Annotated in this window: 48 protein-coding genes; 29 read left to right on the forward strand and 19 right to left on the reverse strand. The window is 58.4% G+C overall.

What is annotated here, in order from left to right:
- The 3 genes from EKK30_RS09355 to hisG form a co-directional block, all read left to right on the forward strand.
- On the forward strand, positions 1–390 hold a 390-nt coding region (locus tag EKK30_RS09355), incomplete at its 5' end, for a His/Gly/Thr/Pro-type tRNA ligase C-terminal domain-containing protein (RefSeq protein ID WP_290983717.1).
- Positions 387–1,565, forward strand: coding sequence for an ATP phosphoribosyltransferase regulatory subunit (locus EKK30_RS09360; protein WP_290983720.1), 1,179 nt, complete (start codon positions 387–389; stop codon positions 1,563–1,565). The genes EKK30_RS09355 and EKK30_RS09360, both read left to right, overlap by 4 nt.
- Positions 1,562–2,287 (forward strand): ATP phosphoribosyltransferase, encoded by a 726-nt coding sequence (gene hisG / locus EKK30_RS09365; protein WP_290983723.1) that lies wholly within the window; start codon positions 1,562–1,564, stop codon positions 2,285–2,287. The genes EKK30_RS09360 and hisG overlap by 4 nt, the downstream gene beginning before the upstream one ends.
- A gap of 18 nt (positions 2,288–2,305) precedes the next feature.
- Here hisG and recQ read toward each other — a convergent pair whose 3' ends face one another.
- The 3 genes from recQ to EKK30_RS09380 form a co-directional block, all read right to left on the reverse strand.
- Positions 2,306–4,489, reverse strand: a complete 2,184-nt coding sequence (recQ, locus tag EKK30_RS09370; RefSeq protein ID WP_290983726.1) for a DNA helicase RecQ — start codon at positions 4,487–4,489, stop codon at positions 2,306–2,308.
- 336 nt (positions 4,490–4,825) lie between these two features.
- Positions 4,826–5,437: a pyroglutamyl-peptidase I gene (locus EKK30_RS09375; protein WP_290983728.1), complete on the reverse strand. Its 612-nt coding sequence runs from the start codon at positions 5,435–5,437 to the stop codon at positions 4,826–4,828.
- 43 nt (positions 5,438–5,480) lie between these two features.
- Positions 5,481–5,882, reverse strand: coding sequence for a DUF983 domain-containing protein (locus tag EKK30_RS09380; RefSeq protein WP_290983731.1), 402 nt, complete (start codon positions 5,880–5,882; stop codon positions 5,481–5,483).
- Between the two features lie 246 nt (positions 5,883–6,128).
- Here EKK30_RS09380 and EKK30_RS09385 point away from each other — a divergent pair, with 246 nt between their 5' ends.
- From EKK30_RS09385 to modC, 5 genes are all read left to right on the forward strand, one after another.
- On the forward strand, positions 6,129–7,517 hold the full coding sequence (locus EKK30_RS09385) for a PLP-dependent aminotransferase family protein (RefSeq protein WP_290983735.1): 1,389 nt from the start codon (positions 6,129–6,131) through the stop codon (positions 7,515–7,517).
- Between the two features lie 80 nt (positions 7,518–7,597).
- Positions 7,598–8,716 carry a bifunctional DNA-binding transcriptional regulator/O6-methylguanine-DNA methyltransferase Ada gene (gene ada / locus EKK30_RS09390; protein WP_290983738.1) on the forward strand — a complete coding sequence of 373 codons (1,119 nt, stop codon included), beginning with the start codon at positions 7,598–7,600 and terminating at the stop codon, positions 8,714–8,716.
- Positions 8,717–8,846: 130 nt separating this feature from the next.
- A complete protein-coding gene (gene modA, locus EKK30_RS09395) occupies positions 8,847–9,653 on the forward strand; it encodes a molybdate ABC transporter substrate-binding protein (RefSeq protein WP_290983741.1) in 807 nt (268 codons plus the stop codon).
- Positions 9,654–9,686: 33 nt separating this feature from the next.
- Positions 9,687–10,385 carry a molybdate ABC transporter permease subunit gene (gene modB / locus EKK30_RS09400; RefSeq protein WP_290983745.1) on the forward strand — a complete coding sequence of 233 codons (699 nt, stop codon included), beginning with the start codon at positions 9,687–9,689 and terminating at the stop codon, positions 10,383–10,385.
- Positions 10,382–11,068, forward strand: coding sequence for a molybdenum ABC transporter ATP-binding protein (gene modC / locus EKK30_RS09405; RefSeq protein WP_290983748.1), 687 nt, complete (start codon positions 10,382–10,384; stop codon positions 11,066–11,068). Before modB ends, modC begins: the two co-directional genes overlap by 4 nt.
- A 2-nt stretch (positions 11,069–11,070) precedes the next feature.
- Here modC and EKK30_RS09410 read toward each other — a convergent pair whose 3' ends face one another.
- Positions 11,071–11,463, reverse strand: coding sequence for a winged helix-turn-helix domain-containing protein (locus EKK30_RS09410; RefSeq protein WP_290983752.1), 393 nt, complete (start codon positions 11,461–11,463; stop codon positions 11,071–11,073).
- Positions 11,464–11,862: 399 nt separating this feature from the next.
- Here EKK30_RS09410 and EKK30_RS09415 point away from each other — a divergent pair, with 399 nt between their 5' ends.
- The 7 genes from EKK30_RS09415 (at position 11,863) to EKK30_RS09445 (ending at position 19,658) form a co-directional block, all read left to right on the forward strand.
- Entirely contained in the window at positions 11,863–12,969 is a 1,107-nt protein-coding gene (locus EKK30_RS09415) for an ABC transporter substrate-binding protein (protein ID WP_290983848.1), read from the forward strand.
- Positions 12,970–13,027: 58 nt separating this feature from the next.
- Complete coding sequence (locus EKK30_RS09420; RefSeq protein ID WP_290983755.1) at positions 13,028–14,038, forward strand: ABC transporter ATP-binding protein; 1,011 nt, start codon at positions 13,028–13,030, stop codon at positions 14,036–14,038.
- A 2-nt stretch (positions 14,039–14,040) separates the two neighbouring features.
- Positions 14,041–14,973 carry an ABC transporter permease gene (locus EKK30_RS09425; protein WP_290983851.1) on the forward strand — a complete coding sequence of 311 codons (933 nt, stop codon included), beginning with the start codon at positions 14,041–14,043 and terminating at the stop codon, positions 14,971–14,973.
- The gene (locus EKK30_RS09430; RefSeq protein WP_290983758.1) at positions 14,963–15,781 is read left to right on the forward strand and encodes an ABC transporter permease; all 819 of its coding nucleotides are present in this window, start codon (positions 14,963–14,965) and stop codon (positions 15,779–15,781) included. The genes EKK30_RS09425 and EKK30_RS09430 overlap by 11 nt, the downstream gene beginning before the upstream one ends.
- Before the next feature lie 31 nt (positions 15,782–15,812).
- Positions 15,813–17,240: a gamma-aminobutyraldehyde dehydrogenase gene (locus EKK30_RS09435; RefSeq protein ID WP_290983761.1), complete on the forward strand. Its 1,428-nt coding sequence runs from the start codon at positions 15,813–15,815 to the stop codon at positions 17,238–17,240.
- A gap of 145 nt (positions 17,241–17,385) precedes the next feature.
- Positions 17,386–18,450: a phosphotransferase gene (locus EKK30_RS09440; protein WP_290983764.1), complete on the forward strand. Its 1,065-nt coding sequence runs from the start codon at positions 17,386–17,388 to the stop codon at positions 18,448–18,450.
- A 128-nt stretch (positions 18,451–18,578) separates the two neighbouring features.
- A complete protein-coding gene (locus EKK30_RS09445; RefSeq protein WP_290983767.1) occupies positions 18,579–19,658 on the forward strand; it encodes an AraC family transcriptional regulator in 1,080 nt (359 codons plus the stop codon).
- 23 nt (positions 19,659–19,681) lie between these two features.
- Here EKK30_RS09445 and fabG read toward each other — a convergent pair whose 3' ends face one another.
- The 5 genes from fabG to EKK30_RS09470 form a co-directional block, all read right to left on the reverse strand.
- A complete protein-coding gene (gene fabG, locus EKK30_RS09450; protein ID WP_290983770.1) occupies positions 19,682–20,461 on the reverse strand; it encodes a 3-oxoacyl-ACP reductase FabG in 780 nt (259 codons plus the stop codon).
- 96 nt (positions 20,462–20,557) lie between these two features.
- Positions 20,558–22,105, reverse strand: a complete 1,548-nt coding sequence (locus tag EKK30_RS09455; protein ID WP_290983773.1) for an APC family permease — start codon at positions 22,103–22,105, stop codon at positions 20,558–20,560.
- Positions 22,106–22,305: 200 nt separating this feature from the next.
- On the reverse strand, positions 22,306–23,001 hold the full coding sequence (locus EKK30_RS09460) for an isochorismatase family cysteine hydrolase (protein WP_290983776.1): 696 nt from the start codon (positions 22,999–23,001) through the stop codon (positions 22,306–22,308).
- A 10-nt stretch (positions 23,002–23,011) separates the two neighbouring features.
- The gene (locus EKK30_RS09465; RefSeq protein WP_290983779.1) at positions 23,012–23,440 is read right to left on the reverse strand and encodes a diol dehydratase small subunit; all 429 of its coding nucleotides are present in this window, start codon (positions 23,438–23,440) and stop codon (positions 23,012–23,014) included.
- Positions 23,437–25,719 carry a propanediol/glycerol family dehydratase large subunit gene (locus EKK30_RS09470; RefSeq protein ID WP_290983782.1) on the reverse strand — a complete coding sequence of 761 codons (2,283 nt, stop codon included), beginning with the start codon at positions 25,717–25,719 and terminating at the stop codon, positions 23,437–23,439. The genes EKK30_RS09465 and EKK30_RS09470 overlap by 4 nt, the downstream gene beginning before the upstream one ends.
- Positions 25,720–26,000: 281 nt before the next feature.
- Between EKK30_RS09470 and EKK30_RS09475 the strand changes: the two genes are divergently transcribed.
- Positions 26,001–27,296: an aminotransferase class III-fold pyridoxal phosphate-dependent enzyme gene (locus tag EKK30_RS09475; protein ID WP_290983854.1), complete on the forward strand. Its 1,296-nt coding sequence runs from the start codon at positions 26,001–26,003 to the stop codon at positions 27,294–27,296.
- A gap of 31 nt (positions 27,297–27,327) precedes the next feature.
- Positions 27,328–28,800 (forward strand): aldehyde dehydrogenase family protein, encoded by a 1,473-nt coding sequence (locus EKK30_RS09480; RefSeq protein ID WP_290983785.1) that lies wholly within the window; start codon positions 27,328–27,330, stop codon positions 28,798–28,800.
- A 3-nt stretch (positions 28,801–28,803) separates the two neighbouring features.
- On the opposite strand, the gene EKK30_RS09485 is transcribed toward EKK30_RS09480, so the two are convergent.
- The 5 genes from EKK30_RS09485 to EKK30_RS09505 all read right to left on the reverse strand — a co-directional run bounded on the left by EKK30_RS09485 (position 28,804) and on the right by EKK30_RS09505 (position 35,337).
- A complete protein-coding gene (locus tag EKK30_RS09485; protein WP_290983788.1) occupies positions 28,804–29,565 on the reverse strand; it encodes an ABC transporter permease in 762 nt (253 codons plus the stop codon).
- A complete protein-coding gene (locus tag EKK30_RS09490; RefSeq protein WP_290983791.1) occupies positions 29,562–30,488 on the reverse strand; it encodes an ABC transporter ATP-binding protein in 927 nt (308 codons plus the stop codon). Before EKK30_RS09490 ends, EKK30_RS09485 begins: the two co-directional genes overlap by 4 nt.
- 93 nt (positions 30,489–30,581) lie before the next feature.
- Entirely contained in the window at positions 30,582–33,794 is a 3,213-nt protein-coding gene (locus tag EKK30_RS09495; protein WP_290983794.1) for an efflux RND transporter permease subunit, read from the reverse strand.
- 31 nt (positions 33,795–33,825) lie between these two features.
- Positions 33,826–35,025: an efflux RND transporter periplasmic adaptor subunit gene (locus EKK30_RS09500; protein ID WP_290983797.1), complete on the reverse strand. Its 1,200-nt coding sequence runs from the start codon at positions 35,023–35,025 to the stop codon at positions 33,826–33,828.
- Positions 35,026–35,127: 102 nt separating this feature from the next.
- Positions 35,128–35,337, reverse strand: a complete 210-nt coding sequence (locus tag EKK30_RS09505) for a hypothetical protein (protein WP_290983800.1) — start codon at positions 35,335–35,337, stop codon at positions 35,128–35,130.
- Between the two features lie 137 nt (positions 35,338–35,474).
- Between EKK30_RS09505 and EKK30_RS09510 the strand changes: the two genes are divergently transcribed.
- The 9 genes from EKK30_RS09510 to EKK30_RS09550 all read left to right on the forward strand — a co-directional run bounded on the left by EKK30_RS09510 (position 35,475) and on the right by EKK30_RS09550 (position 45,353).
- Complete coding sequence (locus tag EKK30_RS09510) at positions 35,475–36,065, forward strand: TetR/AcrR family transcriptional regulator (protein ID WP_290983803.1); 591 nt, start codon at positions 35,475–35,477, stop codon at positions 36,063–36,065.
- A gap of 88 nt (positions 36,066–36,153) precedes the next feature.
- A complete protein-coding gene (locus EKK30_RS09515) occupies positions 36,154–37,473 on the forward strand; it encodes a PQQ-dependent sugar dehydrogenase (RefSeq protein ID WP_366927327.1) in 1,320 nt (439 codons plus the stop codon).
- Positions 37,474–37,506: 33 nt separating this feature from the next.
- On the forward strand, positions 37,507–38,508 hold the full coding sequence (hpnA, locus tag EKK30_RS09520) for a hopanoid-associated sugar epimerase (protein WP_290983806.1): 1,002 nt from the start codon (positions 37,507–37,509) through the stop codon (positions 38,506–38,508).
- Positions 38,505–39,665 (forward strand): glycosyltransferase, encoded by a 1,161-nt coding sequence (locus tag EKK30_RS09525; RefSeq protein WP_290983809.1) that lies wholly within the window; start codon positions 38,505–38,507, stop codon positions 39,663–39,665. The genes hpnA and EKK30_RS09525 overlap by 4 nt, the downstream gene beginning before the upstream one ends.
- The gene (gene hpnC, locus EKK30_RS09530; RefSeq protein ID WP_290983812.1) at positions 39,662–40,552 is read left to right on the forward strand and encodes a squalene synthase HpnC; all 891 of its coding nucleotides are present in this window, start codon (positions 39,662–39,664) and stop codon (positions 40,550–40,552) included. Before EKK30_RS09525 ends, hpnC begins: the two co-directional genes overlap by 4 nt.
- A complete protein-coding gene (gene hpnD, locus EKK30_RS09535; protein ID WP_290983814.1) occupies positions 40,542–41,384 on the forward strand; it encodes a presqualene diphosphate synthase HpnD in 843 nt (280 codons plus the stop codon). Before hpnC ends, hpnD begins: the two co-directional genes overlap by 11 nt.
- The gene (gene hpnE / locus EKK30_RS09540; RefSeq protein ID WP_290983817.1) at positions 41,385–42,632 is read left to right on the forward strand and encodes a hydroxysqualene dehydroxylase HpnE; all 1,248 of its coding nucleotides are present in this window, start codon (positions 41,385–41,387) and stop codon (positions 42,630–42,632) included.
- 35 nt (positions 42,633–42,667) lie between these two features.
- Positions 42,668–44,668, forward strand: a complete 2,001-nt coding sequence (gene shc, locus EKK30_RS09545; RefSeq protein ID WP_290983820.1) for a squalene--hopene cyclase — start codon at positions 42,668–42,670, stop codon at positions 44,666–44,668.
- A gap of 1 nt (position 44,669) precedes the next feature.
- A complete protein-coding gene (locus tag EKK30_RS09550) occupies positions 44,670–45,353 on the forward strand; it encodes a phosphorylase (RefSeq protein ID WP_290983823.1) in 684 nt (227 codons plus the stop codon).
- On the opposite strand, the gene hpnH is transcribed toward EKK30_RS09550, so the two are convergent.
- Positions 45,297–46,445, reverse strand: coding sequence for an adenosyl-hopene transferase HpnH (gene hpnH / locus EKK30_RS09555; RefSeq protein ID WP_290983826.1), 1,149 nt, complete (start codon positions 46,443–46,445; stop codon positions 45,297–45,299). The genes EKK30_RS09550 and hpnH overlap by 57 nt on opposite strands.
- Positions 46,446–46,491: 46 nt before the next feature.
- Positions 46,492–47,421, reverse strand: a complete 930-nt coding sequence (gene ispH / locus EKK30_RS09560; protein ID WP_290983829.1) for a 4-hydroxy-3-methylbut-2-enyl diphosphate reductase — start codon at positions 47,419–47,421, stop codon at positions 46,492–46,494.
- Positions 47,422–47,771: 350 nt separating this feature from the next.
- Here ispH and EKK30_RS09565 point away from each other — a divergent pair, with 350 nt between their 5' ends.
- Positions 47,772–50,396 (forward strand): MMPL family transporter, encoded by a 2,625-nt coding sequence (locus EKK30_RS09565; RefSeq protein WP_290983832.1) that lies wholly within the window; start codon positions 47,772–47,774, stop codon positions 50,394–50,396.
- On the opposite strand, the gene hpnJ is transcribed toward EKK30_RS09565, so the two are convergent.
- Complete coding sequence (gene hpnJ, locus EKK30_RS09570) at positions 50,393–51,820, reverse strand: hopanoid biosynthesis associated radical SAM protein HpnJ (RefSeq protein ID WP_290983834.1); 1,428 nt, start codon at positions 51,818–51,820, stop codon at positions 50,393–50,395. The two genes, EKK30_RS09565 and hpnJ, sit on opposite strands and share 4 nt — an antisense overlap.
- A gap of 11 nt (positions 51,821–51,831) precedes the next feature.
- A complete protein-coding gene (hpnI, locus tag EKK30_RS09575; protein WP_290983837.1) occupies positions 51,832–52,965 on the reverse strand; it encodes a bacteriohopanetetrol glucosamine biosynthesis glycosyltransferase HpnI in 1,134 nt (377 codons plus the stop codon).
- A gap of 132 nt (positions 52,966–53,097) precedes the next feature.
- Between hpnI and EKK30_RS09580 the strand changes: the two genes are divergently transcribed.
- A complete protein-coding gene (locus tag EKK30_RS09580) occupies positions 53,098–54,126 on the forward strand; it encodes a VacJ family lipoprotein (RefSeq protein ID WP_290983839.1) in 1,029 nt (342 codons plus the stop codon).
- A 150-nt stretch (positions 54,127–54,276) separates the two neighbouring features.
- On the opposite strand, the gene EKK30_RS09585 is transcribed toward EKK30_RS09580, so the two are convergent.
- Positions 54,277–54,915: an ABC transporter substrate-binding protein gene (locus tag EKK30_RS09585; RefSeq protein WP_290983842.1), complete on the reverse strand. Its 639-nt coding sequence runs from the start codon at positions 54,913–54,915 to the stop codon at positions 54,277–54,279.
- A gap of 239 nt (positions 54,916–55,154) precedes the next feature.
- On the opposite strand from EKK30_RS09585, the gene EKK30_RS09590 reads away from it, so the two are divergent.
- Positions 55,155–55,405 (forward strand): 1-deoxy-D-xylulose-5-phosphate synthase N-terminal domain-containing protein (locus EKK30_RS09590; protein WP_290983845.1); only part of this gene is annotated, 251 nt, incomplete at its 3' end.

The raw sequence follows: 55,405 nt of genomic DNA on the forward strand, positions 1-55,405 counted from the left end.
TCTCACATTCAAAACCAGAAATCGCAACCGCTCGGCCCGGTCGTCGTCCTGGTGATGGATAAGGGTGAGGTCGCAACCTATCAGAAGATGACGCAATCGCTGCGCAATGCCGGCATTCGCGCCGAGATGTATCTTGGTTCGTCGGGTATGAAGGCGCAAATGAAGTACGCCGACAAGCGCAACAGTCCGTGCGTGATCATTCAGGGTTCGGATGAGCGTGCGAAAGGCGAAGTGACGCTCAAGGATCTGATCGAGGGCGCGAAAGCCGCTGCCGCGATCAAGGACAACAAGGAATGGAAAGAAGCGCGACCCGCGCAGTTCGCCGTTCCGGAAGCGCATCTCATCCAAGAAGTTCACAATCTCATCAAGCGGCATCAGGACGTGAAATGACCGCTGAGACGGTCCAAAATCTTGAGGCGCTGGCGGCTCAATCGCAGACAGTGATGTCGGTTTTCATCAAGGCCGGCTATGACGCTGTCGCGCCTGCGATCATTCAGCCGGCCGATGTGTTCCTTGACGTGATCGGGGAGAGTTTGCGTGCCCGCACGTATGTTTTCACCGATCAGGATGGCGCGGAGCTGTGCCTGAGGCCCGATATCACGGTTCCGACCTGTCGGCTCCACCTTGAGCGTCACGCTGACCCGACCACAATCGCGCGCTATTGCTACAACGGCCCGGCTTTCCGCTTTCAGCCGCAAGGCGCAACGGCCGCTCACCCGCGAGAGTTTCGCCAAGCGGGAATCGAGCGGTTCGGAGATGAGGCGCGAGAAGCCGCGGAAGCCGAAACCGTCGCCATCATCATCAAGGCGATCGAAAAGATCGGATTCAGGGACTGGACGCTTAAGCTCGGCGATATCGGATTGTTCTCAAGCGTGCTCGACGCCACCGGGATTTCGCCGAATTGGAAGACGCGGCTCGACGACGCTTTCCTGAGGCCTCTTTCCTTCCGAGAGGCGTTGAAGGGATTTGCCGTCGGCGTTCGACCACCATCGGCAAACTTTCCCGAGGAATTGCTGTCTTCCCTTCGGCGCGACGATATGGATGCCAGCGAGGCTGCGGTTGCTGTCTACCTCGAAGAGGAAGCAATCGAACTTATCGGAACGCGTTCGCTAACCGACATCACCGAACACCTGATCGTTATCGCCGAGGAGCGAAACGAACCGCCTCTCGATGCGCGAGCAGCTGAGCTGATCGAGCGCTATGTCGGGGTCTCGGGTCCGGCTCTCACCGCAGGTGAAAAGATTTCTACCCTGATCAAGGAGGCACCGAGCGGATCGGGTTACGCGCTCGAAACCTACGACCGTCGGCTTGCCCTCCTGGCAAATGCCGGCATTGATCTCGGTCGCGTGAGTTTCTCGGCGGAATTCGGTCGCACGCTCGCTTACTACAGCGGGCTTGTGTTCGAGGTGAATGCCGCGTCGCTAGGGCCAAAAAGCCCGATCGCCGGTGGTGGCCGATATGACGGGCTTATGCGGGCCGCGGGATCTGGGGCTGATATCCCGGCCGTGGGGGCTGCGATCCACTCCGAGCGCCTGCTCGCGGCAATGGGAGGCAAGGCGCCATGAGCAAATTGACCCTCGCCATCCCCTCCAAGGGCCGCCTGATGGAGCAGACGACCGACATGTTTGCACGCGCCGGTCTCGTGGTGCGTAAGGTCGGACACGTGCGCGGCTATCGTGGCGAGATCGAAGGCTTGCCGGGCGTAGATGTGGCCTATGTGTCGTCGAGTGAGATCGCGGCGGCGCTGAAATCGGGAAGCGTCCACCTCGGCATTACCGGCGAAGACTTGATCTGCGAGAATATCTCGGATGCGGGAACGCGGATAAGATTTCTGCAGAAGCTAGGTTTCGGTTTCGCCGATGTCGTGGTCGCAGTTCCGACCTGCTGGATCGATGTCTCGACGGTGGCGGAGCTCGAAGAAATCGCCATTCCCTTCAGGCGCAAGCATGGCCGTTGGCCGAGGGTCGCAACGAAGTACATCAATATTACCCGGCGCTTCTTCGGCGCGAAAGGGTTCGGCGATTACCGTATCATCGAGAGCGCGGGCGCGACTGAGGGCGCGCCGTCGTCTGGCATGGCCGAATTGATCGTCGACATCACGACGACCGGCGAAACGCTGCGCGCCAATGGGCTGAAAATTCTGGATGACGGCGTGATCCTCAAATCGCAGGCAAACTTGTTCGCGACGAACGCGGCAGCCTGGACGCCGGAGCTTGAGGCGCTGTGCAGCGAATTAACGGGCAAACTCGCGAGTTCTGTCCGTCAAACGGTGATATCCCGTATCTGATCAGAGATTAGAACAGCCTCACGCGCTGTCGGCGAGCTGACACTTCAGGATGCCGTAATCGTAACGGCCGTCCAACGCAGCGAATGCAGGGCCAAGCTTGCCCGTGTCGCGGGTTTCGCACCGCTCGAAGGCCGCTTCGATCTCGTCACGCTCGGCCGGGTCGAGCTTCAGAGCATCTTCCGCCGTAATCAATCCGGCTTCGATCGCTTCGGCCAAATGCCCATACACTGTTGACGTCTCGATCCCGCGCTCGGCGGCGATGGCTTCGGCGTCGAGGCCGCGCAGGTGAGCCGCAAGCGTCACGTTGACGGTAGCCGATAATCGGTTGCTGAGCGCCGGGTGCTTTTTGAATTGCGATATGACTTCAATGAAGGCCGCGCCATAACGCGCGATTTTGCTGGCTCCGAGCCCCATGATGTCGTGAAGCGCGCTTTCCGATGTCGGCCGCTTCTCGGAGAGCTCGATGAGTGTCTTGTCTTGCGCGACGACGTAGGGCGGTAGCTTCGCAGCGGCAGCGAGCTTCTGGCGCAAGGCGCGCAAAGCATCAAACAGAGGCTGATTTTCGCGTGCGACTTTCTGCGCGCTCGAACTTGAACGCTTAGCGACTTTGGCGGTGTGGCGAGCGACGCGCAGAAGAAAGCGTTCCTCGCCGCGGAGCAGAGGCCGCGCACGCTCGGTCAGAGCGAGAGAGCCCAGGCCTTCCTCATCTATCGTGAGATACCCGAGTGCGGTGAGCTGCCGGAAGAGGCTTTTCCACGTCGCTTGCGGCAGCTCCTTGCCGATGCCGTAGACGGATAATCGATCATGGCCGTTGCGGATGATGCGCTCGTCGACAGCGCCTGTGAGGATGTCGACGAGATAGGTAACGCCGAAGCGTTGCTCGGTGCGGTAGACGGCTGAGAGGGCTTTCTGCGCGAGGACCGTTCCGTCTTCGGTGTGCGGCGGGTTCAGGCAATTATCGCAGTTGCCGCAAGGCTCGGGTCGCATTTCGCCGAAATAGGCGAGCAATGCTCGGCGACGGCAGCCGGGCATCTCCGCGAGCCCGATGAGTGCATCCAGCTTCTGCCGTTGCACTTTCTTGAATGCTTCCGAGCCGTCGGATTGGTTGATCCATTGGCGAAGCTGCACGATGTCTTGAAAGCCGTAAGCCATCCAAGCATTGGCAGGTTCGCCGTCGCGGCCGGCCCGACCGGTTTCCTGGTAATAGGACTCGATCGATTTCGGCAGATTGAGATGGGCTACAAAGCGCACGTCTGGTTTGTCGATGCCCATACCGAAGGCGATTGTCGCGACGATGATGAGCCCGTCTTCGGTCAGGAACTTCGACTGCGCGGCGGAGCGCAAATTTGCTTCGAGGCCCGCATGGTAAGCCAGCGCTTTCCGGCCTTTGGAAGACAGCCAAGCTGCCGTCTCTTCCACCGATTTGCGGGAGAGGCAGTAGACGATCCCGGCATCGGTCGGGTGCTCGGTCTCGATGAACTGCCACAGCCGCTCGCGGGCGCTCACGCTGCCGAGTTCAGCAATCGTGTAACGAATGTTCGGCCGGTCGAAGCTCGCGACGAAGGCAGCGGCATTTTCAAGGGACAGCTCGGTGATGATATCCTGACGCGTGCGTTCGTCGGCCGTCGCGGTCAATGCAACGCGCGGCACGCGCGGAAATCGCTGCGCGAGGATCTTTAGCTGACGATACTCCGGACGGAAGTCATGGCCCCATTGAGAGACGCAATGTGCTTCGTCGATAGCGAAGATTGCGATCTCGCTGCGTTCGAGCAGATTAAGCGTGCGCTCCTGCACCAGGCGCTCCGGCGCCACGTAGAGGAGATCGAGAGCTCCAGCTGCGAATTGCCTCTCGATCTGGTCCTGCGTCGCGCGGTCTTGCGTGGAATTGAGGAACTCCGCCTTGACGCCCAAGTCGCGCAGCGCGTCGACCTGATCTTGCATCAGAGCGATGAGAGGAGAGACGACGACGCCTGTGCCGGCGCGGACAAGAGCAGGAATTTGATAGCAGAGAGATTTGCCACCGCCCGTGGGCATCAGTGCGAGGCAGTCGCCGCCGCCGAGAAGTGTTCGGATGATGTCGCTCTGGTGCGAGCGGAAGCCCTTGTAGCCGAATACGTTTTCCAGCGTATCCAGCGCAGCCTGCATCAAGTCGCGGGAACCGGGTGCAGCGGACGGAAACAACGGCGCGGCGCGGGCCGGCATCTGGAATAACCTATGCGCAGGGTATCGAAGCCGGGACGCTAATCTGATTCGACTTCATCGGTCGCGCCGGAACCTGCACAACTCGAAAAAGCCGTTGAAATTACAAAGGCGTCGGGAACCGGCGAACGTTGCGACTATTTAACCCTGCGTTCAGAATGAGTTCATCTTCTCCCCCTTAGAGTGGTCCTCAAGCTGGTGACGACACCTCCCCCCGTGCGCACCAGATGCTGCTGAGCCCGACCAAGCCCCAAGACAACCCCCCGTCTTCCCCGCTTGGTCGGGCCGCGGCTTTCCCCAAGAAACACTGTTCCCTAAGTCGGCACGCTCTGCCTGAGCCTATGGGGCTAGGCAAATGCCGATGATGCCCATCATCGCGGTGATGATTTCGTTCATCCGGTGGATGTCGAGGGGATCGCGGGGAACGTGAACAAAACCTGCGGTGCCGCTTCCCCGAGCTTCGCAACTTGCGAGGGATTGATAGAGCACCGCATTGCAGAGGTAGCTTCCGGCATCGTCGGATATCTCGTGGCCGATGGCGAGATCATCGAGTTTATGCGCGATAAGCGGGATGTCGATTGAGACGGTGCGTTCCGGGGGACCATCTGGACAAAGCGTGGCAGACAGCGGCGGCAAGCCCGCGGCATCTACCGATTCACGGCAGACGTTCTCGGCGCGGGTCTCAAGACGAATCGTTGGTCGTTGCGAAGCGACGCCGATATGCAGAGCCAAGACAGGCTGGAGGCGGGCGTGAAACACCGCTACGCGGCGGGGCGCGCGCCGCCATTCCGTCGGCAGCACTGTTGAGACGAAGCGCCGATTGGGAAATTCGGACCTAGCTTTCGCGGCGACCCGTTCGGCGATTGCCGCGGATGCGTTGTCAGGCACGCCGGGAAATGGCCCAAATCCCGTCAGCAGGACAGTAGGGCGCGGATCAGCCTTGCTCTGCATCGCTCCAATATAGGCGATCGCGGCGACGATGAAATGCGTTTGCTCAGCGCGCCGGGGGTGACTTATCCTCGACCACGAGCCTGCCCTCTTCAGCTTTGTTGAAATACTGACTTGCGATCAACCAACCCTTCAACGGGCGCAACGGCGGGATGCAGGTCAAGAGAATGATCGGCAGGCTCGTCACGAGATGAACCCAGAAATCGGGCGAGTACTTCACCTCCAGCCACACCGCGAAAGCTGCGCTCGGAATACAGGCGAAGCACATCACGAAGAATGCGGGGCCGTCGGCGGGGTCGGCGAAAGACAGGTCGAGGCCACACACCGGGCAGGATTTCTTCACCGTCAGAAACCCATCGAAGATTTTGCCATCGCCGCAGCGCGGGCATAGACCCCAAAGGCCGGTTTTATAGGGGGGTAGCTCCGGCCATTGATGTTTCGCGCACATCGCTCGTTTCCTTCTAAATCCCAATGCGAGGATCTTATGTATGGCTTTGTATGCATATCACTGTTGTTGTGTATGGGCTATGCGTCATTCCGACGGTTACACGACAAATAATTGAAAATAATACAATATAATTGCTTTTTTGCTATGATTGTAGTGCGTTTTTGGGAACTGGTTGCCTATCCCCCTTCCGTAACTTATCCATACATGTTATCGATGCGTATGGCTCTAGTGGCTGAGGATCAATCAATGTCTTCTTGGAAGCCTTGGCTGGTTGAGGGAAGTCAGCTCAAGTATCGCGGCATCGTTGAAGCGATCGAATCCGATCTGAAAGCCGGCCTCATTCAACCCGGTGACAGGCTGCCGCCTCAGCGCTTGATTGCGGAAGTGTTGAGCGTCGATCTCACGACCGTGACGAGAGCTTTCAACGAAGCGCGGCGGCGAGGGCTCGTCGAGGCCAACGCCGGACGGGGAACATTCATCCGCCGCAGGATCGAGGATGCGCGTGCAATCGGGGTGCGCGGCGCGCCGGCCGTCGACCTCAGCATGAACATCCCGCCGCAACCGGCGAGCGCCAACCTTAAACGGCTCATCCCGGAAACGATCAGCACGCTGCTTTCCGAGCCGCATGGATTGCTGCATCTGCATTACCAGGAGAGTACCGGCAGCGATGCGGATCGAGCAGCAGCGGCCGCTTGGCTCTCGCGGCGTATCGAGCAAGTTCGCCCGGCATCGATCGTGCTGGCGAGCGGAGCGCAAAGCGCGCTGTTCGCGATTTGCGAATGTCTTCTTTCTCCTGGCGACGCGATCGCGGCAGGTGCTGTCACTTACCCCGGGCTTAAGGCTGTCGCGCGGCAGCGAGGATTTACAATCCGACCGTTGGCTATGGACGAGAACGGGATTCTTCCGCAAGCCTTTGAAGCCTGTTGTGATGAAAGTCCGCCGAAGTCGATTTATATCGTGCCGGCAATCGACAATCCGACAACGGCAACTTTGCCGGAGGACCGCCGTCAAGAAATTGCTGCGATAGCCCGCCGTTTTGGCGTTTCGATCATCGAGGATGATCCATATTCCGTGCTCCAGTTCAATCCGCTGGCGCCTCTGGCGGCATTGGCTCCCGAACTGACATGGCACATCGCGACGCTTTCGAAATGCGCCACGCCTGCTCTTCGGATTGCGTATGTCGTGGCTCCTGGGGCAGCGCAGGCGATGCGTCTTGCGGGCGTCATTCGCGCGGTGAACCTGATGGTGCCTCCGATCAATGCGGCGGTCGCCTCGCGCTGGATTTCCACGGGCGTCGTTGATGATCTGACGGTCGCCATCCGTGAGGAGAATATTGCGCGTCAGAAAATCGCGAAGACGATCCTGGGTAGCGCCAAAATGGCCGCCGATCGTTGCGGGCATCATATCTGGCTCAAGATGCCTCCGCAGTGGGGAGCGGCGGATTTCGTCGATCATGCCAAGCGTTCGGGTATGTCAGTGGTGCCGGGCGCCGCATTTGCGACGGGACCAGGTGAACCTGAAGCCATCCGGATATCGTTGGGCGTTGCGCCAGACCGTGACACTCTCTCTGATGCGCTGAAACAGTTCGCCCAGTTGCTCGCGGAGCCTTCGGTGATGGTCAAGGCGATTGTGTAGTGCCGAAGCGCGACCGCTCGTGATTTGAGAGCAAGGTTCGGAGTGTGCGGCGGTAGGATGCGCGCTAGGGTGCCGCCATAATGGCACGCGGAATCGATATGGCGCCGAGACAGCGAACAAACCGGTCAACACCGATCCCAAACGAGGGCCAGCGCTGGGCCGCAATCCTGGCACGAGATAAATCGTTCGATGGCACGTTCGTGTTCTCGGTGGCCACTACGGGTGTTTATTGCCGGCCATCCTGTCCCTCACGCCGCGCCAAGCGCGAAAACGTTGCTTTTTATGCCGACCCGGCGGCTGCCGAAGCGGCGGGCTTTCGTGCGTGCAAGCGTTGTCGGCCGGACGGAGCATCGCTGGATTCTGAACGCGCGCGCCTGGTAGCGGAAGCTTGCCGAGAAATCGAAAACAATGGTTTGCAGCGCCTGGATGATCTGTCGGCCAAAAGTGGCCTCAGCCGTTTTCACTTCCATCGGATTTTCAAGGCGATCACCGGTGTCACCCCTAAAGAGTATTCGCTGGCGCATCGACGAAAAGCTGTTCGAACGGCTCTGAAAAGCGGAACAGCCGTGACGGATGCCATCTATGACGCGGGGTTCCAGTCGAGTTCGCGCTTCTACGAGAAGGTTACGGATACGCTTGGAATGACGCCGAAAGCATTTCGCGCGGGTGGCGCAAACGAAGTGCTGAACTTTGCCGTGAGCGCGTGTTCGCTCGGCCGGCTTCTCGTGGCGGCGAGCGATAAGGGGATCGCGGCTATTCTGATCGGCGATGAAGACGATTTGCTCATCGCCGACCTGAGGAAGATCTTTCCGAAGGCTGAATGCGTTCCCGGCGAAGGGGCTTTTGCCAGTACGATCGGCCACGTCGTCGAAATCGTAGAGCGGCCGGGGATCGCTTCCGACCTTCCACTCGACATCCGTGGAACGGCATTTCAGCAGCGCGTGTGGAAAGCCCTGAAGGCTATTCCGCCCGGTTCGACTGCGACCTACTCCGAAATAGCAACGTGGATCGGTCATCCAAAGGCCGTCAGGGCGGTGGCCCGGGCGTGCGCCACCAATCCGTTGGCCGTGGTGGTTCCATGCCATCGGGTGGTTCGCGGCGACGGACACATGGCAGGGTATCGTTGGGGAATCGAGCGTAAGCGGGCGCTGATCGCGCGCGAGGCGGGGATCGTAAAAAGGCCTAACCGCCAAAAGTAGAGTGCTTCCACCACAGCGTGTGGCCTTGCCTGCAGCAGACGGTCTGGAATTCTCGCGCGCAAACAATCGGTTGCAAAAGTTTTCCAGCTAGATATCCTCTCGGCTATATCGAAGTCATGCTGGGTGGATCATGCTCGCCGCATCGTATCTTTCACGTCTCTACCTTCGGATTGGCCTTGCCGGTCTACTTCTGATTTCGCCGTTCGTCACAGGAGCTCAGGCACAAAAGACGGACGCCTCGAGCATCACGATCTTTGCGGCAGCCAGCCTGAAGAATGCGCTCGATAACGCAGCCAAGGCTTTTGAGAAGAGCGCGAGCACGAAGAGTGTGATCTCTTATGCGGGCTCATCGGCGCTGGCGAAGCAAATCGAGCAAGGCGCGCCAGCGGATATCTTTATTTCCGCAGACCTCGACTGGATGGATTACGTCCAGAAAAAGAAGCTGATCAAAGACGATACGCGCTTCAATCTTCTGGGGAACAGGCTCGTGCTGATCGCGCCGAAGTCTAGTCCGGTCGAACTCAAGATCACCAAGGATTTCCCTTTGAGCGCGGCTCTCGGCGATGGCCGACTTGCAATGGCGAACGTGAAGTCGGTGCCCGCCGGCAAGTATGGCTCGGCTGCGCTCGAGAAGCTTGGGGTTTGGGGCGAAGTACAATCCAAAGTCGCGCAGGCGGACAACGTGCGTGCGGCTCTCGCGCTGGTCGCGCAAGGTGAGGCGCCGCTCGGCATCGTTTATGAATCGGATGCCGCCGCTGAACCGAAAGTTAAAGTTGTCGACGTTTTTTCGGAGGACAGTCATCCGCCGATCATCTATCCGATCGCGGTTCTGGCGGATGCAAAGAGTGCCGCTGCGGCGTCGGCCTTCATTCAGTACCTGAAGACGCCTGAGGGGCAGGCCTTCTTCACGAAGGAAGGCTTCACGGTGCTTAAATGATGGGGCACCTTGTATCCTGGAAAGGGTGAAATCGTGTTCGGATTTTCTCCCGACGAGTGGACCGCCATTCTACTCAGTTTACGAGTGGCTACAGTCGGTACCCTCGTCGGATTGCCGATCGCGCTCGTCGCAGCTTATGCGCTGGCGCGGTGGCGGTTTCCGGGGAAAGTCCTTCTCGATGGCATTCTCCACCTTCCACTAGTTTTGCCGCCTGTTGTGACGGGATATTTTCTGCTGCTGACTTTCGGACGGCAGGGTTTCATCGGCAAACAGCTCTACGAGACGCTTGGATTTACGTTCTCCTTTCGGTGGACGGGGGCAGCGCTCGCCTGTGGCGTTATGGGGTTTCCTTTGATGCTGCGCGCCATACGCCTTTCTTTTGAGGCGATCGATCGGCGTCTTGAAACTGCTGCCTCTACCCTTGGCGCGAATTCGTGGTGGACTTTTGCGCTCGTGACGATGCCGCTGGCGCTTCCAGGCGTGCTCGTCGGCGTGATCTTGTGCTTTGCAAAGGCACTTGGCGAATTCGGCGCTACAATTACGTTCGTCTCGAATATTCCCGGCGAAACAGAGACAATTCCGTCCGCCATCTATACGTACACGCAAGTTCCTGGGGGCGAATTCCAGGCGTTCCGGCTGGCTTGTGTTTCGATCGTCATTGCCATGGTTGCGCTTATCCTGTCCGAAGTCTTGAACCGACGCATTCAGAAGCGGATCGCCGTGTTCGAATGACGAGCGAACGCACGGCGCTGAGCGTCTCCGTCTTCCAGAAGCGAAACGGATTTACACTCGATGTGGCCTTCGAAAGCGAAAGTCCTCTGACCGCGCTGTTTGGTCCGTCGGGTTCGGGCAAAACATCGGTCTTGAACATGATCGCCGGCGTGCTGCGCCCCGATCGCGGGCTCATCGCCCTATCCGGCCAAGTTCTTACCGATACGAGCAAGCGGATCTTCGTGCCCCCCCACCGCCGCCGGGTGGGCTACGTATTCCAGGATGCGCAGCTTTTTCCGCATCTCACGGTCGCGCAGAACATCAAGTTCGGTCAATGGTTCAGGCGGCACGAACAAAGCGCTCTCCCCGTGGATACAGTTATCGATGTCCTCGGCATCGAAAACATCTTGAAGCGTCGACCGGCGACGCTGTCGGGCGGGGAAAGGCACCGTGTGGCGCTCGCTCGGGCGTTGCTTTCCTCGCCGCAGATCCTGCTGATGGATGAACCGCTTGCGGGGCTGGACGACGCTCGGCGGCAAGAAACGATGGGATTGATCGAGCGTGTGCGTGACGAATTTGCCGTGCCGATCGTGTTCGTGACGCACAATGTCGATGAGGTACGCAGGCTCGCCTCGCGGGTAGCGAGGATCGTGGATGGTCGGGTAACTGCAATCGGCACACCCACCGAGGTCTTGGGGCGTTGACTCTAGCTCCGCGCACTCTGGCCGGATTTCTTCGTTGGTTTGGGAGCTGGCTTCTCGGCCGGCATTAAATGCTTTTCGATTGACGCAAGCGGCTTTGAGAAGACCGTCAGGGCCTTGGCCTCCATATCGCGATATTGGCGGACGAGGTCGGCTCCGAAGGGGGTCAATTTTGCTGCGCCGCCCCCGCGCCCCCCATGCTGGCGCTCGATCAACGGGTCGGCGAACATCGAATTAAACTCGTCCATCAAGTACCAAGCGCGCTTGTAGGACATGCCCATGGCCTTCGCCGCCTGTGCGATCGATCCGTGCTGGCCGATGAGTTCGAGGAGCTGGACGCGGCCGTGGCCGATGTAGCGATCGTCGTCGAAATCGATACGGATCTTTATGACAGTCATTTCCAGCCGCTTTTCATTTCAAGAGCGATCCGTCGCCGGCGCGGACATCCGTGTTTTAACTCGCGAGATGGACGATGGTAAACCGACCGAGTAACCAATTGCGACCACGAAATCACCGGCGTCCGTGCGCAATACGATGGCGACTTGCGAGTCCCGCAGGCCAGTGCTGCCGAAACTCTGGGCACTCCGAGAATCCGTTCGTCGCGTATGCGAAGAAGTCTGTCGCGGCCTCTCTGGCGTGCCTCCCGTTCATGAACTAACATTACCCTCAGTAAACTCCGTGGTTGAGGTCTGGGGACGCGATCGACCCACCAGCCTGTCCACGGCGTGCAATCGGAGGAGTAAGCACACATGACGGCCACCCGGAAGATACTAGCAGCTTCGACGGCGATTCTCTTGATGGGCACATTCGCTGCTCTGGCCGAGCCTCCGACGGCCGTCGGGCAAGGCGAAGGCGAGGTCGATATCGTCGCTTGGCCGGGCTACATCGAGCGTGGCGAGTCCGATAAGAATTACGATTGGGTGACGGGTTTCGAGAAGGAAACGGGTTGCAAAGTCACCGTGAAGACGGCGGCGACGTCCGACGAGATGGTGACCCTGATGAATCAGGGCGGCTTCGATCTCGTGACTGCGTCCGGCGATGCTTCTCTCCGTCTCGTGGCCGGCAAGAAAGTTCAGCCGATCAATGTCGATCTCATTCCGAGCTGGAAGACAATTGATCCGCGCCTGCAGAATGCGCCATGGCATACCGTCGACGGCGTTCACTATGGCGTGCCGTACCAGTGGGGGCCAAACGTTCTCGCATACAACACGACAGTCTTCAAAGAAACGCCGAAGAGCTGGGCGGTTGTATTCGAAGAGCAGACACTGCCTGACGGTAAGACCAATAAAGGCCGCGTCCAGGCGTATGATGGGCCGATCTATATCGCCGATGCTGCGCTCTACCTCAGCAAGAAGAAGCCGGAACTCGGGATCAAGAACCCCTACGAACTCAACAAAGAGCAGTATGATGCCGTGATTGCGTTGCTTCAGTCGCAGCGCGCTCTGATTGGACGCTACTGGCACGATGCAACCGTGCAGGTCGACGACTTCAAGAACGAAGGGGTCGTTGCGTCTTCGTCTTGGCCCTATCAGGTGAACCTGTTGCAGGCTGACAAGAAGCCCATCGCATCAACCATTCCGGAAGAGGGCGCCACAGGCTGGGCCGATACGACGATGATGCATGTGAACGCCAAGCATCCCAACTGCGCCTATAAGTGGATGGAGCATTCGCTCAATCCGAAGCTGCAGGGTGATCTCGCATCTTGGTTCGGTTCGGTGCCGACTGTTCCGGCGGCTTGCAAGGGCAATGCTCTTCTGACCGATGCGGGCTGCGCGACGAACGGTTCGGAAAACTTCGAAAAGATCTGGTTCTGGCGGACGCCGACCGCGAAGTGCGAAAAGGAAAGTTCTTGCGTTCCCTATTCTCAGTGGGCGAAAGACTACATCGCAATTCTCGGCAAATAGTTGCCACTTCTCCTGCGGCCGGCTGCGATCGGCCGGCCGCGACCCTTCAAAGAGTTTCATGTCTCCCGCAGTTCGCTTCCAAAACGTATCTCGACGGTTCGGTGCCATCCGCGCTGTCGATGGCGTGTCTCTCGATATTCAACCGGGAGAATTCTTCGCGCTTCTTGGTCCATCCGGCTCCGGCAAAACAACGTGCCTTCGCCTCATCGCCGGCTTCGAACAGCCGGACGAGGGTCATATCGAAATCTTCGGCGAAACCGTCGAGGGCGTGCCGCCCTATCGGCGTAACGTCAATACCGTCTTTCAGGACTACGCGCTCTTTCCTCATATGACAGTGGGCGAGAATGTTGCGTACGGTCTTATGATAAAGGGTGTCGGCAAGGCCGAGCGAGAGACAAAGGCGCGCGACGCCCTCGCCATGGTCAAGCTCGCTGGCTACGAGGGCCGGCGAACGGCGCAGCTTTCCGGCGGACAGCGTCAGCGCGTGGCGCTTGCGCGCGCTCTCGTCAATGGTCCGAAGGTTCTGCTTCTCGACGAACCGCTAGGAGCGCTCGATCTCAAGCTGCGCGAGCAGATGCAAGAAGAATTGAAGTCGCTGCAAACGAGTCTGGGGATCACGTTCGTCTTCGTCACGCACGATCAAGGCGAGGCGTTATCAATGGCGAACCGCGTTGCGATTTTCAGCGAAGGTAAAATCGTTCAGGTTGGAACGCCGGCGGATGTCTATGAGCGGCCGACGTCGCGGTTCGTGGCCGACTTCGTGGGATCCTCGAATGTCCTCTCGCCGGAAGTTGCCGCCTCCCACGGCGGTTCCGCTACATGGACCAGCCTTCGTCCGGAGCGGATCGAGGTCGTGGCAACTGGGGCGGGCGTGCCAACCGGCTACGCTTCGGCGCGCGGTAAGGTTTCTGTCGTGAGCTACCAAGGCGCGGTAACGCGAATAACGGTCGTGACGGATAAGTTGCCACTCGTGGCATCCGTGCCGGCAACAACACCCTTCAACAAGGGCGATGAAGTTACCATCGCCTGGCCGATGGCAGCCATGGTCTCGATGGGAGATGCCGCGTGACGATGGCGGCGGCAGAAAGACCGCGCGGAATTGGCGGCGCGATTTCGGACATCTTTTTCGCGCGTCCGCAACTCTTGACGCTATTGCTGTTGATGCCGCCGCTTCTGTGGATCGGTGTTGTTTACGTCGGCTCGCTGTTCGCGCTGCTGCTCCAAAGCTTCTATTCGCTCGACGACTTCTCGGGGCTTGTGGTCCACCAATTCACGCTCGCAACCTATCAGCAGCTGTTCGAAGGCTCGAATGTTCAGATCATCCTTCGCACGGTCGTGATGGCGGCGCTGGTAACGGTCGTCAGTGCTTTCATCGCATTTCCAATCGCGTATTACGCGGCGCGCTATGCACGCGGCTGGATGAAAGCTCTCTTCTATCTCGCAGTGATGATGCCGCTTTGGTCCAGCTATCTCGTCAAAGTCTACGCCTGGAAGCTCATTCTCGCCAAAGAAGGCGTGATCACGTGGTTCGCCAACGCGCTGCACATGGGATGGCTTCTCGATGGTGTTCTGGGCTTGCCCATCGTAGGTGGGCCCTCGCTGTCGTTCAGTTACGTCGGGACGTTTCTGGTCTTCGTATACATCTGGCTGCCCTACATGATCCTGCCGACGCAGGCGGCGCTAGAGCGTGTGCCGGCGAATTTCATCGAAGCTTCCGCTGATCTCGGCGCCGATCCTGGCCAGACGTTTCGGACCGTGATTTTCCCGCTCGCGTTGCCGGGAATTGTGGCGGGATCGATCTTCACGTTCTCGCTGACGCTCGGCGACTACATCATTCCGCAGATCGTCGGAAATTCGCGGCTGATGATCGGTCAGGCGGTTTACACTTTGCAGGGTACAGCAGGCAACATTCCTTTGGCTGCGGCTTTCACAGTCGTGCCAATGGTCATCATGGCTTTCTATCTTTGGATGGCGAAACGCATGGGGGCATTCGATGTCCTCTAACGGAAAGAATACCTCGCCACTCGGGCTGCGCGTTGCAGCCATCGGAGGGTTGCTGTTCCTGCATCTGCCGCTCGCGTTCATCTTTCTTTACGCGTTCACGACGGAAGAGAAGAGCTTTGCGTTTCCGCCGCCGGGCCTGACGACGAAGTGGTTCGGCGTGGCGTGGAGTTCGCGGCCCGATATCTGGCCGCCGCTCTATCTGTCGCTGCAAGTGGCGGCGATCGCAACGATCCTCGCGCTGATATTCGGCACGCTTGCAGCAGCGGCTTTGTCGCGAACCAAATTCTTCGGGCGGGAGTCGATTTCGCTGTTGTTCGTGCTTCCGATTGCGCTGCCTGGCATCATCACCGGTATCGCGCTCCGGTCGGCCTTCGACATCATGAGCATTCCGTTCTCCGTGTGGACGATTATTCTGGGCCACGCAACGTTCTGCATCGTAGTCGTCTATAACAATGCCGTTGCGCGTTTCCGCCGATTGTCAGGCAACTTGGTGGAAGCCTCCATGGATCTTGGCGCCGACGGATTTCAGACGTTTCGTCATATCATTCTACCGCAGATTGGCACCGCACTTCTCGCTGGCGGCATGCTCGCATTCGCGCTGTCGTTTGATGAAGTCATCGTCACGACCTTCACCGCCGGCCAGCAGACGACGCTGCCGATTTGGATGCTCTCCGAGTTGATCCGGCCGCGGCAGCGCCCCGTGACCAACGTCGTCGCTGTCTTCGTTTTTCTCGTCACCCTACTGCCCATTCTCGCGGCCTACTATCTGACGCGCGAGGGCGAACACACCGGCGGCTCCTCGAAGTAGCGGGGAGCTCCAAAGACAATCGGAGGAAACCATGCTCGACACAAACATGCTTATCGGATCCGACTTTGTTGCCGGAACGGATGCGCCCGAACCGATCGTGAATCCCAAAACTGAAGAGGTGATCACGAACCTTCCCGACGCCTCGGTGGCTCAGGTCGACGCTGCCGTCAACGCTGCCCAGAATGCTTTCAAGACGTGGTCGCAGACGACACCTGGCGAGCGTTCGGCTCTCCTTCTCAAGCTTGCGGACGCGATTGAGAAAGATGCCGAAGCTTTTGCCGCGCTCGAAGCGCTCAATACTGGCAAGCCTCGCATCCGCGTGCTGCAGGATGAGATGCCTGCGATCGTCGACTGCTTCCGCTACTTCGCGGCCGCTGTTCGCAACATGCACGGTCCAGTCGCCGGCGAGTATCTGGCCGGTCATACGTCGATGATCCGCCGCGATCCCGTGGGAGTCGTCGGCTCCATCGCTCCTTGGAACTATCCTCTGATGATGGCCGCGTGGAAGCTGGGTCCCGCTCTCGCGGGCGGCAACACTATCGTGTTGAAGCCTTCCGAGCAGACACCGCTTACCCTTTTGAAGCTCGGCAAGGCCATCGCCGACATCTTTCCGGAAGGCGTCGTCAATATCGTCGTCGGCAAAGGCGCGACGACGGGGTCTGCCCTGATCAACCATCCGAAGGTTTCGATGGTCTCGCTCACGGGCAGCATCGGAACGGGGCAAAAAGTGCTTCAGGCCGCTGTTTCGAACATTAAGCGCACGCATCTCGAATTGGGCGGCAAAGCGCCGGTCATCGTGTTCGACGATGCCGATATCGCTTCGGTCGTCGAAGGCGTGAAGATCTTTGGCTATTACAACGCGGGCCAGGATTGCACCGCGGCCTGCCGCATCTATGCCGGCAAGAAAGTCTACGACAATCTCGTTGCCGATTTGGCCAGCGCGGTCAGCAGCCTTAAGTACAATCAAGCCAACGATGACGACAACGACCTTGGTCCGCTGATCTCATCGGCTCAGAAGGGCCGCGTGCAAGGGTTCGTCGAGAGGGCATCTCAGCTCAATCACGTTAGCGTAGCGGCGGGCGGCAAGGCTCCAGCGGGCAAAGGCTTCTTCTTCGAGCCGACGCTCATCGCCGGTGCGCAGCAGGAAGACGAGATCGTCCGCAGGGAAGTTTTCGGTCCGGTCGTTTCGGTCACGCCGTTCGATGATGCCGATGAAGCCATTGCTTGGGCCAACGACAGCGACTATGGCCTCGCGTCCTCGGTTTGGACGTCGGACATTGCCAAAGGCATGAAGGTTGCGTCGCGCCTGCAGTACGGCTGCACTTGGGTCAATACGCACTTCATGCTCGTCAGCGAAATGCCCCACGGCGGCTTGAAGATGTCGGGGTATGGCAAGGATCTGTCGATGTATGCGTTGGAAGATTACACCGTTCCCCGCCATGTGATGGTGAAGCTCTAGGCGTTGGCCCGTCTGCGCCGCATGTCCTGTCAATAGCTACGGCGGCGAGGTCAAGTTCACCTCGCCGCCGCTTCGTACTGTCGGTTATGACAAGAAGGCGGCTTGCAAGCCGACCGACCAGAAAAAACATGCGGGATCTACGCTGATGACGGCGACGGGCGAACTCAGCCACCAAGAACTGTTGGAATCTCTGCAACGTGTCGCTGAGCGCGCAATTAGGAGGTTCGGCCTTCCCGAGGGTTCTTCCGTCAAGCTGATCAATGTGTCCGAGAACGCGACCTATAAGGTCGATGATGGCACAGGACGGAAGTGGGCGCTGCGCGTCCATCGCGAAGGCTATCATTCCCGCACGGCCATCGCCTCCGAACTTGCGTGGCTCCACGCGCTGCGAAATGACGGCATCATCTCGACTCCCGCGGCCGTGCGGGGCCTTGACGGCGAATATATCCAGACGGTCGCCGGGGAAGGGCTTCGCAATCCACGTAACGTCGTTTTGTTTGATTGGGAAAATGGTGCAGAGCCTGAACGCACCGACGTGGCAGGATTTGAGCTGCTAGGCGAGACGGCGGCGCGAATGCACGCCCATGTGCGCAAATGGCGACGTCCCGTCTGGTTCGAACGTCATTCCTGGGATTTCGAGACGAGCCTCGGCGGCCGACCACATTGGGGCTATTGGAAAAACGGCATGGGCATGACGCCAGAGGCGTTGGAGGCCTTTACGGAAACCGTCGCCCTCATCGAGCAGCGGTTAATCGATTTCGGGAAGTCACCCGATCGGTTCAACCTCGTGCACGGCGACATGCGACTGGCCAATCTCCTCATGGACGGGAGCACCGTAAAGGTTATCGACTTCGACGACTGCGGCTTCTCCTGGCTTCTCTATGACTGCGCCACCACTGTCTCATTCTTCGAGCACGCCCCGGAGGTTCCTGAGCTTCTCAAGGCTTGGGTTCGCGGATACCGACGCATCGGTACCTTGAGCCCGGAGGAAGAGAAGGAAATCGGCACATTCGTAATGTTGCGCCGCCTGCTTCTTGTTGCGTGGATTGGGTCGCATTCGGAGACGGACCTCGCAAAATCGATGGGCGTTTCCTACACGCAGGGCTCGATACCACTGTGCGAAAAATATCTCTCTGATTATGGGTCGGGAAAAGGCCTCTCCATTCAAGCGGAGCCAAAAAAGGGGCTGTTTGGACGGCTCTTCGGCTGAATGCTGCAACGCAATTGTGCAATTGCGTTATAAAATGCTGAATATTTTCGCGTGCTCAACCATTGACCCGTTGGGCGCTTCTGCTAGCCTTTTTCTCAGCAATATTGGCACCTGCTCACCAGGAAACGATGGGAGTCGGCGTTATCGAGTCATTGGCGACGAGCGCCGGCAGCGCGGGCGGCAGAATTGCCGATCCCTCAGTACTTGCGTCTGCGGCTACCGGGATAGTGAAGTTCATCGAGCGCCAAAAAGGCGACGTCGATCAGATTTTCGGAAACGCGGGAATGTCGCCGGAGATGGTGGGATCGCCCACGCTTCAGCTTAGCCTAAGTTCTTATTGCCGGCTGTTCGAGGAAAGCGCTCGTCTGACGCGCAACGATAATTTTGGGCTTTGGTTCGGAAATTCCTTCGATACGCGCGACCTTGGCCTTGTCGGGTATGCCGCATTATCGTCTCCGACCCTTGGCGATGCGCTGAATACCTTGGTCGAGCTCTTTCCCCTCCACCAACAATCATCTTCGATTTCTGTTGTCAGGTCGGAAGACGGGCTCGCTCGTTTAGAGTATCGGGTCGTCGCACCACAGATCATCGAGAGGCGACAGGACGCTGAGCTCTCGCTTGGGATGCGTCTCAATCTCATTCGCGAAGCAATGGGTTCGAGTTGGGCGCCCGAAGAGGTCCATTTCGAGCATCCGAAACCTGAAGGCTGGCGGGAGCATGAACGCGCGTTTGGCGCGCCGGTGTTCTTTTCTCAGCCTACAAACGCCATTGTTTTTCGCCCGCAAATTTTGAAACACGTCATGCCTGCGGCCGATCCGCGGCTGATGTCGGCGATGAAGCTTTGTCTTGAAAGGCTTTCAGAACGACGGGATGTGCGCTTCAGCATTACGGATCGTGTCCGCAGTGCCGTTCGCGCACGGTTGCCGGAGGGCTTCCCGCCGATAGAGGTTATCGCGTCGGAGCTACGCCTTCCGCTCAGCACCATTCAGCGCGAACTGCATTACGATGGTTTGAGCTACAGCACGCTCGTTGAGAATACCCGGCGGGACCTGGCGCTTTCATATGTCCGGCAGCGTCAGCTGTCGTTTTCTGAAATCGCCTTCTTGGTCGGATATTCCGAGCTTTCCGCCTTCAGCCGTGCGGTCCGCCGATGGACCGGGTTGTCGCCGCGAGCGCTCCGTGCCGAGGTTCTTCGCAACCACGGCTGACGAAGCGCTCGCCGCTCCGTGCTTCAAGCTTGCGCGAGTGCGTCCATGCTTTCGGGCAGGATCTGACCGCCATCGACGATAATCGTCTGACCGGTGATGTATGCGGCCTCCTTGGACGCCAGGAACAGCGCTGCGTAACCGATGTCTTCCACTGTTCCGAGCTTGTTCAGCGGGATCGATGCCGCCATCGATTTCGCATATTCGGGTCCGAGCGATGCAAGGCCCTCGGTCGCGATGTTTCCGGGAAGCACGGCATTGACCGTGATGCCGTACTTTGCAAACTCAATGCATGCGGTCCGCATGAAGCCGAGTTGACCCGCCTTCGTGGCCCCATAGTGGGCCCAGCCTGGAAATCCGGTTACTGGACCCGTGATCGACGACGTGATGACGATGCGGCCCTGGTCCGATTTTTTCAGGTACGGCAGGCAAGCCTTGATCGGCAGGAAAGTGCCCTTGAGGTTCGTCGTCGATACGAAATCCCAATCTTCCGGAGACAGGTCCTCTATCTTCGTTTGCGGGAAGATCCCGGCATTCGTGCATAGAATATCGATGCCGCCGTAGGCGCTGGCCGCAGCGTCGGCGAGAACCTGCATGTCCCCCATGTTGGTGATGTCGGCCGCGAAGCCTTTCGCCGTGCCGCCCGCCTTACGGAATTCTTCCGCCGTTGCCTCGGCTTCCTCGAGATGGCGCGATACCACGAAAACCTTGCCGCCATTCTTCGCAAAGACGCGGGCAATGCCCTTGCCGATACCTTTGCTGGCGCCCGTGACGATGACGGACCGTCCTGCGATGGACGTAAGCATAGCGCGTACTCCCTTGTTCGTGCGTTTGTTCTGATGAAAAGGCGGACGCCGCTGAGCGTCCGCCTCCTTGAACTCTTCTGTCTATCGGTCCGCAGACTACTCGTTCATCACCATGCGGCCGATACGGGCGTGAGCCTCAGGCGCGATCACCCGCAGTGCCAATCCCCAAACCAAGCCGATGCCCAGGATGATGAAGGCGATCAGCGGGATGCGGCTACCGAAGCTGCCCGTGCCGCCGAACGTCTCGAGGTTCACCACGAGGAGATAGACGAGCCAAACCTGTGAAACGAACGAGATGACCGGCGCGATGAAGCCGGCGAACACGTTGACTTCGCCCGGGTGATTGGCGCGGAAGTAGACAATGATCGCGATCGAAACGACGGCCTGCAAGATCAGCAGGAGCATCGTTCCAAGGACGGCTAGCATCGTGTAGACGCCGAGGTAGGCTTGAGCGTTCGGATCATTCGTTCCGGCGAAATAGGCGAATAAAACGATCCACAGAGCGGCAAACAGCGTCTGAACAACAGAGGCCACATGCGGGCTCTTATGGGTCGGGTGCGTCTTGCCGAGAACGCCAGGCAATACGCCTTCACGACCGAGCGAGTACATGTAGCGGGCCGCCGTATTGTGGAAGGCCATGCTGCAGGCAAAAGAGCTTGTCAGGATGAGTACGGCCATCGCTTCGTTAGCCCACTGACCGACGAATTGGGTCAAAGGAGCCAGGAAGAAGTTGCCGGAATCACCGACCGCTTTCGCAAGCATCTCGCCTTCCGATGGGTAGGCGGCGATCGCGCACCAGCTCGTGATGATGTAGAAAATGCCGAGACCGATGACCGAATAGTAGAGTGAGCGCGGGATGATGTGCTTGGGATCGACCGACTCTTCCGCGTAGTTGGGAGCCATTTCGAACCCGACCCAGGACCAGAATGCCATGAACACGCCGACCGCTGCGGCACCTGCCGCAATGTCGACGGTACCAACTTTCTGGGCCGCAACCGGCGTCATCACATGGAGGACGTTAAGAGATTCGGCATTAAACCCGCCGGGGCCCTTGGCCATGAACACGCCGACATCGAAGATCGTCAACATGATGACTTCGAATACCAGCGCTGCGCCGAGGACTTTCACCGAGAGCTGCACGTCTTGATACGAGAGGATCGAGCTCAAAGCGACGACGAACAGAGCCAGATAGAGCCAGGGCACGTTGATGCCAAAGTGTGTCTGGAGCCACGAGTTGCCAAAGAAAGCGAAGAGACCGGTCAGGGACGCTTCGAAAACGCTGTAGGACGCCAGCGATGCAATGCCGGCCGCCATCCCTACGTCGCGCCCGAGACCCAAGCTGATGAATGAGTAGAAGCCGCCAACGGAGGAGACCTTGCTCGCCATCGCGGCGTAGCCCACCGAGAAGATCGTGAGAACGATTGTCGCGAGCAGGAACGCTGCGGGCACATACATGCCGTTACCGAAGCCGGCTGCGAACGGCACGTTGCCGAGCATCGCGGATTCGGGCGCTGCGCCGGTCACCGTCAAGAACAGCACGCCAATCAAGCCGATGGCTTTGGCGTGAAGCTTGTCGACGGAAGCATCCTTATTTACGTCGAAGCTTTCTTGGGCTTCGAGAGCACTTGCGTTGGGTGATGTCACGTTGGCTACTCCCCCTGGGTTGCAGTCATCCGAACATCCAGGATCTGTTCGGCGCGATTGGCGGTCGTACACGTACTATCCAGCGGTGAACTTCGGCTCAGCGTCGAATTCAGCTCTCCCGACAGCTCACACAAGCCGATGAGCGTATATGTGCGGTGCAGAGCGGGGTTTGACATTGCGCTGTCAAAACTTGACCTATCTTAGCTCAATCCCATGATCTTCTTAAGCTCTGTGCTCGACATGACGTGGCAGTAGATCATGTTCATGATCTCAAGCTCCTTATGGTGAAGCTCATCCGAGCCCGCCGCGCAGCAATCCTCGACGACCACGACCGCGAAACTTTCGTCCGCCAGACTCCTGACGGTCGACGAGACGCATTGGTCGGTGAAGATACCGCAGCAGACAACAGTCTTGATGCCGAGGTTATTAAGGATCAAGCGCAGGTTTGATCCCGTCAGTGCACTGTCAGTAGTCTTGGTGACGACAATTTCGTCACCAACTGGCGCAAGTTCAGGCACGATCTGGGAAGGCAGGTCGTCCTTGGGCAGCAACAGGTTGTTCCAGCCCGGCATTTTCTGAGACAGCGACCGTTCCCGCCCGTCTCTGGTCTGGCAGGCAATACGGGCAAAGAGACACTCTATTCCGTTTTGGCGGAAGGCTCGGAGCAGGTCTTTCGATCGAGGAAGCACCGTTTGGTGCATGCGATCGTGGAAAGGGGTCCAGGCGTCGTAGCGACGTTGGTCCTCGGGGGAGAGTTTGTTTCGATCGGGACGTTCCAGGTAGGTGTTCTGGACGTCGATGACGAGGAGGGCGGTATGAGCTTTGGATAGATCGGGATCGGCCGGTTCCGGGGCGCCGTCGTAATAAATGGATCGATAGGCTGTCTTCCAGCTCATGCGTAACCTTTCAATATCGCTTCTTGTAGAGTGAGCGGCGCTCATAGACGTCGGCGGCTTCCTCAATGAAAGCGGCCACGCTGCTAGCGCCATAAACGTCCCGGAGCTCTCGCGCGGCCGCGAGAAGCTCATCTTTTGAGCCCGCCCGGCCGGGACGCAAGAGCTCGTAGGTCCGCATGATCACGTCTTGCGGAACATCGACAAGCTCGGCCCCGCGCTCAAAATTGGCGGCGAGTGTAGGCCGGCCGGCAGCGCGCGCAACCTCAGCTTGTTGGCGGAGCGCTCGGCCGGTGATCCGCAAGTCTTCCAACCCGATCCGGTCGGCCAGGACGGCCTCAAGGCTGATGTCGTCCAGCGTCTTTCCGGCTTTGGTCTGGACGACTTCGGGCCGTTTCTCGGCAAGGGGATAATCGGCGACGGAGAGGGGTTTATCGCTCATGCCGCTGCTCCAAGAAACTTGATGTCGATCTCTTCGGGCTCCGCGCCCTCGGACGTCATTTCGGTTTCGATCGCGTAGATCATGGAAACACGGGCATGGTAGCGGGAGCCCATGGCTTCGCCGCGTGTAGGTACGATGACGGGTTCCGGCATCTCACCACGGGCGTACGCAGCTGCATTGAGACCCATCCGTTTGTAGTGTTCGAGCTTAGTGATGGGAGAATTTGAGAACAGTTCGAGATTGTTGTGCGGGAGACGATCCCGCTGATGAATTACGGCCGTACCTTTGGCTTGGATGCCGATGCCAATTCCCGAACCTGCCAAGCGCGCGGCGCTGAGGCCAAGGAATGAAGTATCCGCCGTATGAAGCATGCGCACGACGCGGGCCGTGCAGCCGCCTTCGGCAATTCCGGAAATCAGCACGCGCAAGATAGCCGAGAGCGGATGGCCAGCGACCGTCTGGAACAGCTTCACCCCGAATGCAGGGCTGATGCCGATTACCACCTCGCGGGGATTTCCGGTTGCCGCGGCCGGTCCGACTGGACGGTAGGCAATGCGCGTGACTTCGGCTGGGCGAAATTGCGCTTCGCCTCGCAGAACTTCCTGGCGGGTGAGGACATCGCGGATTGCAACGATTTCTTCGCGGCGGGCTTCGCTGAGGCGGTACCCGGTACCTGGGCCATGATACTCGTTGGGGTCATTGACGGCGCTAACAATTTTGCCGTTGCGGACGACGGCCGAGGTCTGCAAGTAGTCACCGGATACCCGCAGACGAACCAACTTCAGAAGGTTTTCGGCCTCCTCATGGAAGCCGCGCGCGGCCAACGCCTTGATGACGTCGATGACGGTAATTGAGCGGGCGAAGATGGCTTCGCTAATCATCGCCACGTCGCGACCGGAGAACGTTCGTGTTTCGTCAGAGCCCGACGCAGCGATGACGCTTTGCTTCATGTCGGCTGTCGGCTTTGCCAAGCCGAGTTCTTCGAGGACGGCGCTGATGGCGTCAACGGCACGGGCGCGAAGATCCATGATGCGGGCTTCTCCGACGGGGGTGAGCCCGCCGTCGGCCTCGAAGTCGCGCTGGAGCACGAGATAATCCTCAAGCTCCTCGCCGTTGAGCAGCGAGGGATTGAAGGAGTTGTCGTATTTCAGGATCGACCCGAAGCCGGAGCAGATAAGGTCGGAACCGGCGATGAGGTAGGGAAGGATCTTGGCGCCGACACGGATTTCCGACTCGGTTGCTCGCGCGTCATTGCCCGATGCGCATTCCAAATCCAACCAGACCGCGATCAGATTCTCGGCCATCAGTTCCCGCATGCCGCCGGGAACCGTGCATGTCACCGGTGCACCATCGACGCCGCCGTTCTGCGTCCCTTGAACTCCCATTGCGCGCTGCAGACAGAGGCAACGTGCTTCGAGGTACAGGAGGGATTTGCGCTCGTGAAATCCCATCAGCAACTCGGAGCCAGCGCCTGATGTGCAGCGCATCTTGATCCCGCGGGAGGCGTAGGCCGCAGCCAAAAATCCCTTGGACCAGGGGGTGTCATCTCCGTCGACGAAGCTTTTTTCGGTTCCGTAAACCGATAAGGTTTCGGCGTAGGACGTGAACCCTGCCATACCGATCTTCAGCTCTTCGGCTTCTTCGCTCGAACACTGGAAGAGTGTTCCCCACCGTCCGACGGAGGCTCCGACCGCGCAGGCGACGGCGTTCGACCAAGAATTGCGGGCGACGCGCATGGTCGTTTCGATTTCGTCGAAGCCGAAAGCGACCGCGGTGGCTGCGTCGGCAGCCATCTGCAATGGGTCATCCTTGGCGTTGGTAACGTGCGCTTGGTTGCCCGGAGTCTGTCGGGCTCGCATCTTGCCATACGCGAACGCGATCTCCAGCGAGGACAGATGCGCGACGACTTCGGCGAGCTTTGCGGGCGTCATGCCATGAGCCAGACGGACGAGCGTGCTTCTTGGCACGTTCATGTCGACGAGCATGCGAGCGATTTCGAGCGAGGGCATCGCCATCGCTTCGGGCGCAATCTCGGGATCCAGATGATACTTGGCTATGAAGATGTCGATCATATCGAAGTCGCGAACGGCGATGCCGTCCATCGACTCAACGACACCTTGGCCCATTGCGAGACCCGGCTTGGGGTCGTATGGGCTGTTGAATGCCGCGAAACCACTCGAAGCATCCTCGACGGCAAACTTATCGAGACGGAGCGGGCGCTCGTCCCAGTCGGAAAACCGTTTCCATCTATTGGCGCGTACGTGCGAGTCGTCCGTCATGGCATGCGATCTCGACAATGAGAAACCGATTCAGCGCAGGTACGATATCCTGCTGTCTAACTTGCCGTTTGACCATAAGCGCTCGGAAGTTGACGGGTTTTGCATAGCATCCGGGTCAATGCGGCTGGGGAACTGAACAGACACTACCGTTGACGGTCAAGCCACACGAGTCGGCTCATCCTATATCCGGGATGATGCGCCGGTCACGAGGCATCAAAAGGAGCCTTCTTGAGGGCTGCATGGAAGCAACGAAGAAAATCCTAGAACTCAACGCCTTCGATATGAATGCGGATGAGGGGCTATCGGATGAGGTGAAAAGCCTCGTCAAGCGCCGTCGGGAGACTTTTGGTCCGACGTCGATGCTTTTCTATGACCGGCCTCTGAACCTGGTGCGCGGGGAGGGCGTCTGGCTGCATGATGCCGACGGTACTCGCTACCTTGATGCTTATAACAACGTGCCATCGGTCGGGCACTGCCATCCGCGCGTCGTCGAAGCTGTTTCGCGCCAAATGGGGACGCTCAACACCCACACGCGCTACCTTTACTCCAACATCTACACCTATGCAGAGCGCCTGCTCGGGACGATGCCGGAGGCGATCTCGAATATTGTCTTCACGTGCACAGGCAGCGAGAGCGCCGATTTTGCCCTGCGCGTTGCGCGGGCGGTTACCGGGGGCACCGGCTTTATCGTCACAGACAATGCTTATCACGGCAACACCTCGGCAGTGACGGAGATCTCGCCGTCGTCCGCGAGTGCGGAACCGCGTCCACCCTACATTTTTCTGGTTCCGGCGCCAGACACATACCGCGAGGGCACGTCCCAGGTCGGACAGCGATTGGCTGCCGACATCCGGTCGGCGGCCGAGAAGATGACAGCGAAGGATATCCGCTTCGCCGGATTTATTGCCGACAGCATCTTTTCGAGCGACGGCGTTTTCCCCGGAGAGCCTGGGTTTTTGAAGGAGACCCTGGAGGCCGTGCATCAAGCTGGAGGCCTTTACATCGCGGATGAAGTGCAACCGGGCTTTGGGCGGACGGGCGAGAAGATGTGGGGATTTGATCGCCACGGGATCGTTCCTGATATGGTGGTAATGGGCAAGCCCATGGGCAACGGCTTCCCGATGGGCGGCGTTGCGATCAAGCCCGCTCTTCTGGCGGCGTTTGGAGCGACTTCGGGATATTTCAATACCTTCGGCGGAAACCCGGTGGCGGCTGCTGCGGGTCTCGCGGTTTTGGATGTTTTGGAAGGCGAGGGGCTGCAGCAGAATAGTTTCGAAACGGGTGCCTATCTCCGGTCGGAAATTCGCATCGCTGGCTCTGGCGGTGAAGTGATTGGCGATGTTCGCGGAACGGGACTCTACATCGGTGTCGACATCGTCAAGGACCGCAAGTCGCGAGAGCCAGATCGGCAAGCCGCCGAGAGGATCGTCAGTGGCATGCGGGCCCGCAACATTCTCATTGGCATTGCCGGACGGCATGGCAACGTTCTGAAAATCCGTCCGCCGCTCTGCTTTGGGCGCGAGCATGCCGATATCTTCCTTGATGGCCTGCGGAGCGCGTTGTTAGACGCTTCGTGATCCGGCATCACCTCTCTCCGCAGGAGCTAGAATGCAGAGCAAGCTTTTCATTGGCGGGAAGTGGGCAGAGCCGCTGGAGGGCGGCACGCTGGATGTCATCAATCCGGCCACCGAACAGGTTTTTCACCGGTGCGCCGCGGGCACAGCCGCCGATGTCGACGCCGCGGTCGCTGCAGCAAAAGGGGCAATGGCCGGTCCCTGGTCGCGCACATCCGGCCATGATCGCGCGGGATACCTCCGCGCCATAGCTGCGAAGATTGAGGAGCAGAAGCAAGCGCTCGCCGAAATCGAGGTTCGGGATAACGGCAAGCCGCTGCCGGAGGCGCTATGGGATGTCGGCGATGCCGCGTACTGTTTTAATCTCTACGCGACGTACGCCGAGGAGCTCGATGGAAGGCAGGGCGAGATCATCGGGGTGCCCGACGACCGATTTCAATCGCGGGTCAAGTACATGCCGGCTGGCGTCACGGGCCTCATCGTGCCTTGGAATTATCCGCTTTTGATGGCGGCTTGGAAGGTGGCGCCCGCAATTGCGGCGGGTTGCGCGGTGGTCCTGAAACCATCTGAATACACGCCGCTGACTGCGCTGGAACTTGGCCGCATCGCTGCTGAAGTTGGACTGCCCGACGGAGTCTTGAATGTCGTCACGGGATACGGGGGCACAGCCGGCGCGCGCCTTTCTGCTCACCCAGACGTGCGCAAGCTCGCGTTCACAGGGTCGGTGCCGACCGGCATTGCGGTGGCGTCAGTGGCGGCGCGCGATGTGAAAAGCGTCAGTCTCGAACTTGGCGGCAAGTCGCCGATTGTCGTTTTCGACGATGCCGACATTGAGCACACCGTGGAGTGGGTCATGTTCGGGATCTTCTGGAACCAGGGACAGGTTTGCAGCGCCACGTCGCGAATGATCGTAGAGAAGGGCATCGCGCCGAAGCTCATCGGTCGGCTGTCCGAGGAAGCAAAGAAGATTACGATCGGCGACGGCATGACACCCGGAACTCTTCTTGGGCCGCTCGTCAGCAAGATCCAATACGACAAGGTGCTGAATTACATCGAGGTCGGAAAGAAGGAAGCGACGCTCATCACCGGAGGAGCGCGACCTTCGCACTTGAACGAAGGCTATTTCCTGGAGCCCACAATCTTCGCTGATGTTCGGCCGAGCGCTCGCATTTGGAAGGAAGAGATTTTCGGCCCTGTGTTAGCCGTTTCCACGTTCGAGACCGAGGATGAAGCGCTGCGGCTTGCGAACGATAGCGAATTCGGACTGGCAGCTGCTGTGATGTCCCAAGACATCAAGCGGGCGGAGCGTGTGGCAGATGCCTTCGAAGCGGGCGTCGTCTGGATCAACTGCTCGCAACCAAATTTTCTGGAGCCGCCATGGGGCGGCGTGAAGAAAAGCGGTATCGGTCGCGAACTCGGCACTTGGGGGCTCAATAATTTCTTGGAACCCAAGCAAATTACCAGGTACCTGACCCGCGATCCCTGGGGTTGGTACTTGAAGGGCTAGACCCTATGCCTTCAGGCGATATCCCGTCTTGAAGATCCACCAAACGATGCTCATGCAAATTGTTAGAAACACGAAGATCATGAGCAGACTGACGCCAACGTTCACATCTGAAATCTCGTAGAAGCTCCAACGGAAGCCGCTGATGAGATAGACGATGGGATTGAAGAGCGTGATGGTCTGCCAAGCCGGGGGCAACATCTTCAGCGAATAGAACGTGCCGCCAAGAAACACCAGCGGCGTTATGATGAGCAGCGGCACGACCTGCAGCTTCTCGAAGCCGTCAGCCCAGACTCCAATAACAAAGCCAAGCATACTGAAAGTTGCCGCCGTGAGGATGAGAAACGCCAGCATCCAAAATGGATGAGCGATGTGAATGGGGACGAACAGGCTTGCCGTCGCGAGGATGAGCAAGCCCAGCAAGATCGATTTCGTCATTGCTGCGCCAACGTATCCGACCACGATTTCAAATGGAGAAATCGGCGCGGACAAATGCTCGTAGATCGTGCCTGTAAAACGTGGGAAATAGATGCCGAAAGAGGCGTTTGATGTGCTTTCTGTTAGCAGCGACAACATGATCAGTCCTGGCACGATGAAAGAGCCGTAACTGATGCCCTCAATGGTCGATATCCTCGAGCCGATGGCGGCGCCGAATACAATAAAGTAAAGGGACGTCGAGAGGACGGGTGAGATCACGCTCTGCATCAACGTGCGCTTCCAACGTGACATCTCGAAAACATAAATTGCGCGAACGGCTTCGAGGTTCATCGCTTTTCCCTCACGAGATCTACGAAGATGTCTTCAAGCGAACTTTGAATCGTCGAAAGGTCGCGAAAAGAAATTCCCGCATCTCGCATGTCATTAAGAAGTGTTGTTATTCCGGTTCGTTCGGCTCTGGTGTCGTAGGTGTAGATGAGCTCGCTTTTGTCCGCACCGAATTGCAGACCATAGCCGCTGAGGGCGTCTGGTATGCCTTCGAGCGGCGCCGATAGCTGCAGCTGAAGCTGCTTCTTTCCCAGCTTGCGCATCAGCTCGTTCTTTTCCTCGACGAGAATGATCTCGCCTTTGGCGATCACGCCCACGCGGTCGGCCATTTCTTCGGCTTCTTCGATGTAGTGGGTGGTGAGGATGATTGTGACGCCGTTGGCGCGGAGTTCCCTCACGATGTCCCACATCTCGCGACGCAACTCGACGTCGACGCCGGCCGTCGGTTCGTCGAGAAAGAGGATGCGCGGCTCATGGGCCAGCGCCTTTGCAATCAGCAACCGTCTCTTCATGCCGCCGGAAAGCGTCATGATGCGACTGTCTTTCTTGTCCCAGAGAGAAAGGTCGCGCAAAACCTTTTCGACAATCGCGGGATTTCGTGGCTTGCCGAAGAGGCCGCGACTGAAGTTCACGGTTGCCCATGGCGTCTCGAACATATCGGTCGAGAGTTCCTGCGGAACGAGGCCGATCATGCTGCGGACCGTGCGATAGGAACTCACAATATCCATGCCGTCGACGGTGATCGTGCCGGTGGACGGATTGACGATGCCACAGATCGTACTGATGAGCGTCGTTTTGCCGGCGCCGTTGGGACCGAGTAGGGCGAAGATCTCACCCTGCTCGATTTCCAGATTGATGTCTCTCAGCGCCGTAAAGCCGGAGGCATAGGTCTTCGAAAGATTGGCGACACTAATAATCGAGGTCATCTATGAGCTTTCGGCGGGTCGAGAGAGCGTTGCCAGGGCATCGCAGCGTAGCACTCGCGTGTCAATGGTGACCGCCGTTGGATTACCTTTCGGTCATTCAGCCGGAGCTGGATTGATTTGCGAGTGTACGGTGTGGCTCGCAGGAGCGGCAGTCACGTTCCCGGCGTGCGCCAAAGGTTTGTTGCCGCTCAACTTGCGCAGGATCACGTAAAAGACCGGGGTCAGAAAAATTCCAAAGAGCGTAACGCCGATCATTCCAGAAAATACCGCGATGCCCATTGCTTTGCGCATCTCTGCACCGGCGCCAATCGATGTGACGAGCGGGACGACGCCCATGATGAAAGCCATCGACGTCATTAGGATGGGCCGAAGCCGCAAACGGCTTGCTTCGACAGCGGCTTGCACCGGATTGCGACCGCTGAGCTCAAGTTCGCGCGCAAACTCGACGATCAAGATCGCGTTCTTCGCTGACAAGCCGACCAAAACGATCAATCCGATCTGGGTGAAGACGTTGTTGTCGCCGTGCGAGAGGTAGACCCCAGTAATGGCCGCCAACAATCCCATGGGCACAATCAGAATGATGGAGAGCGGCAGCACAAGACTTTCGTATTGAGCTGCGAGCACCAGGAACACGAGGAATACGGATAACGGAAATACCCAAATTCCCGAGTTGCCAGCGATGATCTCCTGATAGGTGAGATCCGTCCATTCGAACCCTATACCCTTGGGAAGAACGTCTGCAGCGATCCGTTCAACCGCTGCCTTTGCCTGGCCCGAAGAATAGCCCGGCGCAGCACCGCCATTCACGTCGGCGGTCAGGAATCCGTTGTAACGCATCGCTCGTTCGGGACCGGCAACCTGTTTGATGTCCAGCAGTGCCGATAGTTGAATCATCGCGCCGTTATTGGAGCGCACTTTCAGCAAGCCGATGTTCTCGGGCCGGGCGCGGTATTTGGCATCTGCCTGAACGCGCACCGAGTACGTCCGGCCAAATTTGTTGAAGTCGTTGACATAGAGCGATCCGAGATAAACCTGCATCGTGTCGAAGACGTCCTGGACGGCGACGCCGAGTTGGCGAGCCTTCGTTCGGTCGATTGCGGCGTAGAGTTGCGGCACATTCACTTGGTAGGAAGTGAAGACGCCCGCCAATTCCGGCGCTCTGCTCAACGCGCCTGTGAACGCTGTCATGGCTTCGGTGAGCGCGTCGTAGCCAAGACCAGCCCGGTCCTCGACCTGCAGCTTAAAGCCACCTATCGTACCCAGTCCCTGCACCGGAGGAGGCGGGAACATAACGATGAATGCGTCTTTGATGACGGAATATTCCTGATTCAAAGTGGCGGCGATGGCTGCGCCGCTCAGGTTTGGAGAGCGGCGCTCATCGAACGGTTTCAGGGTCGCGAACACGATGCCCGAGTTCGAGCTGTTCGTGAAACCATTGATCGAGAGACCTGGGAACGCCACCGCACTTTCGACGCCAGGCGTCTTCAGCGTGATGTCGCTCATGCGCCGGATGACGTCTTCCGTGCGGTCGAGCGTGGCGCCATCGGGGAGCTGGGCGAAGCCAACTAAGTATTGCTTGTCTTGTCCCGGCACAAAGCCGCCTGGCACTGCTTTGAACAGGCCAACAGTGGCGCCGATCAAAAGCAGGTAGATGAAAAAGGCGATGGCCTTATGCCCGAGCACGCGCCTGACGCCACCGCTATAGGTGTCCGAGCCCCAGGTAAAGGCGCGGTTGAACCGTCGGAAGAACCATCCGAAGGCGAAATCCATGCCTTTTGTCAGCCAATCCTTGGGCTGGTCGTGGCCCCTCAAAAGAATGGCCGCGAGCGCGGGTGAAAGCGTCAGCGAATTGATGGCGGAAATCACCGTCGAGATGGCTATCGTCAACGCGAACTGCTTGTAGAACTGGCCAGTCAGACCTGTAATGAGCGCCAGCGGCACGAACACGGCGACTAGAACGAGCGCGATCGCAATTATGGGGCCCGAGACTTCGCGCATCGCTTGAATGGTCGCATCTCTGGCGGAGAGACCATTCTCGATGTTGCGCTCTACATTCTCGACGACGACGATGGCGTCATCGACGACGATACCGATCGCGAGCACGAGTCCGAACAGCGTCAGAGCGTTTATCGAAAAACCGAAGATGTGCATCACCGCGAAGGTGCCGATGATGGAGACCGGTACTGCGATCAGAGGAATAATCGATGCGCGCCACGTTTGCAGGAATAAGATAACGACCAAGACGACGAGCGCTACTGCCTCGAGGAGCGTGTGGATGACGGCTTCGATCGATGCGCGGACGAACTGCGTGGGATCATAGACGATGCGGTAGTCGACACCCTCAGGCATGTATTGCTTCAACTCAGCCATCGTCTTGCGCACGTTGTCGGAGATCTGAATGGCATTGGAGCCGGGGGATTGGAAAATTGGAATGGCCACAGCTTGCTTGTTGTCGAGGAGCGAGCGGAGTGAGTAATCGGCGGCGCCAAGCTCGATGCGCGCAACATCGCGCAGTCTTGTCACCTGATTGGTGGCACCCGCTTTGACGACGATATCGCCGAATTCCTCCTCAGACGCGAGGCGGCCTTGCGCGTTTACTGACAACTGGAAGTCGAGATTTGGCAGTGACGGCGATGAGCCAACTACGCCGACGGCCGCTTGCACGTTTTCCGCACGGACCGCGTTGACGATATCCATTGCAGACAATCCGAGCTCAGCGGCTTTTGCCGGATCTACCCAGACGCGCATGGAATAATCACCAGAACCGAAAAGCTGTACGTCGCCCACGCCATCGATACGGGCCAGTCGGTCCTTGACGTTGATCACCGCGTAATTGCGAAGATACGTCATGTCGTAGCGATTGTTCGGCGACAGCAAGTGCACGACCATCGTAAGGTCGGGAGAACTCTTCACCGTCGTGATGCCGAGCGCACGCACATCAGCCGGGAGGCGGGGCTCAGCTTGCGATACGCGGTTTTGAACAAGCTGCTGAGCCTTGTCAGGGTCAGTGCCGAGGCGGAATGTGACTGTGAGAGTCATCAGGCCGTCAGTCGTGGCCTGGCTGCTCATATAGAGCATGCCCTCGACGCCGTTTATCTGCTCTTCGATCGGCGTCGCCACAGTCTCGGCGATCACCTTGGGATTTGCGCCGGGATAGTTGGCGCGGACGACCACCTGCGGCGGAACGACCTCAGGGTATTCCGAGATCGGCATAGCGGGGAGAGAAATCAGGCCGCCGAGGAAGATGAGCGTCGACAGCACGCCCGCAAAGATCGGGCGATCAATGAAAAACTTGGAGATGTTCATATCGGGCGTGCCTGGTGGCGTTACGTAATTGCTATTGGGAGATGTCTGCCGCGGCGTGCTCTTGGGGCACGGGCCGTCCGTCCATCGCAACTTGTTCCGGGGCAACCTCGTCGCCGGGCTTCACATGTTGAAGGCCCGCGACGATCACGCGTTCGCCTGCGTTGAGGCCGTTCGTGATGATCCGAAGATTGTCCGTCATCGACCCGAGTTTGACCTCGCGGTAGGCCGTCTTGTTCGCTTTGTCGACGATCATGACGTACTTTTTGTCCTGATCGGTGCCGATGGCGCGTTCGCTGACAGCAAGAACCTGGGCTGTATGAGGCTGAGCCAATCGCACACGCACGAATTGGCCGGCGATGAGGCGGCCGTCGCCGTTGTCGAAGGTGGCGCGGAGACGGACCGTGCCACTGGCAACGTCGACTTTGTTGTCGATCAGCTGCAACGTCCCCCGACGCCATACGCCGCCGTTGTTTGCCGTCGCCATTTCTACCGGAATCTTCTCCACGTGCGCCGTTGCATTGGCCTCGGGAGAGAGCGTGGCAAGCGCTTTCGCAACGATGTTTTCGTCGGCGTTGAAGCTTGCGTAAATCGGGTTGACGGAGACCAGCGTCGTCAGGAGCGGAGCGTTAGCTCCGGCTTCGACAAGATTGCCGACGGTAATTTCTCGGCGGCCCACCCGGCCCGACACTGGAGCGCGGACTTCGGTCCACTCAAGATTGAGTTTCGCGGTTCTCAATGCCGCTTCGGCACTCTTTAGATTGGCAACAGCGGCATCATAGGCATTGGCGCGGGTATCGAGTTCGCGTTCCGAGAGCGCGTTGCCGATGATTTGACGCGCACGAGCGACGTCCGCTTTCGTGAAGACCGCCTGCGCCTGTGCCGCAGCCACGACCCCATTCAGCCGCTCGACTTCCGCAGCGTAAGGAGCGGGATCGATCGTGACGAGCGAATCCCCGGCCTTTACGAGGGCGCCCTCACGGAAGTGGATCGCAACGATTTGCCCTGCAACGCGGGGACGCAGATCGACGCGCTCGATGGCTTCGAGACGACCTGAGAATTCATCCCAGGTATTCGGCTCACGCGGTTGAACGGTCGCAACGGAAACCGAAGTTAGTGCTCGGCCGGGCGTTTCCTGGGCCAAAGTCATGCCGGTGGAGGCTATGAGCAGGGCTACACCAGCTGCCGACCCCTTAAGTGCTTTCGATACGACGAGATGAGTATGGACGGACATAATGGATTCCTTGACTGCTCGGTCTGCCCGGCGTGGTCGGGAGCCGTCGACTGCTGCGCGCTCAGTTTGCGGAGGAAAGCCTTGGGTAGATGCGGCGAGAACTCAGGAGAAGTTTTCGAGGCTCAAGCCGGGCAGCCAGCGCTCGCCGCCCTCATCCGCCGCTTGGCGCGCGGGAGGCGCGTGATAACCGCATGCGGATACGACAAAGGGTACGTGCTCTTCGTCAGACAGCGCGCTGGTGCGGATCCTGGAGAACCAACTGGTAAACCCTCGAAGCGTCCTTGCGGTCGTGTAAGAGACAGAGCTTTTCATGACCTGCGAATTCCCATATATGTACTGAACGGTACGGATATAGGGCCAGGTAAGGTCGTGTCAACTATTTATTTGTACCGATGGGTATTGAAATGTATATCGGCTCGATAAACAAAAACAAATGCCGGAGCGACGCGGTGCAAAAAGGCCGCCCTAGGGAATTTGATACCGAGTTAGCGCTCGATAAGGCGCTCCACGTGTTCTGGCAGCGCGGATATGAGGGCACGTCCCTTACCGATCTCACCGAGGCCATGGGCATCAGCCGACCCAGTCTCTATGCCGCGTTTGGAAACAAGGAAGAGCTCTTTCGACTAGCGTTGGATCGCTACGCGAAAAAGGGCCCTGGCGCTATTCACGGCGAAGCGCTTGCCGAGCCGACCGCTCGCAAGGTCGTCGAGCACCTTCTGCATTCAGTTGCGATGTCCCTTACGGACCCGTGTAATCCATCAGGCTGTTTAGCGGTTCAAGGTGCGTTGACCTGCAGTCAGGCCGCGGATTCGATCAAGCGGGAGCTGTGTAAGCGCAGGTCAGAGGGGGAAGATAATCTCCGCAAGCGGTTCGAGCGGGCCAAGTCGGAGGGAGATCTGGGTCCCGACTCCGATCCCGGGGCCCTCGCTCGATATGTTATTACCGTGACGCAGGGAATGTCCGTGCAGGCTTCGGGTGGTGCTACGCGCAGCGACTTGCTGACCGTCGTTGATATGGCGCTAAAAGCTTGGCCGGCTTAGCTCAAAATTCAAAGTCAAGTCTTGTACCGTACGCGGCTCACGGCCACGTGTTCGCCAATGAGTGAAAACCGATTTGGCGGAGCGCATAATGAATTTCGGTCGGCTCGATGATGGTGCAAGCCAGGCAAAGAAGGTGCGCCTCGCTGCCCTGGCGCTTTCGACGTTTTTCGCGTGGTCTTTCCTGGCGATTCAACCATCTGTTGCTGTCGAAGGCGCTTCCGCGAAGTGCCCGGAGGGAAATGCCGGCCTCACACTGCCCACCGGTTTTTGTGCGACAATCTTCGCTGATAAGGTCGGGGCGCCGCGTCATCTGACAGTTGCGCCGGACGGTACGGTCTACGTCAACAACCGTCGCCGTGGTGGCGGGCCATCCCTTCTGGCGCTCAAGGATACGAAGGGCGATGGCAAAGCTGATGTCATCGAAACATTCGGTCCTGCGGGCGCCGGGGGAACAGGCATCGGTCTTTATAAGGACAACCTGTACGTTGAACTGGGCGATAAAATCGTTCGCTACGAACTGAAGCCCGGTGAGGTCGCTCCAAAAAGCAAGCCCGAGGTCGTCGTCTCGAAGCTGCCCATTGACGGCGACCACACCGCCAGGCCATTCGCAATCAATTCGCAAGGGGAGCTTTTCGTCGACTTGGGTTCAGCTACGAACTCATGCCAACGAGAAAACCGCGCTGATGGCTCGCCCGGCATCGATCCCTGCGTCGAACTCGAGACACGCGCCGGGATTTGGCGCTTCGATGCGAACAAGCCCGGGCAGGTTTTCTCCTCTGCACAGCGCTTTGCCACGGGTCTTCGCAATGCCGAGGGTATCGACTTCGATGATACTGGTCGCGTGTTTGCGACCCAGCACGGGCGAGATCAGTTGTACGAAAATTGGTCCAAACTTTATTCCTCAGAGCGGGGTTCGGAATTACCGGCCGAGGTGCTCGTCGAGGCGCGCGAAGGCGGTGATTATGGTTGGCCGTACTGCTACCACGATGGCTTTCAACACAAGCTCGTTCTCGCTCCAGAGTATGGTGGAGACGGTGGCAAAGCCATTGGGCGCTGCGCGGATAAGCTGCCCCCTGTAGCGGCTTTTCCGGCGCACTGGGCGCCCAATGACCTCAAGATCTACAAGGCCAAGCAATTTCCTGCGGAATACCAGGGTGGCGCATTTATCGCTTTCCACGGGTCCTGGAACAGATCCTCCGGCGGACAGCAAGGGTACAACGTCGTGTTCCAGCCGTTGAAAGACGGCAAGGCCTCGGGTCCATACATTGTTTTTGCAGATGGATTTCGGAACGGAGATGGAACAGGCAGCGAGCATCGTCCAACAGGGCTTGCGGTCGGGCCTGACGGTGCGCTTTACGTTGCCGACGACGCTGGCGGCCGAATCTGGCGCATCGTCTACAAGGGGTGATGATCAATACCGGTGGGTAGCGGGGCTCAGGAGTTGGCGACTAAAGACATTGCATTCCTGACCGGTGCATCGGGATTTGTGGGATCGGCCGTTGCACGAAAACTTATCGATGCGGGCTTCGCCGTGCGTGCTCTCGTTCGAAAAAGCAGTAATCGCGCCAATCTCGCCGATATCGATCTCGACGTTGTCGAGGGCGACATTCGCGACGCTGCACTTGTTCACGAGTCGATGCGCGGATGCCGCTATGTCTTTCATGTCGCTGCAGACTATCGGCTATGGGCTCCCAATCCGCAGGAGATCATAGACACCAACACAGAGGGCACGCTTTCGATCATGCGGGCGGCGCTGGCGGCCCGGGTCGAGCGGATCGTCTATACGTCGAGCGTTGCCACGCTTCGCCTGGACAAAGACGGCCATCCGTCCGACGAAAACATGCCGCTCGCGGTTGATGATGCGATCGGGGCTTACAAGAAAAGCAAAGTTTTGGCTGAGCGTCTCGTTGAGCGGATGGTGGCCAGCGAAGGGCTGCCGGCTGTGATCGTTAACCCTTCGACCCCGATCGGTCCCAGGGACGTTCGCCCCACGCCGACCGGGCGAATTGTCGTTGAGGCCGCATCCGGCCGTATGCCCGCCTATGTAGAGACGGGGTTGAACCTGGTCCATGTCGACGATGTAGCAGACGGTCACGTTGCTGCCTTGAAGAAGGGGCGAATTGGCGAGCGATATATTCTGGGGGGACAGGATATGACACTCGGGCAAATGCTGGCCCACATCGCACGGCTTGCCGGACGGCGACCGCCAACGCTCGAGCTGCCGCGATTATTGATATATCCCATCGCCTATGGCGCCGAGGCGGCAGCTCGCATTACGGGGCGTGAGCCGTTCGCGACGGTCGATGGGCTGCGCATGGCGAAATACAAAATGTTCTTTTCATCGTCGAAGGCGGAGCGCGAGCTCGATTATCGTGCGCGGCCGGCGCCCCAAGCTCTTGCGGAAGCTTTCGATTGGTTTCGCGGAGCGGGGTATCTCTCGTGACGAGCGTTGAGATAATAGCCGGTGTTGGCCTTGCGGCTTGGATCTATCTCATCTTCTTCAACGGCTGGTTCTGGCTTTCGCGCGAGCGCGAGGAACCGGAAGCCGGGAGATACGCTGCACCCGGCGTTTGGCCACGGGTCACCGCCGTCATTCCCGCTCGCAATGAAGCGGACGTGCTTCCCAGTTCCTTAGGCTCTCTCATCGCTCAGGATTATCCGGGTGAGTTTTCAATCGTACTCGTGGACGACCAAAGCACGGATGGCACCGCCGATGTCGCCCGCTCCATTGCTGGGGGTTCGCAGCGCGTTCTAATCGTCAATGGCGCGCCGCTTCCGCGAGGGTGGACCGGGAAAGTCTGGGCGATGAATCAGGGCATTGAAGTTGCGTGCAGCTTGGACACTCCTCCTGATTTTCTTCTGCTGACGGATGCGGATATCGGTTATCGCCCGGGAGTTCTGAAGTCGCTTGTCGCGGCCTCCAGCGCAAACAGCCGTGCGATGACTTCCGTCATGGCCAAGCTCAAATGCGATAGTATCGCCGAGCGATGGCTCGTTCCTGCCTTCATATTCTTTTTCCAGATGCTTTACCCGTTCGGCCGCGTCAATCGCGTGGACGACAAAACCGCTGCGGCTGCTGGAGGTTGCATGCTGGTAGCCCGCTCAGCGCTGGAGCGAGCCGGCGGGATCGGCGGTATTCGTGGTGCTTTGATCGACGATTGCGCGCTCGGAAAATTGTTGAAAACGCAGGGCCCTATATGGCTGGGTCTGTCTGATCGCGTGACCAGTCTTCGGCCCTACGAGACCTTTGAAGACATTCGCCGCATGGTTGCGCGATCCGCATACGCCCAACTTCATTATTCGCCGGTTTTGCTGGTTGGAACGCTCCTGGCAATGGCCGTCATTTATATCGCTCCGCCCGTTCTAGCTGTATTTTCTGGCTATCCCGCGAATATGCTCGCCGCTGCAGCATGTCTTCTGATGTTCCTTGCTTATCAGCCGACGTTGCGCTTTTACAACCGTTCGCCACTTTGGGGCTTCGCGCTCCCAGTTATCGCGTTAGCCTATATGGGTTTCACGCTAGATTCGGCGTATCAGCATGTTCGAGGTCGCGGCGGTCTTTGGAAGGGGCGCGTGCAGGCCGAAGTGGGACGGCAATGACAGTCGATACCAAGTACAAGTCCGGCAAATCCGAGGGCGACGAGAATTTTCCCGTTGCTTCGCGGATCGTCGCTGTACGTCATCGCGCGCCGATCCTCGCCTTCTACCGCTTTGCTCGTGCCGCAGATGATGCAGCCGACCATCCGACGCTCGATCCTCAATCGAAGCTTTCCATTCTGGCGGCGCTCGAAGAAACGTTGCTTGGTCGTTCTGACGAAGCCAGCGACGCCATCGCGTTACGTGAGCAGTTGCGACTCAGGAATTTGTCCGCACAGCATGCGCTCGATCTGTTGAAGGCATTTCGCCAAGACGTCACTAAGCATCGGTATGAGACATGGGAAGATCTGATGGATTATTGCCGTTATTCGGCGATGCCCGTCGGTCGTTTCGTTCTCGATGTCCACGGAGAATCGACGGCAACCTGGGGCGCTTCAGACGCGCTTTGCGCGGCGCTCCAGATCATCAATCATCTGCAGGACTGCGCTAGGGATTATCAAAATCTCGACCGCGTCTACATGCCGTTGAACGATTTGTCGGCTCATGGAACGACCGCCGCGGCGCTGGGTGCCTCTCAGGCTTCGCCGGAGTTGCTCGGCTGTATTCGCGCCCTCGCGGCCAAGACAGAGGCTCTGATGCCCGACGCCAAGTTGCTGCCGTCGAGCGTCTCCGACCTGCGCCTCGCGGCGGAGACATCGGTCATTGTCGAGCTGGCTCGGCAGCTGATCAACCTTCTCAAGACACGTGATCCGCTATCGGAGCGTGTTCATTTATCAAAGATGCGGGCGTCTTGGTTCGCTGCGAAAGCGATAGGCGCCACACTTGCCGTCCGGGGTATCGCGCGTTTCGCGCTTTCGAAATCGACGGGGATGATGCCGCATGAGCGCTGAAGTCGAAACATTGACAGTCGAGGATGTTCCTGCGGCGGCCAGCAGTTCGTTCTATGCTGCGATGCGGGTGCTGCCGCGTTCTCAGCGCGATGCCATGTATCACGTCTACGCGTTCTGCCGCGCAGTGGACGATGTGGCCGACAATGGCGGCTCTCGAGAGGTTAGGCTTGCTGATCTCAATCGTTATCGCACGGACATCGAGCACCTCTATTCAACGGGCCGGGTAACGCCGCGTACGCGCGATCTCCTGCTGCCAGTACGGGATTACGGGCTGATAAAGGATGACTTCATCGCCGTGATCGATGGCATGGAGATGGACATTGTGCGTGACTTGCGCGCGCCCGAATGGAAGGTCCTGGATCTTTATTGCGACCGTGCGGCTTCGGCAGTTGGACGGCTTTCGGTTCGCATCTTCGGCATGGATGAAGAGCCCGGCATTGAGCTGTCGCATCATCTTGGACGCGCGCTGCAGCTTACAAATATTCTGCGCGATATCGACGAAGATGCGGCGATGGGACGGCTCTATCTGCCTAAAGAAGCACTCCGGGATGCCGGTATTGCCGATACTTCCATCGACGATATTCTTGTCAATCCCGCGCTCGATCGCGTGTGTCGCGGCATCGCCGACATGGCACGAAAATATTATGACCGGTCTGAAGCGATCATGGCTCATTCGCCACGCCGTGCTGTGAGATCGCCCCGCATGATGGCAACTGTCTATCGCGGTATTCTTGAAAAGTTGATCGTGCGTGGCTGGCGCGCGCCTCGCATTGATGTTCGCCGCTCGAAGCGTACGGTGCTTTGGGCTGTCTTGCGCGACGGCATCTTCTAAATGAGTGGCGGCACCGTTCACATCGTCGGGGCCGGTCTTGCCGGCCTTTCGGCGGCGGTTGCGCTCGTGGACACCGGCAACAAGGTCGTTATTCACGAGCTGGCGCGTCACGCGGGAGGCCGATGCCGATCGTATTTCGAACCCGCGCTCGGGATGACTATCGACAATGGCAATCACTTACTGTTGTCGGGCAACGCCAGCGCAATTGCATTTCTTAGCAAAATCGGCGGTCGGGACCTTATCCACGAGCCCGTGCACGCCGAATTCAACTTCTACGACTTGAAGTCGAAGAAGGACTGGATGCTGCGGCCCAACGACGGACCGCTCCCCTGGTGGATTTTCTCTGCAGGTCGTCGTGTGCCGAATACTCGTTCTTTTGACTATATCCGACTTGGTAAACTCCTGGGTGCGAGAGCGGATGAAACGGTTGGCCAGAAGATCAATACCGATACGACCGTCTACTCACATCTCATGGAGCCTGTCCTTCTTGCAGCATTGAACTGCGATCCCAAAGAGGGATCAGCTCTACTCGCGGCGGCTGTTATTCGCGAGACGCTCGGACGGGGCGGAAGAGCTTGCCGTCCGCTCTTCGCGGCGAATGGACTTGGACCCGCGCTCGTTGAGCCCGCCGTAGCCTACGTTGAGGAAAGAGCCGGCGAGGTTCGGTTCGATCATGGCGTGCGAAGTATTGCTTGGGAAGGCGAACGCGCTCGCGCCTTGCAGTTTGCGGACGAAGCTGTGGAACTTGGAAGGGGTGATAGGCTCGTATTGGCTGTTCCTGCGTGGGTCGCCAAAACGCTGCTGCCCGAGCTGCGAGCACCTTCCGAGTACCGGTCGATTTTCAACGCCCATTTTGCGTTTCCGGCACCTAAGCAGCTTCCCAAGATTACCGGCGTGATCAACGCTACGACGGAATGGCTTTTTGCCTTTGAGAACCGTCTGTCCGTTACTGTGAGTTCTGCGGATCGTTTCAACGAAGCCGAGCGAGAGCCGATGGCGCGGCGAATTTGGTCGGAAATCTCGCAGATCGCAGGCCTTGATGCGGAGATGCCACGTTGGCAGATCGTCAAAGAGCGCCGTGCGACATTTGCCGCAACTCCAGAGCAGAACGAACTCAGGCCGCGCGCTGAGACTCGGTGGAGAAACGTGTTTCTCGCCGGAGATTGGACGGCGACTGGCCTTCCAGCGACAATCGAAGGCGCGATACGGTCCGGCGAAACGGCCGCCAAACTGGCGATGGCCGCTTAACTCTGGTAGGACGCTCCGATCTTTGGAGATGGGATATGAATTACGAATCCGCTTCGCAATCTGCTCGATTGGCATCTGAAGCTGTAACTCGCGACATCTCGCTGGCGGAGGTCGAACGCGCTATCGGGTCGGCGAAAGACGCGCTTCTCGCGATTCAACGTGACGACGGCCACTTTGTCTTCGAACTCGAAGCGGATGCCACGATCCCGGCTGAATACATCCTGATGCGTCATTACCTCGCTGAACCTGTCGACCAAGTGCTCGAGGGCAAGATCGCGAACTATCTTCGGCGCATTCAATCCGATGATGGCGGATGGCCGCTGTTTCACGACGGCGCTTCCAATATCAGCGCCAGCGTCAAAGCCTACTTTGCGCTCAAGATGACGGGCGTCGGCGTTGATGAGCCGTATATGAAGAAGGCGCGGGGTTGGATTCTGTCGCAGGGTGGCGCGTCGCACAGTAATGTTTTCACCCGCAATCTCTTGGCTCTTTTCGGTGCGATCCCATGGCGGGGCGTACCGGTGATGCCGGTTGAGATCATGGTGTTGCCGCGCTGGTTTCCATTTCACCTGGACAAGATTTCGTACTGGGCGCGAACGGTCGTTGTGCCTCTGACGGTCTTAAACGCGCTCAAACCGCTAGCGCGCAATCCGAAGGGTGTCGGCATTCCCGAACTCTTCACGATTCCGCCGGATCAGGTGAAGGTCTGGCCGAAGGGGCCGCACCAGAAATCACCTTGGGCAGAGATTTTCGGGATCATCGATCGCGTCCTGCAGACAACCCAACCCTACTTCCCCAAATCATTGCGCAAGAAGTCCATCGATAAAGCTGTCGCCTTTGTCGATGAGCGTCTCAACGGAGAAGATGGCCTCGGCGCAATTTTTCCGGCCATGGTCAATGCGCTGCTGGTTTACGACGCACTCGGCTATCCCACAGATCATCCGAACTACAAGACTGCGCGCGGCTCGATTGAAAAACTGGTGACCATCAAAGAGGACGAGGCCTACTGTCAGCCGTGCCTATCGCCAGTTTGGGACACTGCCCTCACCGCACATGCACTAATGGAAGTTGGGGGAGAGCAGGCTGAGCGCTCTTCGGACCGTGCGCTTGAGTGGCTGAAGCCTCTGCAAGTTCTCGACACGATCGGCGACTGGGCCGCTACTCGTCCGAATGTTCGCCCTGGCGGCTGGGCGTTCCAGTACGCAAATCCTCATTATCCGGATACCGATGATACCGCGGTCGTGGTCATGGCCATGGACCGGGCTCTCGGCCGCAATGCGCAACACGACACAACCACCCGTGAAGCAATTGCGCGCGGGCGTGAGTGGGTTGTGGGCATGCAAAGCAAGAATGGCGGCTGGGGCGCGTTCGACGCCGACAATACCTACGAGTATCTCAATCAGATTCCATTTTCCGATCACGGTGCCTTACTGGATCCGCCAACCGCCGATGTTTCGGCACGTTGCGTTTCGATGCTTGCTCAACTCGGAGAGCGACGCGGTCAATGCTTCGAACTCGATAAAGCGATCGACTATCTCGAACGTACGCAGGAGAAAGACGGCAGCTGGTATGGCCGCTGGGGGATGAATTACATCTACGGTACGTGGTCGGTGCTCTGTGCCCTGAATGCGGCCGGTGTAGATCCTTCGTCGAGCGTCGTTCGGAAGGCAGTCAAGTGGCTTCTCTCTATCCAGAACTCAGACGGTGGATGGGGCGAAGATGGGGAAAGCTATAAGCTCGACTACAAAGGCTATGAGCCAGCGCCGAGCACGGCTTCGCAAACCGCATGGGCGCTGATGGGGCTTATGGCTGCCGGTGAAATAGACAACCCGGCTGTAAAAAAGGGTGTCTCCTATCTGGCTGCGACGCAAGCTGGAGACGGCTTCTGGAACGAAAAGCGCTTCACGGCGACCGGTTTTCCGCGGGTGTTCTATCTGCGCTACCACGGTTACTCGAAGTTCTTTCCGATGTGGGCGCTCGCGCGATATCGCAATCTGAAGGTCTCCAACACCAAAGCTGTGCTGGTTGGGATGTAAGGTGGTTCACAGTGTCGTCATCGCGGCGACGGGCCTAAAAGCCGAGGCGCGAATTGCCGAACGATCCAGCAATGTAAAAGCCATTGTCTCCGGCGGGCGAGAGTACCGTTTGCAGGCACTTCTACATGAAGCCATCGGCGCTGGTGCCCGAGGCGTGATCAGCTTCGGAATTGCCGGCGGGCTGAGACCCGGGCTGAAACCAGGCACGATCATCATCGGCACATCTGTTCTTCACAGCAGCGGACGAACTTATTCGGCGGATGCGCGATGGAGTGACCGGCTTTTTGAAGCCCTTCCAAACGCTGAAAGTGGTCCGATCGCCGGTTCCGGTTCGATCATCGCAAGTCGCGACGAGAAGCACGCAATTTATCTCGCGTCGGGTGCGTTCGCTGCAGACATGGAAAGCCACGTCGTGGCTCAAATAGCTACGGATCAGAGCGTTCCATTTGCGGTACTTCGTGTGATAGCGGACCCGGCGACATTGAGTTTGCCGCCTGCCGCCGTCGAAGGGCTCAATCCGGATGGCACGCCGAATATTCCGGCGGTTCTGAGGTCACTGGCGGCCCAGCCGAGCCAGCTATGGGATATCATCCGCATTGCCGGCGCGACCCGTCGTGCGATGAATGGTTTACTCCGCTGCCACCGGCTTTTGGGCCCGGGCCTCGGCTGCGCTGATCTCGGCTAGCTTATTCTCGACATGTCGCGAGAAAACGAATTCCGCCGGACGTTGCTTGTCCAGCGCGATCTCGGGCGCCATGGGGCCGTCTGTCTTGACGCCGCGAAGGGCAACGGCCGCGATCTTCCAGGGCTTCTTCACCGCGTCCATGACGGCAGTTGCCTCAAAGCCGGAGTGGACCATGCAGTCGGCGCACTTTTCGTAGTTGCCGGTCCCGTACTTGTCCCAATCCGTGCCTTCCATAAGCTCCTTGAAGGTCTTGGCATAGCCTTCACCGAGCAGGTAGCAAGGACGCTGCCAACCGAACACCGTGCGCGTCGGGTTACCCCAGGGCGTGCAATTGTAGGTCTGATTGCCGGCGAGAAAATCCAGGAACAAGGCCGACTGGAAGAACGGCCAGGCGCGACCGCCCTTGCCCAGCTTGAAGATGTCGCGAAACAGCTGCTTTGTCTTCGTACGGTTGAGGAAGTGCTGTTGATCGGGGGCACGCTCGTAAGCATAGCCAGGTGAAATGGTAACGCCGCCGATGCCTAGTTTCTTCATCTCATCGAGGAAGTTTGCGACTTGCTCCGCCTTCGCGTCGCTGAAGAGCGTGGTATTGATGTTGACGCGAAACCCTTTTGCCTTTGCGATTTTGATCGCTTCGATGGCGCGATCGTAGACGCCTTTCTGGCAGACGGATCTGTCGTGCATCTCCTTGTCGCCGTCGAGATGGATCGACCAATTGAAATTCTTGTGCGGCTTGTAGAGATGGATCTTCTTTTCAAGCAGCAGCGCGTTCGTGCACACCGTCACGAACTTACCTTTGGCGAGTGCGCCTTCGACGATCTCAGGCAGTTCCTTGTGCAGCAGCGGCTCGCCGCCAGCGAGCACAACAACTGGCGCTCCGCATTCGTCCATCGAATGGAGTGCGTCAGCGACCGAGATGCGCTGATTCAGAATCTTGTCGGGATAATCGATCTTGCCGCACCCCGCGCACGCGAGATTGCAGCGAAAGAGCGGCTCGAGCATCAGCACGAGCGGATAGCGCTTGTTCCCCCTGAGGTGCTGTCCGATGACGTAAGCACCCACAGACAAAGCTTGGTTTAGCGGAATTCCCACCCCACAGGGCTCCTTCTAGCGAAGCTCAAAGCAGCACGATTCCCCATCATGATGCTTCAAGCAATTCAGGTGGCAGGCGGAACGTTATCTTTTCTTCGACGCCGTCGAGCGTCTCGATTTCGATTGGTCCCGCACTTCCTATCGTAGCTATCACGTCATCGACAAGAACGTCGGGCGCCGAAGCGCCTGCCGTTATGCCGACAGTCTTTACCCCGGCTAGCCACGACAGGTCGACTTCGCTGCCGTCGGCGACGAGATAACTTGGAATCCCACACTCCGACCCGATTTCCCTCAGGCGGTTCGAGTTCGAACTGTTGGCCGATCCGACCACCAGTAGACGCTCCACATGCCGGCATAGGTCGCGGACGGCCGTCTGCCGATTCTGAGTCGCGTAGCAGATGTCACGCGTTTCCGGCCCAATTACGTCAGTGAACCGATTTTTGACAGCCTCGATTGTCGAGCGGGTATCATCAACGCTCAAGGTCGTTTGGGTGATGTATGCGACCGGGGTATCGATGGCAATTGGGAGGTTGGCGACATCCTCGCGGTTTTCGACAAGGTAAACCGGACCGGAAATTCTGCCGAGAGTGCCTTCGATTTCGACGTGTCCGGCATGACCAATGAGAATGATGGTGCGGCCGAGCGAAGAGTAGCGTTGGCCTTGCTTGTGAACTTTCGATACCAGCGGACACGTCGCGTCGACCACGTGCAAACGGCGACGCCGTGCATCGTCCTCGACCGCATGGGAGACGCCGTGCGCGCTGAAAATAGTGGTCGATCCGTTCGGAACCTCGCTCAAGTCTTCAACAAAATGAGCGCCCTTGGCCTTCAAATCATCGACTACGCGGCGGTTATGGACAATCTCGTGACGGACGTAGACAGGACCGTTCCGATTCTCGAGCGCGCGCTCGACGACGTCGATCGCACGCACGACGCCCGCGCAAAAACCCCGGGGTTGCGCCAGAATGATCTTCATGCAGAAACCCCCGTTTTCTGCCGATGCAATCGACTTACGAAGTCCGGCAGTGATGGGCACATGTTACGGCAGCCACCAAGCCCGCAACCTGTTACGCAGCCAAGTTCCAGTTTACGCGTGAACTCTGTTCCAGACAGCAAAGCCAGCGTCGCGCCATACATCCTGACTGTATGACGTGTCTCAAAAGCAACACAACTACCGTGCTTGTCCGTCGGGCGCTCGACATTGCGTCCGCCCGCAGCGGAGTTGGTTAAGAGGATCGATCCTTTGAGCAGCAATCATGAGACGTGCTGAATGACTAATCGCGTTCCAACTTATCGGCCGGGCACGAAAGCGAGGGCGGCTAAAGCATGATCGAGCGCCTTGTCGCCGGAACTGTCGCACTGGCGGTGCGGCTGTCATGGCTTACGATTCTGCTCGGTCTCATCGTGACGGCGGGTGCGGTCTACTATGTTGCCAATCACTTCGCGATAACGACCGATACGAGTGAGCTGATCTCGCCCGAACTCGACTGGCGCAAGAGAGAACGCCAGTTCGATGCCGCCTTTTCCCAGCACACCGATACGATCGATATTGTTGTCGACGGCAAGACGCCGGAGCTGACGGAAAGCGCCGCAGCTAGGCTCGCGGCTGCGCTCAGCCAATCCAAGCCTCACCCCTTGCAGATCGTGCGGAGACGCGATGGGGGGCCGTTCTTCGAGCAGAACGGTCTGCTCTATCTCTCGGTGCCGGAAGTCAAAGACATCACCGCTGGCCTTATCAAGGCTCAGCCCGTTCTTGGCACGCTCTCTGCCGATCCAACGCTGAACGGATTGGCCAAGGCGCTTTCGCTGGTTCCCTTGGGTATCAAGGAAGAGCGCGCGAAATGGATCGAATTTGAAAAGCCGGTGGGTGTGCTCGGCACGGCGATCGATGATCTACTAGCCGGCAAAAACACGACCTTTTCTTGGGGCGAACTTCTGACCGGCGGGCGACCGAGCCCGTCCGAACTGCGTCGCTTCCTAGAAGTGAAGCCCGTGCTCAATTACTCCGACCTAGAGCCCGGGGCCGACGCTACGGATCTCATTCGGGAGACGGCTAAGCGGCTTGGCTTGACGCCGGAAAACGGGGTTCGCGTTCGTCTCACCGGGTCGGTCCCAATGGCGGACGAGGAGTTCGGTACGGTGGCGGAAGGCGCCGCGCTCAATACGTCTTTGACCCTCGCTGCGGTCCTCGTCATTCTTTGGCTGGCGTTGAGGTCAGGAAAAATCATCTTCGCGGTCCTCGTCGGTCTGGGCTGCGGTCTCGCAGTCACTGCGGCGCTGGGATTATACCTTGTTGGCGCACTCAACCTCATTTCCGTGGCGTTTGCCGTGCTGTTCGTGGGCATAGGCGTCGATTTCGGCATCCAATATTCGGTCCGCTATCGGCATGAGCGGTTTATCCGGAACGATCTCAAAGGATCACTTGTTGGCGCCGGCCGGAACGCGGGCAAACCTTTAGCACTCGCTGCAGCTGCCACGACTGCCGGCTTCTATTCCTTTCTGCCCACCGATTATATCGGGGTTTCGGAACTTGGGCTGATCGCCGGATCGGGGATGATCGTCGCCTTCGTTCTCAGTATTACTCTGCTGCCCGCATTGCTGGAGGTGCTGAATCCGCCCGGCGAGCTTCACGACGTCGGCTATCGATTTCTGCAGCCTGTCGACCGTTTCATGGCTCGGCACCGATATGTCATACTGGTGTTGACGGCGGTGGGCGTCGCCGCGGGGTTACCGCTGCTTTCACGGCTCGAATTCGATTTCAATCCGATCAACTTGCGCAGCGCCAAGGTCGAGTCCGTGTCGACCTTCAATGATCTCATGCGCGACCCCAACACGGCGCCAAACACCATTCAGATTCTCGCGGCCAACTTAGGCGACGCTAAAGGACTAGCTGAAAAGCTCGATAAGCTGCCGGAAGTCGACCGGGTCATTACCTTGGCGAGTTTTGTGCCCGATCATCAGGATGAAAAACTCGCCCTCATCCGCGACTGCTATGATCTTATCGGGCCGACGATTGAGCCTGATGAGCCGTCGCCCACGCCGTCGGACGCTGACACCCGCGAAACGCTGCTCGCTACGGCTGGCGATTTCGAAAGTGTCAGCAAGCTGCCCGGTGCGTCGCCAGTTGCTGCGCATATGGCGAGCACGCTGCGGAAGCTCGCGGACGCCACTCCCGAAATAAGGGCCCAGATCGGCGCGAAACTACTTGATGGAATGAAGCTTAGACTGGCGCAGATCCGTTCAGCGCTAAAAGCCCAGCCAATCACGCTTGCTAATCTCCCGCCGGAGATCGTCTCCGATTGGATGACAGCAGATGGGCGTGCTCGCATCGAAGTTGGTCCTAGAGGCAACGGTAACGACAACGAGAATTTGCGCCGCTTCGCGGCCGCGGTTCAGGCCGTTGATCCACAGGCGACGGGGGTTCCGATCCTCATCCAGGAATCCGCAAAAACAGTCGTGCGAGCATTCATTCAAGCGGGTGTGCTGGCACTCGCTTCGATCGCAATTATTCTTTTTATCGTGTTGCGCCGCGTAACCGATGTCCTGCTGACGTTGGTGCCACTCCTCCTTGCGGGCGTGGTGACGCTGGAGCTTTGCGTGCTGCTGAAGCTGCCGCTTAATTTCGCGAATATCATCGCGCTACCGGTTTTGCTGGGTGTAGGGGTGGCGTTCAAGATCTACTACGTGCTTGCGTGGCGCGAGGGCGAGACGAGCCTGTTGGCTTCGCCGCTGACGCGTGCCGTCATGTTCAGCGCCATGACCACCGCCGTTGCCTTCGGCAGCCTGTTCTTCTCAAGCCATCCAGGAACGTCGAGCATGGGTGAGCTGCTTGCTTTATCGCTCGTGACGACTCTCGCGGCCGCCGTTCTGTTTCAACCCATATTAATGGGCCCGCCACGACAGGTAGCGAGCCCTCAAAATGCCGATGGTTCGAGCGGCGCCGAGACTTAAGCGGCGGCGCTGCGTCTTTCGCGGAGGAACTGGAAGAATTCCACACCCTCTCGCAAACGACGCTTCATCATGTCGGGCTGCGTTACCATCTCGCCAACGATGGCGGCAATCTTCGGCACGCGGAAGTAGAACTTGCGATAGAAGTCTTCTACGGAAGAGAAGATTTCGGTGTGCGATAGGCCAGGATAATGCAGCGGCGCAATCTGGATGCCGTTTGCGTTGATCAGCTCGGCATTGTCGACGTCGAGCCAACCGTTCTCCGAAGCCTGCTTATAGAGGAACGTGCCCGGATAGGGTGCCGCTAGGGAAACCTGGATCGTGTGAGGATTGATCCTTGTCGCGAACTTGATGGTTTCCTGGATTGTCTCCTTCGACTCGCCAGGAAGGCCGAGGATAAAGGTGCCGTGGATTTTGATCCCGAGTTCGTGGCAGTCCTTGGTGAACCTTTCGGCGACTTCGACGCGCATTCCCTTTTTGATGTTGTGCAGAATTTGCTGATTGCCGCTTTCGTAGCCCACGAGCAGGAGGCGAAGGCCGTTGTCCTTCAGAACTTTCAATGTTTCGCGCGGCACGTTCGCCTTGGCATTGCAGGACCAGGTGACGCCGAGCTTGCCGAGTTCCTTCGCGATCGCCTCCGCGCGCGGCAAGTCGTCGGTGAAGGTATCGTCGTCGAACATCAGCTCCTTCATTTGTGGGAACGCTTTGAGGATATAGCGGACCTCATCGATGACGTGGCCCACGGAGCGGGTGCGATAGCGATGACCGCCAACCGTCTGCGGCCATAGACAGAACGTGCAACGGCTCTTGCAGCCGCGACCCGTATAGAAGGAAATGTACGGGTGCTTCAGATAGCCGATGAAGTAATTCTCCATCACGAGGTCACGCTTGTAGACCGGAGTGACGAAAGGAAGAGTGTCCATATCGTGCATGACCGCGCGGTCTTCGTTGTGCACGATGACGCCTTGGTCGTTACGATAAGATAGTCCTTTAATGTCGCTCCAGGACACGCCGTCGGCGACATCCTTGATCGTGAAGTCGAACTCGTTGCGGGCAACGAAGTCCACGATCGGCGCGTCTCTCAAGCTCTCATCGGACTGCACCGCGACCTTGGCACCGATCAGACCGACTTTCAGATTCGGGTTCGTGGCCTTCATCGCTTCGATGACCTTGACGTCTGAATCGAAGGACGGGGTGGACGTGTGCAGGACTGCAAGGTCGTAATCGCGGACCTGACCCAGAACTTCCTGCAGGCTCGTTCGATGCGGTGGCGCATCGATCAGCTTCGAGTTCTCAACCAGTGCGGCAGGCTGCGCCAACCAAGTGGGATACCAAAAAGATTGGATTTCACGCCGGGCTTGATATCGCGATCCAGCCCCGCCATCGAAGCCATCGAAGGAAGGAGCCTGCAAAAAGAGCGTGCGCATGTTGGCGCCTTTCATATCGGCGTAACGGTTCCATCGGGGCCGACACTATAGTGCCGGCCTCTCCAGCTGACGGTTCCGGGCATGAAGCTCGCAATGAAAATCGCGAAGCTCAATAAATCCCTCAGTGGGCTGAGCCAAATCGTGCTCTTGCCCCCGCCCGACAACTTTTCAACTTGTATCGGAATGAAAAGGCGGCAGGCAAGCGTCACTATCAGGATCATCCACGCTATGGCGCTGAAGCCACTTAATGGGAGGGCAGCGAGTGCAAATGGCAGTGGATGAGTTGCGATTGATCCCAGATATCCGCCGGGGTCGACCAAGCGAATCGTTTTTGCCCAACGCAGTTCGTGCGCCCAAAGCTCGCCAAAAGAGCCTTCTGAAAACGTGTGGCCGATTGTGAAAGGCGCGATTTCGACGCGAAGACCTTTCCGGCGTACGGCCTCGCCCATGGCGTAGTCATCAGCCAGAGTATTAGCGTAGGCTCCAAATCCGCCGATCGCCTCGAGCGTTTTTCGTCGCAATGCAATCGTGGACCCAAAGCAGGGTTGCGCGAGGCCGAGCCAAGTGCCGACAAGCACGTTTGGCAGGAAGTGATGGTCGACGGCTGCAGCGGCCATCCGCGACCAAAAGCCTGAAAGTGCGCACCCGCGATAGAGGCACGTTATGAGGGCGGTGCCTTCCTTCTGTAGAAGCGCGACGACCCGCGCAACATAGTCTGCGGACACGCGCATATCGCTGTCGCTGAGAATGAGAATGTCGTGCTTGGCAGCCGGAAACATGCTGATCACGTTGGCGATTTTCGGGTTTCCACCTGTTGGCCGGCGGCCTGTTACCAGCTCGAGATCGGCGGCGGGATATTGCTTCTGGAGAGCGCCGACGATGCGGATTGCCGGATCAGAAGGATCTTGCACCCCAAAGACCACCTGCATTTTCCCGCCATAATCTTGCGTGCAAAACGTCCACAGGCTCGTGGCCAATCCGGGCTCGGCGCCGTAAAGCGGCTTCAGCAGTGTGACACCCTCTGCCGCAGCCGAAACAGGCTTGGGTTGACGGGCAAATCGTGTCACCAAGAGGGATGCAAGGACCGCGTAGGCCGACCCGAATATGGCGAAGAGGGTGCATACAAGCCACAGACAGGACGTCATTCTGACGTTACTTTCTGGTTTGAGTTGGGGGCAGGTCTGCCGGCGTTTTGGTCAGGCTAGCGTTTGGAACGCGACTGCGATAGATGAGAGATTGCTTCGGCTGGTGGGGCCAAGCAGGGGGAATATCGGGACGTGAAAGTCAGCGCCATCCTAAATTGGGTCGGCTGCGCCTTCGTGGGTTTGAGCCTCTCGGCCTGCGCCAGCGCGTCTCCGCCTGCGCTCTCGCCACAGCATTTGGCCGCCAAAGAAGATGATGCGGGGCCTAAGCCCGTTGCGGATCCCAACGAGGCATTCAACCGTAAGGTTTTTGAGAACAACCAGCAGTTCAACCACGATATTCTTTACCCAGCTGCACAGAGCTACAACAGCACTGTTCCCGAAGGCGTGCGCGATCGCATCGATGCGTTCACGACCAACCTTGCCGAACCGATGACTTTCGCGAACAACATCCTACAGCTTCGCTTCGAAGCCGCCGCGACGACGTTCGGCCGGTTCGCAATGAACTCCACGGTCGGCATAGGCGGGCTGTTCGACGTTGCAGCGACGCAAGGCATGGCGCATCAGTCAGGGGATTTTGGCCAGACGATGTACGTTTGGGGATACCGCGACAGCGCGTATGTCGTTCTGCCGGTGCTTGGGCCGACCACAGTGCGCGACGCGATTGGCACAGGCGTCGAATTCGGAGCGACCATCCCAGCCGCTGCACTGATTCCATCGCGGTATGCGGCGTTGGCAAGCCACGTCGATCTTGCAGGCACGATCACGAGCCCGCTCTCAAACCTCAGCAAGGCTGAGGACATGAAGACGCTGGAAGAAAGCTCGATCGATTTCTATTCAATGCTTCGAAGCGTAAGTCAGCAGAAGCGCCAAGCCGAGCTTCAAGAAGCGCTGGACACGAGTGCACTGACGGGAACGCCAAAGCCGCGGGATCCAAACGCGATCGAGCCGGTGACGGAGCTGGTTTCATCGCCGACGATGCTTGAGAAGCGCAACATCACGGATGTTCCGAAGCTTACGAATCCTGTCGATCGTACGGCCTTCGTCGTAATCGGCTCACCAAAGCCCGCGGATATGCAGAGATCGCCTGCGGAAGAAGATACGTCACCAGCGGAAGAGCAAGCTTCCCCGGCCCAAGAGCAGAAATCCCCGGCTGAGGAATAGTCGGGGTTGGCTTTCGAGCTAAGACCTCCGGGCATGCTCAACAGCAGCGCACGCAGGCCGCTTTCATTGTGTCTGGCTAGACGTAGCCGTCTCATAAAAAAAACGCGGGACGAATGAGTCCCGCGTTTCGTTGTTGATCGGCTGAAAGCTTCAGCTGCCCGAAAGTAACTTGTCGCCCTGTTTCTTCAACGAAGCGATGAGAGCATCGGGTCCGCCCGATTGGAGGATGGTGGAGAATTCCGCGCGCCGGCTTGCCAGTTCGCTGATGGTGCCATCGAGATAAACATCGACGATCTTCCATTCTGGTCCTGACTTGCGCATCAGGTAGTTGATGGCGATGGGTTTACCGTTGCTCTGAATAATCTGGGTTTTGACCATCTTGTCGGCCGTTCCGCGGTTGGAAATCTCGACAATCTGAAAGCTTTCCCCAGAAAACCCGTCGAATCGCTTGGCGTATGTCGCGATCATCATGCGTCGGAACGAGTCGGTGATCTGCGCTTGCTGGTCGGGCTGCAGGGAGCCCCACGTTTGACCGACAGCAAGCCTCGCCATCAAAGGCGTATCATAGGTTTTGCTGAGGACCGGCGTTAGCGCTTGGTACCGTCCTGCAACGCCGAGCGCCTGTGCCTGTTTCATAGTACTGAGCAGTGTCGCGTTAAGCCCGCTGATCGTCGTTTCCGGTGAATCCGCGGCTTGCGCGTAGGCCGCCACTGGCGGCAAAGTCATCGACGCGAGTAAAAGCGCAGCGATCGAGCCGCCGAACGCGTGAAATTTCTTCCTCGGGACCATTGCCCCTCCTGCCTTGTTCGAAAATGTCTGATGCCCCCGCCGTTGTCAGCGTTACGGCCAAAAGGTGGTAGGCACGCACGATGGCGGTATTTAGCCAACCTGCATTCGCATTTGTGATGCCAGGATGCAACATATCCCCGCAGAGTCCGGCTGGCGGCGGATGTTCCATTTTTTGAGCCCTTTCATAGGTTCATAGTCTGGGGGCCGAGGAGGACTCGGGCAGTTGGGGGAGTCGGTCAATGGATGCAATCGTAGCTCGGCAATCCAAAACTCCGCTTTTGGATCAAGTCGATACTCCGGATGACCTGAAACAGCTTTCAGAGAGTGAGCTGCCTCAGCTGGCGGCTGAGCTTCGTACGGAGCTAATCGACGCGGTATCACAAACGGGCGGCCACCTTGGTGCCGGGCTGGGTGTGGTCGAGCTCACAGTCGCTCTGCATTATCTCTTCGACACTCCCCGTGATCGGCTGATCTGGGATGTCAGCCATCA

Origin of the sequence: Hyphomicrobium sp. (assembly GCF_003987855.1) — a bacterium.
Classification (GTDB): domain Bacteria; phylum Pseudomonadota; class Alphaproteobacteria; order Rhizobiales; family Hyphomicrobiaceae; genus Hyphomicrobium_B.

Coding starts and splice junctions, on each gene's coding strand:
- EKK30_RS09360 (WP_290983720.1), top strand. CDS start 387: ATGACCGCTGAGACGGTCCAAAATCTTGAGGCGCTGGCGGCTCAATCG.
- hisG (WP_290983723.1), top strand. CDS start 1,562: ATGAGCAAATTGACCCTCGCCATCCCCTCCAAGGGCCGCCTGATGGAG.
- recQ (WP_290983726.1), bottom strand. CDS start 4,489: ATGCCGGCCCGCGCCGCGCCGTTGTTTCCGTCCGCTGCACCCGGTTCC.
- EKK30_RS09375 (WP_290983728.1), bottom strand. CDS start 5,437: ATGCAGAGCAAGGCTGATCCGCGCCCTACTGTCCTGCTGACGGGATTT.
- EKK30_RS09380 (WP_290983731.1), bottom strand. CDS start 5,882: ATGTGCGCGAAACATCAATGGCCGGAGCTACCCCCCTATAAAACCGGC.
- EKK30_RS09385 (WP_290983735.1), top strand. CDS start 6,129: ATGTCTTCTTGGAAGCCTTGGCTGGTTGAGGGAAGTCAGCTCAAGTAT.
- ada (WP_290983738.1), top strand. CDS start 7,598: ATGGCACGCGGAATCGATATGGCGCCGAGACAGCGAACAAACCGGTCA.
- modA (WP_290983741.1), top strand. CDS start 8,847: ATGCTCGCCGCATCGTATCTTTCACGTCTCTACCTTCGGATTGGCCTT.
- modC (WP_290983748.1), top strand. CDS start 10,382: ATGACGAGCGAACGCACGGCGCTGAGCGTCTCCGTCTTCCAGAAGCGA.
- EKK30_RS09410 (WP_290983752.1), bottom strand. CDS start 11,463: ATGACTGTCATAAAGATCCGTATCGATTTCGACGACGATCGCTACATC.
- EKK30_RS09415 (WP_290983848.1), top strand. CDS start 11,863: ATGGGCACATTCGCTGCTCTGGCCGAGCCTCCGACGGCCGTCGGGCAA.
- EKK30_RS09420 (WP_290983755.1), top strand. CDS start 13,028: ATGTCTCCCGCAGTTCGCTTCCAAAACGTATCTCGACGGTTCGGTGCC.
- EKK30_RS09425 (WP_290983851.1), top strand. CDS start 14,041: ATGGCGGCGGCAGAAAGACCGCGCGGAATTGGCGGCGCGATTTCGGAC.
- EKK30_RS09430 (WP_290983758.1), top strand. CDS start 14,963: ATGTCCTCTAACGGAAAGAATACCTCGCCACTCGGGCTGCGCGTTGCA.
- EKK30_RS09435 (WP_290983761.1), top strand. CDS start 15,813: ATGCTCGACACAAACATGCTTATCGGATCCGACTTTGTTGCCGGAACG.
- EKK30_RS09440 (WP_290983764.1), top strand. CDS start 17,386: ATGACGGCGACGGGCGAACTCAGCCACCAAGAACTGTTGGAATCTCTG.
- EKK30_RS09445 (WP_290983767.1), top strand. CDS start 18,579: ATGGGAGTCGGCGTTATCGAGTCATTGGCGACGAGCGCCGGCAGCGCG.
- fabG (WP_290983770.1), bottom strand. CDS start 20,461: ATGCTTACGTCCATCGCAGGACGGTCCGTCATCGTCACGGGCGCCAGC.
- EKK30_RS09460 (WP_290983776.1), bottom strand. CDS start 23,001: ATGAGCTGGAAGACAGCCTATCGATCCATTTATTACGACGGCGCCCCG.
- EKK30_RS09465 (WP_290983779.1), bottom strand. CDS start 23,440: ATGAGCGATAAACCCCTCTCCGTCGCCGATTATCCCCTTGCCGAGAAA.
- EKK30_RS09470 (WP_290983782.1), bottom strand. CDS start 25,719: ATGACGGACGACTCGCACGTACGCGCCAATAGATGGAAACGGTTTTCC.
- EKK30_RS09475 (WP_290983854.1), top strand. CDS start 26,001: ATGAATGCGGATGAGGGGCTATCGGATGAGGTGAAAAGCCTCGTCAAG.
- EKK30_RS09480 (WP_290983785.1), top strand. CDS start 27,328: ATGCAGAGCAAGCTTTTCATTGGCGGGAAGTGGGCAGAGCCGCTGGAG.
- EKK30_RS09485 (WP_290983788.1), bottom strand. CDS start 29,565: ATGAACCTCGAAGCCGTTCGCGCAATTTATGTTTTCGAGATGTCACGT.
- EKK30_RS09490 (WP_290983791.1), bottom strand. CDS start 30,488: ATGACCTCGATTATTAGTGTCGCCAATCTTTCGAAGACCTATGCCTCC.
- EKK30_RS09495 (WP_290983794.1), bottom strand. CDS start 33,794: ATGAACATCTCCAAGTTTTTCATTGATCGCCCGATCTTTGCGGGCGTG.
- EKK30_RS09500 (WP_290983797.1), bottom strand. CDS start 35,025: ATGTCCGTCCATACTCATCTCGTCGTATCGAAAGCACTTAAGGGGTCG.
- EKK30_RS09505 (WP_290983800.1), bottom strand. CDS start 35,337: ATGAAAAGCTCTGTCTCTTACACGACCGCAAGGACGCTTCGAGGGTTT.
- EKK30_RS09515 (WP_366927327.1), top strand. CDS start 36,154: ATGAATTTCGGTCGGCTCGATGATGGTGCAAGCCAGGCAAAGAAGGTG.
- hpnC (WP_290983812.1), top strand. CDS start 39,662: ATGACAGTCGATACCAAGTACAAGTCCGGCAAATCCGAGGGCGACGAG.
- hpnD (WP_290983814.1), top strand. CDS start 40,542: ATGAGCGCTGAAGTCGAAACATTGACAGTCGAGGATGTTCCTGCGGCG.
- hpnE (WP_290983817.1), top strand. CDS start 41,385: ATGAGTGGCGGCACCGTTCACATCGTCGGGGCCGGTCTTGCCGGCCTT.
- shc (WP_290983820.1), top strand. CDS start 42,668: ATGAATTACGAATCCGCTTCGCAATCTGCTCGATTGGCATCTGAAGCT.
- ispH (WP_290983829.1), bottom strand. CDS start 47,421: ATGAAGATCATTCTGGCGCAACCCCGGGGTTTTTGCGCGGGCGTCGTG.
- EKK30_RS09565 (WP_290983832.1), top strand. CDS start 47,772: ATGATCGAGCGCCTTGTCGCCGGAACTGTCGCACTGGCGGTGCGGCTG.
- hpnJ (WP_290983834.1), bottom strand. CDS start 51,820: ATGCGCACGCTCTTTTTGCAGGCTCCTTCCTTCGATGGCTTCGATGGC.
- hpnI (WP_290983837.1), bottom strand. CDS start 52,965: ATGACGTCCTGTCTGTGGCTTGTATGCACCCTCTTCGCCATATTCGGG.
- EKK30_RS09585 (WP_290983842.1), bottom strand. CDS start 54,915: ATGGTCCCGAGGAAGAAATTTCACGCGTTCGGCGGCTCGATCGCTGCG.